General features: G+C 48.4%; 59 protein-coding genes (2 of these 59 cut by a window edge). 49 read left to right on the forward strand and 10 right to left on the reverse strand.

Translation table 11 applies throughout. The features are described 5' to 3' along the window. On the reverse strand, positions 1 to 428 hold the 5' portion of the coding sequence (flgA, locus tag AR688_RS12920) for a flagellar basal body P-ring formation chaperone FlgA (RefSeq protein WP_068234455.1). The gene continues 283 nt to the left of window position 1, outside the view; the window shows 428 of its 711 coding nt (coding positions 1–428); its start codon is at positions 426 to 428; the stop codon falls past the left edge of the window. Positions 429 to 556: 128 nt separating this feature from the next. Here flgA and AR688_RS12925 point away from each other — a divergent pair, with 128 nt between their 5' ends. The 23 genes from AR688_RS12925 to AR688_RS13035 all read left to right on the forward strand — a co-directional run bounded on the left by AR688_RS12925 (position 557) and on the right by AR688_RS13035 (position 24,254). Then, entirely contained in the window at positions 557 to 1,486 is a 930-nt protein-coding gene (locus AR688_RS12925) for a chemotaxis protein CheV (RefSeq protein WP_068234456.1), read from the forward strand. 14 nt (positions 1,487 to 1,500) lie between these two features. Then, positions 1,501 to 2,334: a CheR family methyltransferase gene (locus AR688_RS12930; RefSeq protein WP_068234457.1), complete on the forward strand. Its 834-nt coding sequence runs from the start codon at positions 1,501 to 1,503 to the stop codon at positions 2,332 to 2,334. Between the two features lie 72 nt (positions 2,335 to 2,406). Next, the gene (gene flgB / locus AR688_RS12935) at positions 2,407 to 2,808 is read left to right on the forward strand and encodes a flagellar basal body rod protein FlgB (protein ID WP_068234463.1); all 402 of its coding nucleotides are present in this window, start codon (positions 2,407 to 2,409) and stop codon (positions 2,806 to 2,808) included. 2 nt (positions 2,809 to 2,810) lie between these two features. Then, positions 2,811 to 3,236, forward strand: coding sequence for a flagellar basal body rod protein FlgC (flgC, locus tag AR688_RS12940; RefSeq protein WP_068234466.1), 426 nt, complete (start codon positions 2,811 to 2,813; stop codon positions 3,234 to 3,236). A gap of 10 nt (positions 3,237 to 3,246) precedes the next feature. After that, positions 3,247 to 4,008 carry a flagellar hook assembly protein FlgD gene (locus AR688_RS12945; protein ID WP_068234471.1) on the forward strand — a complete coding sequence of 254 codons (762 nt, stop codon included), beginning with the start codon at positions 3,247 to 3,249 and terminating at the stop codon, positions 4,006 to 4,008. Positions 4,009 to 4,027: 19 nt separating this feature from the next. Further along, positions 4,028 to 5,329, forward strand: coding sequence for a flagellar hook protein FlgE (gene flgE, locus AR688_RS12950; RefSeq protein WP_068234473.1), 1,302 nt, complete (start codon positions 4,028 to 4,030; stop codon positions 5,327 to 5,329). Positions 5,330 to 5,475: 146 nt separating this feature from the next. Beyond that, a complete protein-coding gene (gene flgF, locus AR688_RS12955; RefSeq protein WP_068234475.1) occupies positions 5,476 to 6,222 on the forward strand; it encodes a flagellar basal-body rod protein FlgF in 747 nt (248 codons plus the stop codon). Positions 6,223 to 6,262: 40 nt separating this feature from the next. Then, positions 6,263 to 7,051: a flagellar basal-body rod protein FlgG gene (gene flgG / locus AR688_RS12960; protein ID WP_068234477.1), complete on the forward strand. Its 789-nt coding sequence runs from the start codon at positions 6,263 to 6,265 to the stop codon at positions 7,049 to 7,051. Between the two features lie 12 nt (positions 7,052 to 7,063). Further along, the gene (gene flgH, locus AR688_RS12965) at positions 7,064 to 7,741 is read left to right on the forward strand and encodes a flagellar basal body L-ring protein FlgH (RefSeq protein WP_068234480.1); all 678 of its coding nucleotides are present in this window, start codon (positions 7,064 to 7,066) and stop codon (positions 7,739 to 7,741) included. Between the two features lie 61 nt (positions 7,742 to 7,802). Continuing rightward, positions 7,803 to 8,849, forward strand: coding sequence for a flagellar basal body P-ring protein FlgI (locus AR688_RS12970; protein ID WP_231732099.1), 1,047 nt, complete (start codon positions 7,803 to 7,805; stop codon positions 8,847 to 8,849). A 1-nt stretch (position 8,850) separates the two neighbouring features. After that, positions 8,851 to 9,855 (forward strand): flagellar assembly peptidoglycan hydrolase FlgJ, encoded by a 1,005-nt coding sequence (gene flgJ / locus AR688_RS12975; protein WP_068234486.1) that lies wholly within the window; start codon positions 8,851 to 8,853, stop codon positions 9,853 to 9,855. Between the two features lie 42 nt (positions 9,856 to 9,897). Further along, entirely contained in the window at positions 9,898 to 11,916 is a 2,019-nt protein-coding gene (flgK, locus tag AR688_RS12980) for a flagellar hook-associated protein FlgK (RefSeq protein ID WP_068234491.1), read from the forward strand. Between the two features lie 2 nt (positions 11,917 to 11,918). Continuing rightward, positions 11,919 to 13,154, forward strand: coding sequence for a flagellar hook-associated protein FlgL (gene flgL, locus AR688_RS12985; protein WP_068234497.1), 1,236 nt, complete (start codon positions 11,919 to 11,921; stop codon positions 13,152 to 13,154). 155 nt (positions 13,155 to 13,309) lie between these two features. Then, complete coding sequence (locus AR688_RS12990; protein WP_068234500.1) at positions 13,310 to 14,137, forward strand: flagellin N-terminal helical domain-containing protein; 828 nt, start codon at positions 13,310 to 13,312, stop codon at positions 14,135 to 14,137. Between the two features lie 215 nt (positions 14,138 to 14,352). Beyond that, the gene (locus AR688_RS12995; RefSeq protein WP_068234507.1) at positions 14,353 to 15,177 is read left to right on the forward strand and encodes a flagellin N-terminal helical domain-containing protein; all 825 of its coding nucleotides are present in this window, start codon (positions 14,353 to 14,355) and stop codon (positions 15,175 to 15,177) included. A gap of 151 nt (positions 15,178 to 15,328) precedes the next feature. After that, entirely contained in the window at positions 15,329 to 16,156 is an 828-nt protein-coding gene (locus AR688_RS13000) for a flagellin N-terminal helical domain-containing protein (protein ID WP_068234510.1), read from the forward strand. 225 nt (positions 16,157 to 16,381) lie between these two features. Continuing rightward, positions 16,382 to 17,206 (forward strand): flagellin N-terminal helical domain-containing protein, encoded by an 825-nt coding sequence (locus AR688_RS13005; protein ID WP_068234513.1) that lies wholly within the window; start codon positions 16,382 to 16,384, stop codon positions 17,204 to 17,206. Positions 17,207 to 17,274: 68 nt separating this feature from the next. Then, complete coding sequence (locus AR688_RS13010) at positions 17,275 to 17,652, forward strand: flagellar protein FlaG (RefSeq protein ID WP_068234516.1); 378 nt, start codon at positions 17,275 to 17,277, stop codon at positions 17,650 to 17,652. Positions 17,653 to 17,661: 9 nt separating this feature from the next. Further along, on the forward strand, positions 17,662 to 19,125 hold the full coding sequence (fliD, locus tag AR688_RS13015) for a flagellar filament capping protein FliD (RefSeq protein WP_068234519.1): 1,464 nt from the start codon (positions 17,662 to 17,664) through the stop codon (positions 19,123 to 19,125). Between the two features lie 11 nt (positions 19,126 to 19,136). Continuing rightward, the gene (gene fliS, locus AR688_RS13020) at positions 19,137 to 19,571 is read left to right on the forward strand and encodes a flagellar export chaperone FliS (protein ID WP_068234522.1); all 435 of its coding nucleotides are present in this window, start codon (positions 19,137 to 19,139) and stop codon (positions 19,569 to 19,571) included. After that, positions 19,571 to 19,885, forward strand: coding sequence for a hypothetical protein (locus tag AR688_RS13025; RefSeq protein WP_068234527.1), 315 nt, complete (start codon positions 19,571 to 19,573; stop codon positions 19,883 to 19,885). The genes fliS and AR688_RS13025 overlap by 1 nt, the downstream gene beginning before the upstream one ends. Positions 19,886 to 19,899: 14 nt before the next feature. After that, a complete protein-coding gene (locus tag AR688_RS13030) occupies positions 19,900 to 22,716 on the forward strand; it encodes a motility associated factor glycosyltransferase family protein (protein ID WP_068234528.1) in 2,817 nt (938 codons plus the stop codon). Positions 22,717 to 22,862: 146 nt separating this feature from the next. Beyond that, positions 22,863 to 24,254 carry a hypothetical protein gene (locus AR688_RS13035; RefSeq protein ID WP_068234530.1) on the forward strand — a complete coding sequence of 464 codons (1,392 nt, stop codon included), beginning with the start codon at positions 22,863 to 22,865 and terminating at the stop codon, positions 24,252 to 24,254. A 91-nt stretch (positions 24,255 to 24,345) separates the two neighbouring features. Here AR688_RS13035 and AR688_RS13040 read toward each other — a convergent pair whose 3' ends face one another. The 9 genes from AR688_RS13040 to pseB are packed head-to-tail and all read right to left on the reverse strand — an operon-like array spanning position 24,346 to position 32,569. Beyond that, complete coding sequence (locus tag AR688_RS13040) at positions 24,346 to 25,113, reverse strand: crotonobetainyl-CoA--carnitine CoA-transferase (protein ID WP_068234537.1); 768 nt, start codon at positions 25,111 to 25,113, stop codon at positions 24,346 to 24,348. A gap of 24 nt (positions 25,114 to 25,137) precedes the next feature. Further along, a complete protein-coding gene (locus AR688_RS13045; protein ID WP_068234539.1) occupies positions 25,138 to 26,010 on the reverse strand; it encodes a class I SAM-dependent methyltransferase in 873 nt (290 codons plus the stop codon). Beyond that, complete coding sequence (locus tag AR688_RS13050) at positions 26,003 to 26,674, reverse strand: HAD family hydrolase (RefSeq protein ID WP_068234542.1); 672 nt, start codon at positions 26,672 to 26,674, stop codon at positions 26,003 to 26,005. Before AR688_RS13050 ends, AR688_RS13045 begins: the two co-directional genes overlap by 8 nt. Further along, positions 26,658 to 27,635, reverse strand: coding sequence for an ATP-grasp domain-containing protein (locus AR688_RS13055; protein WP_068234545.1), 978 nt, complete (start codon positions 27,633 to 27,635; stop codon positions 26,658 to 26,660). The genes AR688_RS13050 and AR688_RS13055 overlap by 17 nt, the downstream gene beginning before the upstream one ends. Continuing rightward, entirely contained in the window at positions 27,632 to 28,681 is a 1,050-nt protein-coding gene (gene pseI / locus AR688_RS13060; RefSeq protein WP_068234547.1) for a pseudaminic acid synthase, read from the reverse strand. The genes AR688_RS13055 and pseI overlap by 4 nt, the downstream gene beginning before the upstream one ends. A 12-nt stretch (positions 28,682 to 28,693) precedes the next feature. Next, positions 28,694 to 29,731: a UDP-2,4-diacetamido-2,4,6-trideoxy-beta-L-altropyranose hydrolase gene (pseG, locus tag AR688_RS13065; RefSeq protein WP_068234553.1), complete on the reverse strand. Its 1,038-nt coding sequence runs from the start codon at positions 29,729 to 29,731 to the stop codon at positions 28,694 to 28,696. Next, positions 29,728 to 30,426 carry a pseudaminic acid cytidylyltransferase gene (gene pseF / locus AR688_RS13070; RefSeq protein ID WP_068234559.1) on the reverse strand — a complete coding sequence of 233 codons (699 nt, stop codon included), beginning with the start codon at positions 30,424 to 30,426 and terminating at the stop codon, positions 29,728 to 29,730. The genes pseG and pseF overlap by 4 nt, the downstream gene beginning before the upstream one ends. After that, complete coding sequence (pseC, locus tag AR688_RS13075) at positions 30,423 to 31,571, reverse strand: UDP-4-amino-4,6-dideoxy-N-acetyl-beta-L-altrosamine transaminase (RefSeq protein ID WP_068234562.1); 1,149 nt, start codon at positions 31,569 to 31,571, stop codon at positions 30,423 to 30,425. The genes pseF and pseC overlap by 4 nt, the downstream gene beginning before the upstream one ends. After that, the gene (pseB, locus tag AR688_RS13080; protein WP_068234565.1) at positions 31,568 to 32,569 is read right to left on the reverse strand and encodes a UDP-N-acetylglucosamine 4,6-dehydratase (inverting); all 1,002 of its coding nucleotides are present in this window, start codon (positions 32,567 to 32,569) and stop codon (positions 31,568 to 31,570) included. The genes pseC and pseB overlap by 4 nt, the downstream gene beginning before the upstream one ends. A 201-nt stretch (positions 32,570 to 32,770) precedes the next feature. Here pseB and AR688_RS13085 point away from each other — a divergent pair, with 201 nt between their 5' ends. From AR688_RS13085 to AR688_RS13210, 26 genes are all read left to right on the forward strand, one after another. Then, positions 32,771 to 33,565: a flagellin gene (locus AR688_RS13085; RefSeq protein WP_068234568.1), complete on the forward strand. Its 795-nt coding sequence runs from the start codon at positions 32,771 to 32,773 to the stop codon at positions 33,563 to 33,565. Positions 33,566 to 33,677: 112 nt separating this feature from the next. Next, a complete protein-coding gene (locus AR688_RS13090) occupies positions 33,678 to 35,129 on the forward strand; it encodes a sigma-54 dependent transcriptional regulator (RefSeq protein ID WP_068234571.1) in 1,452 nt (483 codons plus the stop codon). Between the two features lie 119 nt (positions 35,130 to 35,248). After that, complete coding sequence (locus AR688_RS13095; protein WP_082694773.1) at positions 35,249 to 36,352, forward strand: sensor histidine kinase; 1,104 nt, start codon at positions 35,249 to 35,251, stop codon at positions 36,350 to 36,352. Between the two features lie 3 nt (positions 36,353 to 36,355). Beyond that, positions 36,356 to 37,726 (forward strand): sigma-54-dependent transcriptional regulator, encoded by a 1,371-nt coding sequence (locus AR688_RS13100; RefSeq protein WP_068234574.1) that lies wholly within the window; start codon positions 36,356 to 36,358, stop codon positions 37,724 to 37,726. Positions 37,727 to 37,842: 116 nt separating this feature from the next. Further along, positions 37,843 to 38,178 (forward strand): flagellar hook-basal body complex protein FliE, encoded by a 336-nt coding sequence (fliE, locus tag AR688_RS13105; RefSeq protein WP_068234576.1) that lies wholly within the window; start codon positions 37,843 to 37,845, stop codon positions 38,176 to 38,178. A 15-nt stretch (positions 38,179 to 38,193) separates the two neighbouring features. Next, the gene (gene fliF, locus AR688_RS13110) at positions 38,194 to 39,891 is read left to right on the forward strand and encodes a flagellar basal-body MS-ring/collar protein FliF (protein ID WP_068234579.1); all 1,698 of its coding nucleotides are present in this window, start codon (positions 38,194 to 38,196) and stop codon (positions 39,889 to 39,891) included. Continuing rightward, positions 39,884 to 40,918, forward strand: coding sequence for a flagellar motor switch protein FliG (fliG, locus tag AR688_RS13115; protein ID WP_068234582.1), 1,035 nt, complete (start codon positions 39,884 to 39,886; stop codon positions 40,916 to 40,918). The genes fliF and fliG overlap by 8 nt, the downstream gene beginning before the upstream one ends. Positions 40,919 to 40,935: 17 nt before the next feature. After that, positions 40,936 to 41,760, forward strand: coding sequence for a flagellar assembly protein FliH (fliH, locus tag AR688_RS13120; protein ID WP_068234585.1), 825 nt, complete (start codon positions 40,936 to 40,938; stop codon positions 41,758 to 41,760). A 3-nt stretch (positions 41,761 to 41,763) separates the two neighbouring features. Beyond that, positions 41,764 to 43,110: a flagellar protein export ATPase FliI gene (fliI, locus tag AR688_RS13125; RefSeq protein WP_068234588.1), complete on the forward strand. Its 1,347-nt coding sequence runs from the start codon at positions 41,764 to 41,766 to the stop codon at positions 43,108 to 43,110. Next, on the forward strand, positions 43,110 to 43,565 hold the full coding sequence (gene fliJ / locus AR688_RS13130; protein ID WP_068234589.1) for a flagellar export protein FliJ: 456 nt from the start codon (positions 43,110 to 43,112) through the stop codon (positions 43,563 to 43,565). The genes fliI and fliJ overlap by 1 nt, the downstream gene beginning before the upstream one ends. Positions 43,566 to 43,706: 141 nt before the next feature. Next, positions 43,707 to 45,473 carry a flagellar hook-length control protein FliK gene (locus AR688_RS13135; RefSeq protein WP_068234590.1) on the forward strand — a complete coding sequence of 589 codons (1,767 nt, stop codon included), beginning with the start codon at positions 43,707 to 43,709 and terminating at the stop codon, positions 45,471 to 45,473. A gap of 95 nt (positions 45,474 to 45,568) precedes the next feature. Beyond that, entirely contained in the window at positions 45,569 to 46,090 is a 522-nt protein-coding gene (fliL, locus tag AR688_RS13140) for a flagellar basal body-associated protein FliL (RefSeq protein ID WP_068234592.1), read from the forward strand. Positions 46,091 to 46,102: 12 nt separating this feature from the next. Beyond that, on the forward strand, positions 46,103 to 47,191 hold the full coding sequence (gene fliM / locus AR688_RS13145; RefSeq protein WP_068234595.1) for a flagellar motor switch protein FliM: 1,089 nt from the start codon (positions 46,103 to 46,105) through the stop codon (positions 47,189 to 47,191). Between the two features lie 6 nt (positions 47,192 to 47,197). Next, on the forward strand, positions 47,198 to 47,587 hold the full coding sequence (gene fliN / locus AR688_RS13150; protein WP_068234596.1) for a flagellar motor switch protein FliN: 390 nt from the start codon (positions 47,198 to 47,200) through the stop codon (positions 47,585 to 47,587). Beyond that, positions 47,587 to 48,099: a flagellar biosynthetic protein FliO gene (fliO, locus tag AR688_RS20505; RefSeq protein WP_068234597.1), complete on the forward strand. Its 513-nt coding sequence runs from the start codon at positions 47,587 to 47,589 to the stop codon at positions 48,097 to 48,099. The genes fliN and fliO overlap by 1 nt, the downstream gene beginning before the upstream one ends. Positions 48,100 to 48,107: 8 nt before the next feature. Continuing rightward, on the forward strand, positions 48,108 to 48,854 hold the full coding sequence (gene fliP, locus AR688_RS13160) for a flagellar type III secretion system pore protein FliP (protein WP_068234598.1): 747 nt from the start codon (positions 48,108 to 48,110) through the stop codon (positions 48,852 to 48,854). Continuing rightward, complete coding sequence (gene fliQ / locus AR688_RS13165) at positions 48,851 to 49,120, forward strand: flagellar biosynthesis protein FliQ (protein WP_068234604.1); 270 nt, start codon at positions 48,851 to 48,853, stop codon at positions 49,118 to 49,120. The genes fliP and fliQ overlap by 4 nt, the downstream gene beginning before the upstream one ends. A 6-nt stretch (positions 49,121 to 49,126) precedes the next feature. Further along, positions 49,127 to 49,900: a flagellar biosynthetic protein FliR gene (gene fliR / locus AR688_RS13170; RefSeq protein WP_068234607.1), complete on the forward strand. Its 774-nt coding sequence runs from the start codon at positions 49,127 to 49,129 to the stop codon at positions 49,898 to 49,900. Positions 49,901 to 49,915: 15 nt separating this feature from the next. Then, the gene (flhB, locus tag AR688_RS13175; protein ID WP_068234609.1) at positions 49,916 to 51,043 is read left to right on the forward strand and encodes a flagellar biosynthesis protein FlhB; all 1,128 of its coding nucleotides are present in this window, start codon (positions 49,916 to 49,918) and stop codon (positions 51,041 to 51,043) included. Positions 51,044 to 51,127: 84 nt separating this feature from the next. After that, positions 51,128 to 53,230, forward strand: a complete 2,103-nt coding sequence (flhA, locus tag AR688_RS13180) for a flagellar biosynthesis protein FlhA (protein WP_068234610.1) — start codon at positions 51,128 to 51,130, stop codon at positions 53,228 to 53,230. A 10-nt stretch (positions 53,231 to 53,240) separates the two neighbouring features. Next, positions 53,241 to 54,626, forward strand: coding sequence for a flagellar biosynthesis protein FlhF (gene flhF, locus AR688_RS13185; protein WP_068234611.1), 1,386 nt, complete (start codon positions 53,241 to 53,243; stop codon positions 54,624 to 54,626). Further along, on the forward strand, positions 54,619 to 55,497 hold the full coding sequence (locus AR688_RS13190; RefSeq protein ID WP_068234612.1) for a MinD/ParA family protein: 879 nt from the start codon (positions 54,619 to 54,621) through the stop codon (positions 55,495 to 55,497). Before flhF ends, AR688_RS13190 begins: the two co-directional genes overlap by 8 nt. Further along, entirely contained in the window at positions 55,494 to 56,213 is a 720-nt protein-coding gene (locus AR688_RS13195; RefSeq protein WP_068234615.1) for an RNA polymerase sigma factor FliA, read from the forward strand. Before AR688_RS13190 ends, AR688_RS13195 begins: the two co-directional genes overlap by 4 nt. A gap of 53 nt (positions 56,214 to 56,266) precedes the next feature. Then, on the forward strand, positions 56,267 to 56,638 hold the full coding sequence (gene cheY / locus AR688_RS13200) for a chemotaxis response regulator CheY (protein WP_206109480.1): 372 nt from the start codon (positions 56,267 to 56,269) through the stop codon (positions 56,636 to 56,638). 25 nt (positions 56,639 to 56,663) lie between these two features. Beyond that, positions 56,664 to 57,416: a protein phosphatase CheZ gene (locus AR688_RS13205; protein ID WP_068234617.1), complete on the forward strand. Its 753-nt coding sequence runs from the start codon at positions 56,664 to 56,666 to the stop codon at positions 57,414 to 57,416. Between the two features lie 15 nt (positions 57,417 to 57,431). Then, on the forward strand, positions 57,432 to 57,671 hold the 5' portion of the coding sequence (locus tag AR688_RS13210; protein WP_068234620.1) for a chemotaxis protein CheA. 1,908 nt of this gene lie beyond the right edge of the window; 240 of the gene's 2,148 nt are visible here — the first part of the coding sequence; the start codon lies at positions 57,432 to 57,434; its stop codon lies beyond the right edge, outside the window.

Genomic DNA, 57,671 nt, shown 5'->3' on the forward strand with positions numbered 1-57,671 from the left:
AAACGGCGTTCGCGGCTGGCGATATCCAGCATATCGGCAGTGATCAGGCTGCCGGTAGCAATATTTTGTGTCAAAATTACCGTTTGAACGATTTCTTCAATTCGTACAGGTACATACAGTTGCCAGGCCTGTGCTGCACCGCAACGGATTTGTATTGTATTCTGGCGTTGGGTAAGTGGCTGAGACAGTGAAAACTGCAGCGGTTCGTGACAATATTTATAGCCTATTCTGTCGTCCAACGGGCTTACCTGTAGTTGAGTACCGCTATCAGGTGTTACGGCCAGCTCTTGTTGCAACCACGCAGATGCCTGCTCTGTTAACTGAGCCGCTGAGTAGCTGCTAACGTCTTCCTGCGCTGATAAAGGGCTTGCTGCAAGCAGCGTAACGCAGGTAAGTATTTGTTTAAATAAATTTTCGTACTTTTTCATAAGGTTTCGGCTATGCTTTACACGCTAAGGGTTATAACATCAGGGCCAGACTTGGCAGTGTCAAATAACCGTCTGTGACAAGTGCTAAAGCAAGAATCGATCCGGATAGTATTACAGAGGAGCGGCAGATGGCCGGTATTTTAGACTCGGTAAATCAGCGCACACAGTTAGTTGGCCAGAACAGGCTGGAATTACTGTTGTTTAAGCTAAGAGGGCGCCAGCGTTATGGCATTAACGTATTTAAAGTGCGTGAAGTGTTGCAGTGCCCGCCACTTACAGCTATTCCCAAGCGCAATAAGTTTGTCCGGGGCATTGCACATATTCGTGGTCAAACCATTTCGGTTATCGATTTGAGTCTGGCCACCGGCGGTAAACCGATTGAAGATACCAAAAACAGCTTTATTATTATTGCGGAGTATAATCGTTCGGTGCAGGGTTTTTTGGTAGACTCGGTTGAACGCATTATCAATATCAACTGGGAAGCGATAATGCCGCCGCCAAAAGGCACCAGTGGCAAACAAAGCTACCTGACAGCGGTAACGGAAATTGATAAAGAGTTGGTAGAAATTCTGGACGTCGAAAAAATTCTGGAAGAAATTTCCCCTTCGCCAACCGCCATCAGTGCAGATATTAATACCCACAGTATCAGCGAAGACCTGGGCGAGCGGCTTATTCTGATTGCCGATGATTCTGCAGTGGCGCGTAATCAGGTAAAGCGCGCACTGGAAGGGCTGGGTGTTAAGATGCACCTGGTAATGAACGGGCGCGAGGCGCTGCATTATTTGCAAGATGTGGCAAAGAGCTGCAATGAGTCAGTTACTGAAAAAATTGGTTTACTGATTTCTGATATTGAAATGCCGGAAATGGATGGCTATACCCTGACGGCAGAGATTAAACTTGATCCTAAACTGAAAAAGCTGCACGTAATACTGCATACTTCGCTAAGCGGTGTATTTAACCAGCAGATGGTCCAAAAAGTGGGTGCAGATGATTTTATTGCGAAATTTAATCCGGATGAGCTGGCAGAGTCTGTACAGAAGTGGCTGCATACCGACTGAGTTAAGGATTAACAGTGCCAAATAAAGACTTACACGATAAAGAGTATGTGCTGTTCAGGGATTTTCTCGAGCAGCAATGTGGCATTGTGCTGGGCGACAATAAACAGTATTTAGTTAAAAGCCGCTTAGCTCCGCTAATGCAGCGCTTTGGTTTAGCCACATTGTCTGAACTGGTAAATAAAACCCTGAGCCCGTTTGAGCGGCAGTTACGCTCAGCTGTAATAGATGCGATGACAACAAACGAAACCTTGTGGTTTCGTGACACTTATCCTTATGAACTGTTAAAAAAACAGATATTCCCTGAGCTGGAAAAAACTTGCCGTACTGTCAAAATGTGGTCAGCAGCCAGTTCAAGCGGACAGGAGCCTTACTCTATTGCCATGACTGCATTGGAGTACCAACAAAGCCGGCCAGGTGCTTTTAGTTTGGGAGTTCATATAATGGGCACTGATATCTCCAACACTATGCTGGAGCACTGTCAGCGTGCTGAGTATGACGGTTTAGCGTTGTCACGCGGTTTATCGCCGGAGCGGCGCAGCAAGTTTTTTGAAGACAGCGGCAAAGGTATGATGCGTGTTAAAGATAACGTGCGCAAAAATGTGAGTTTCCGCCACCTTAACCTGCTGGACAGCTACACCTTGCTTGGTAAGTTTGACATTATTTTTTGCCGCAACGTGCTGATTTATTTTTCTGCCGATGTGAAGGCAAAAATTATCCGCCAGTTTGCCCAATCCCTTAATCCGCGCGGCTATTTATTTCTCGGTGCGTCGGAATCCTTATCCAGTATTAATGCTGATTTTGAAATGATCCGCTGCAACCCCGGTATTATCTACCGCAAGAAAACTTAATCGGCTTAAGAGTAATATTTGGCCTGAGTTTTGCATTTCATTTGCCATCGCTTAATCAGAGGTGGCAAAAAAATGGCAATCAGTTTTGAAAAAGCATTTGGTATGCACCCTGAAGCCATGCTGGTCCGCGATCAGCGTGCTCAGGTGTTGGCCGAAAATATCGCTAATGCAGATACGCCGGGCTATAAAGCCCGTGATCTGGATTTTCAGCAGGCACTGAACAACGCAAAGTCGCGCCAGTCTGGCGCTATGGCCCGCACTCATGAGCAGCACTTTACTATTTCTACTGCTGCCCGGCATGAAACTAAGTTTCGCAATCCTGATCAGCCTGATACCGGCGACGGTAACAGTGTCGATATTCATCGTGAGCGTAATGCGTTTATGCAAAATAGTCTGGAGTATCAGGCGAGCATGACATTTTTGAATTCCCGGATCAGCGGCTTGAAAAAAGCCATTACCGGTGGAGGCCAGTAATCATGAGTTCTTACAAAATTTTTGATATCACCGGTAGTGGCATGACTGCACAGGCAGTGCGCATGAACACCACCGCCAGCAATATTGCCAACGCTAACAGTGTCAGCAGCAGCGTAGAGCAAACTTACCGCGGTCGGCATGCTGTATTCGCCGCTGATCTGTCGGAAGCAAAGCGCCAGCAGGGTGATGACGGTGTTGGTGTGAAAGTGCTGGGCATTGTTGAGTCAGATGCGCCACTAAACGTGGAGTATTCACCAAATCATCCATTGGCAGACGAGAACGGTTATATCTACAAACCTAATGTCAATATTATGGAAGAGATGGCCAATATGATTTCGGCGTCGCGCTCTTATGAAACCAATGTACAGACAGCAGAAGCGGCAAAACAAATGGTTATGCGCACCTTGCGCTTAGGCCAGGCAAACTAAGGGCATAACAATGACTACTAGCAATGTAAATAACAATACTGCACTGGATGGCATGTATTGGGATGCCGATAAAAAGGTACCAGACAAAAACAACGGTGCTTTAACGCAATCTGATTTCTTTGCCTTGCTTACCCAGCAACTGGCATATCAGGATCCTACCAAGCCGGTAGAAAATGATCAGATGATTGCTCAAATGACCAATTTTACTATGGCTGATGGCATTGGGCAGCTTAATGAAAGCTTTAAAGGCTTTGCAGAAAGTATGTCGTCAAACCAGGCATTGCAGGCTTCGTCTCTTGTTGGCCGCAGTGTGCTAACGCAATCGGATGAAATTGTCTTTACCGGTGATACTTTAGCCCGAGGCAATATTGAGCTGGATAAGCCAGCAAACCGAATGAAAATTAGTATCGAGAATGAAAAAGGTGAGCTGATACAATCATTTAGTGTAGATAACCCGAAGGTTGGTAAAAACGAGTTTGTCTGGGATGGCACTCATACCGGCTCCGGCTCGTCAGGTGGTGGTAGCACTGCTGAAGGCGATGAGATCCCTGATGAAGACGGTGATGAGGTTATCGACAGAGTTAAAGCTGGCGTGTACAAAATTAAAGTTGATGTTAGTTATACCGACGGCACCAACGCCAGCTTGCCGGTGAATGTTTATACCCCGGTAGGCAGTGTCAGTATGAACGGTACCGGTGGCGGAATTATGTTAAACCTGATTGGCCTTGGCGCTGTGAAATTAGGTGATGTGTTAGAAGTTTCTTACGGTTAATAGTGAGCTGAGGTGAATTATGAGTTTTAATATCGCACTAAGCGGCCTGGCCGCCGCACAAAAAGATTTAGATACTACAGCGAATAATATCGCAAACGTTAATACTACCGGTTTTAAAGAGTCGCGGGCTGAATTTGCTGATGTGTATGCCACATCGGTTTTCTCCTCCGGCCGCACGAAAGTGGGTGATGGGGTAACTACCTCAATGGTGGCGCAGCAGTTTAGCCAGGGCTCATTGCAGTTCACCAATAATTCACTGGATTTGGCGATTACCGGTGAGGGCTTTTTTGCCTTAACACCAGATATCCAATCCAGAGATTTAACCTACACCCGTGGCGGTGCTTTTAAACTCAATAAAGATAACTTTATTGTCGACAATAACGGCAATTTTTTGCAGGGCTTTGCCGTGGATCCGCTGGATGGTGAAAACCAGTCCGTTAGTTTAAACACCACAGCACCAATTACGATACCAACTACGGCAGGTGCACCACGAGCTACAAGTAATGTTTTCGTCAATATGAATCTGGACTCGCGAGAGGTACCAACAGATGCTCTGCCATTTGATGCAACTGATAAGGCAACCTATAACCATTCTACGTCGATAACGGTATATGACAGTTTAGGCGAGCCTCATAACGTGAGCATGTATTTTCGCCGAACTGATACCACGCCGCCGGCAAACTCTGAGTGGGAAACTTTTGTGGTATGGGATGATGTAACGGGTGCTCCGTTTCAGGGGGACAATTTGTCATTCGATTCCAGTGGTAACCTTGTGGTGCCGCCGCCACCGACGTTAAATATACCCTTTGCAATATTGAACGACCCTGCCAACGGTTATTTGGATAACGGTGCTCAATATCAGGCTGATGTTGTGGTTAACTTCCGCGATGCTGCTGGCACTAAATTACCGACACAAGTCTCAGCTAACTTTGACCCTACCAGCTTAAGTCAGGATGGTACTACGGTTGGTAGTTTAACCGGTGTAGATATCGACTCTTTTGGTCGAGTACTGGCCAGTTACAGCAATGGTGATTCCGCCTATCTGGCGCAGGTAGCCTTAGTGCGTTTTGCTAATGTGCAGGGCTTAAAACAGGTGGGTAATACTTCGTGGAAGCAAACGATTAACTCGGGAGAACCGATTGGTGGCCAGGCTAACGTTAATACCTTCGGCGCTATCAATTCGTCAGCACTGGAGCAGTCAAACGTTAACCTGACCACTGAGCTGGTTGATTTAATCAGTGCGCAGCGTAACTTTCAGGCGAACTCACGGGCGCTGGAAGTTAACAGTACCTTGCAGCAAACTGTGCTACAAATCCGCTAGATTTTCTGGCGTTATATTGCACCACCTTCGGGTGGTGTTTTTTTATCTGCTGTTTTATTGCTACTTACTACACCCTCACCGACCTCAGCTTTTTTATGGCATCAATTTTGCTTAAGTAATCGAAGATAAAGTAGGCGGAGCATGTTATGGATCACTTGTTATATATCGCTATGAGCGGTGCCAAAGAAAATATGAATGGCATTGCCGTGCGGGCAAACAATCTGGCTAATACCGGCACTGTTGGCTTTAAAGCAGATTTTGAGCAAGCCCGTGCTATGCAGGCGTTTGGTGAAGGTTTACCCACCCGGGTATTTTCATTGACTGAACAGCCAGGTCAAAACTTTGACGCTGGCGCAATCATCATGACAGAGCGTGAGCTTGATGTTGCTATTCAAGGCGAGGGCTGGCTGGCAGTACAGGCACCGGATGGTAACGAGGCCTACACCCGAGCCGGTAACTTGCAGATTAATGCTTTTGGCATGCTGGAAACAACCAATGGTTTAGCGGTAATGGGGGACGATGGCCCTATTCAGCTGCCAGTACCGCTGGCTAAAGTTGAAATTGCTCAGGACGGTACTGTAAGTGTACTGCCGCAGGGCGCGCCTGCAGATGCAATGGTGGCGGCAGGCAGAATAAAGTTGGTGAGGCCACTGAACAGTGAAATAGAAAAAGGTAATGACGGCTTATTCCGGCGCAAAGATGGCCAGCTGGCGGAAGCGGATATTAATGTCAGCCTGCTTAAAGGTGCCATAGAAACCAGCAACGTTAATGCCGTTGGCGAGATGACTTATATGATTAGCCTGCAGCGTCAGTTTGAGCTGCAGGTAAAAATGATGAAAAGCGCTGAAGAGATGGATCAGCAGCAAAATCAGTTACTGAGAATAACGGGCTAAGGGCCTGACTAAATAATGGGCTAAGGCCCGGGAGGCACACATGCATCCAGCTTTATGGATCAGTAAAACCGGTTTAGACGCTAAGCAGCGCGATATTTCGGTGATCTCAAACAACCTGGCTAATGCCAGCACGGTAGGGTTTAAAAAGAGCCGGGCTATTTTTGAAGACTTACTATACCAGAATATTAATCAGCCTGGTGGTGCGTCGTCGCAAAACTCTGAGTTACCAAATGGCCTGATGATTGGTGCCGGTACTAAGGTTGTGGCAACGCAGAAAAACTTCACTCAGGGCAATATGATTACCACAGACAATAGTCTGGACATGATGATTCAGGGCCATGGTTTTTTTGAAATACTGATGCCGGACGGCACGATTTCTTATAGCCGCAATGGCCAGTTTACTGTTGACGATGAAGGCAACCTGGTGACGTCTGGCGCCGGTTATCAGGTTCAACCGAACATAGTAGTACCGCCGGATGCGCAGAGCATTACCGTGTCGCAGGATGGGCAGGTGTCTGTGCAGTTGCCTGGTGAGGGAGAACCAGCAGTACTGGGGCAGTTGACAGTAACAAACTTTATTAACCCGGCCGGCCTTGAACCTATTGGCCAGAACCTGTTTCGTGAAACCGGGGCCAGTGGCGATCCGGTGCAGGGTATTCCCGGCCTTGAGGGCCTTGGCATTATAGTGCAGGGCGCGCTGGAAACTTCTAACGTTAACGTTACAGAAGAGCTGGTTAACCTGATTGAAAGTCAGCGGGTTTACGAGATGAATTCTAAAGTTATTTCATCGGTAGATCAGATGCTCAGCTTTGCCATTCAGCAGCTGTAACCGGAGGTATTTATGCAACAGCTTATTTCTGTTATCGCTTGTGCATTGGCGTTGGGCGGCTGTGCGTCAATGGAGGTGCCCACGGCTGATGACCCTTACTTTGCACCGCTGGCACCAGAGCCTGCCTCACGGCCGTTGGTGCAAAATGGTTCGCTGTTTGCACAGTATTACTCTAACTCTTTGTACTCAGATAATAAGGCCCGCCACGAGGGTGACATTATTACTGTGGTGCTAAAAGAGCGGACACAGGCCAGTAAAAACGCCAAAACCGAGATGCAAAAAGACAGCTCAACCTCTTTTGAACCGATGATTGGGCTTGGTGGCCGCAATGTGTCTGTTGCTGGTAATGTACTGCAATTTGGCGCTGATTCAACATCCGACTACAAGGGCGACTCTAAAGCCGATCAAAGCAACAGCCTGGTAGGCAATATTTCGGTGAATGTGTTGCAGGTGCTTAATAACGGCAATCTGGTGATCCGCGGTGAAAAGTGGCTGACACTAAATACCGGTAAAGAATATATCCGTTTGACAGGGGTGATCCGCTCACAGGATGTTGATGTGAACAACACTGTTGAGTCGACCAAAATTGCCAATGCCCGTATTGAGTACAGTGGCACGGGTGCGCATCACAATGGCCAGTCTCCGGGCTGGTTAAGCCGGTTCTTTAACGGCCCGTTATGGCCTTTCTAGGAGCACAGCTATGAGCCGTATTTTACACACCAGCCTGCTATTAGCGCTGTTATTACTCAGCATGACAGCCAGTGCTGCCCGTATTAAAGATGTCGCTGATGTGGAAGGCGTGCGCTCTAACCAACTGGTCGGTTACGGTTTGGTGGTAGGCTTGCCCGGAACCGGTGAGCAAAGCCCGTTTACTGAACAGAGCTTTCGTACCATGTTAAGTAATTTTGGCATTACGTTACCGGCCAATATGAAAGCACAGATTAAAAATGTGGCTGCTGTGGCAGTGCATGCGGAATTACCCGCTTTTGCCAAGCCGGGGCAGTCACTTAATATCACGGTATCTTCGGTTGGCAGTGCCAAAAGTTTGCGTGGCGGCACGTTAATGCAAACCTTTCTGGTGGGGCTGGATGGCAACGTATATGCCGTAGCTCAGGGCAGTTTAATTGTTAGTGGCCTTGGTGCCGAAGGGCTTGATGGCTCACGTATTTTAGTTAATACACCTACGGTTGGCAGTATCCCTAACGGTGCTGTTGTAGAGCGGGAAGTTATCACGCCTTTTGCTCAGGGCGATTTTATTACCTTTAACCTTAAACGGTCTGATTTTACGACATCAAAGCGCTTAGCTGAGGCCATTAATAACTTTATCGGCCAGGACACGGCACATTCGCTGGATGCAACTTCTGTACAGGTGCGGGCGCCACGTGATATCAGCCAGCGTGTGTCTTATTTATCAACGCTGGAAAACCTTAGCTTTGAGCCAGGTGATTACGCGGCAAAAATTATTATTAACTCCCGCACCGGCACCATTGTTATCGGTAAAGACGTGCGTTTATTTCCGGCAGCTGTGACACATGGCGGTTTAACCGTAACCATTGCTGAAAACCCAAGAGTAGTGCAGCCCAATCCATTTGGCGAGGGCCAGACAGCGATTGAGGAAAATACCATTATTGACGTGCGCCCGGAGCAATCCCGCATGTTTAAATTTGACCCCGGTGTCACGCTGGATGATCTGGTACGCACGGTAAATGCGGTGGGTGCGGCACCTGGTGATTTAATGGCGATTCTTGAGGCGTTAAAAGAGGCCGGTGCCATTCATGGCGAACTGGTGGTGATCTAAGATGAGCCTGACGCCAAACAATGTGTCTTATCATGACCTGAGCAGCCTGCAGCAAATAAGCAGCAATTCCGGTAAGGATGAAAAGGCGGCGTTGCGTCAGGCGGCTGAACAGTTTGAGTCAATTTTTTTCGGTATGTTATTAAGCAGTATGCGTAAAGCCAATGAAGCGTTTGAAGTGGAGGGCATGATGAATAGCCAGACCACCAAGTTCTACCGCGATATGCATGACAGCCAAATGGCCACCGATTTAGCACAAAAAGGCGCTTTGGGCCTGGCCGATCTGCTGGTACAGCAATTAAGCCCGGCACTGGGCGGCAGTGCCAAGCCGGAGGAGAAAGCCGAAAAAGCGCTGCAAATGCCAACCCATATTCTGCCGGCGCGCAAAGCTAACGCCGTTACAGTGGCAGCAAGCAATACACAGGCGGCGTCTGCTGCAGCAGATATAACAGCAGAAGCTACCGGTGCTGCCGCACAAGCCGGCACCGGCTGGCAAGTGGCCAGCCCGGCCGATTTTGTCAAAAGCTTATTACCGGCAGCGCGGCAAACCGCAAAAGCGCTGGGATTGGATCCACTGGCTCTGGTAGCGCAAGCTGCGCTGGAAACCGGTTGGGGCCAACGTATGATAAAAACCGCGCAGGGAGAAAACAGCTTTAATCTGTTTGGTATTAAGGCTAATAACGGTTGGCAAGGGCAAACTGCGGTGGTTGATACGCTGGAATATCGCGGCGGTGTGGCGAAAAAAGAACAAGCCAAATTCCGCGCCTATGATTCACCGGCGCACAGTTTGCAAGACTATGTAAACTTTATCAGCAGCAGTTCGCGCTATCAGGATGCGGTAAAGGTAACGACAGATGCAAAAGCTTATTTTGAGCAACTGCAGGCCGCAGGTTATGCCACCGACCCGGCTTATGCGCAAAAAATTATGGCCGTATATCAAAGCCCTGTGATGCAACAGGTACGCTCAGAGCAAGACGATGCTCAAGAAAACAGTGTTGGCGCCGATTAATAATTGAATGGGCGCAGCATAGCGGCGCCAGCGGAGAGAGCAATGTCAGACAATTTACTGAGAATAGGTACGTCGGCCATTTTGGCTAACAGCACCTTACTCAACACCACCAGTAATAACATTGCCAACATTAACACTGAGGGCTATGTACGCCAGCGTACCGAATTTGAATCGCAAACTCTTGGCCTTGGGGTGGGTAAGGGCACTACAGAGCGCCTCGTCAGTGACTTTACATTAAAGCAGCTGCGTCGCGATACGTCTAACTATAGCTATGCGCAACAATATGTTGCCGAAGCCAACCGCGTCGATGCGTTGTTTTCTAATCCGGCCAACAGTATTGCTACCGGCATTAATGATCTGTTTAAGCAATTTCAAATTGCCAACAATGAGCCGGCTACCCTGGCCAATCGGCAACTGATTATCGGCAGCTCGCAGGCATTGCTGGATAAATTCTCTACCTTGTCCAGTCTGGTGCTGGATCAGGAAAACTTTGTTAACCAGCAACTGGATATCTATACCAGTGAAACTAACGGTTACATTAAACAAATTGCTGATTTAAATATAGAAATTTCCTCATTTGGTACCGGTAACAGCCGGCCGGTGCCGCTGGATTTACTGGATAAACGCGATTTGGCCATCAAAAACCTGGCAGAAATGGTGGAGATCCGCACCCTGGATGCAGACAACGGCGAAAAGCTGGTGTTTCTCGGCACCGGGCAGTCATTGGTCGTCGAGCGCGGTCAGTTTAATCTGATGACAATGCGCGGCGATCCTGACCCTTCACAGCGCGATCTGAAGCTGCAATTGTCAGCCCGTACCAGTGTGGAACGTGATATTGATATTGAGGCTGTAGGAGGTAAGATTGGCGGCCTGCTGAAGTTCAGAGAAGAAATTCTGGTACCAACGCAAAACCGGCTCGGGCAATTGGCACTGTCGATGACGGATGCCATGAACAGTCAAAACCGCTTGGGCATGAACCTGAACGGTGAAATTGGCGGTAATTTGTTTACCTTACCAGTAAGCAGTGGCTTTGCGTTATCAAGCAATGCCGGTACCGGTGCTGTTACGGTAGGTATTGAACAGGGCGAGGGTGAAAGCTTACCGCCGAACGATTTTCTGCTAACGGTTGAGGCCGGCCAGGTGAGGATCCAGGCGATAGATGTTAAAGGTGAGGTAATTGTTGGTTCTGATAAGGTTGTTCCTGTCGGTGGTTTCCCCGTTACCATCAGCTCGGCAGATGCCGGTGGCGACTTATACGGCCTGGAAATTACCCTCACCGGAGCTCTGGCAGTAGGCGATCAGTTTCAATTAAAACCGCTGAGTACCGCCTCCAGAACGTTAAACCTGGCGACAACACGGCCGGAAGATATCGCCCTGGCTTCGCCGGTACGCACAGAGTTTAGCGTAACAAATTTAGGCAATGCTAAGGTTGAGGGCTTAACGGTAACCGATACCACGCCGGCAACTTTACCGGCTTATGGTTTTGATACGCCATCCGGCTTAATTAACGGCCCCTGGACCATGACTTATGTCGGTGGTGATACCTTTGAAATAGTGGATAACCTGGGCAACCCGGTTGCCACGGCAGCCTTTGGTTCGAACCAGTATCAGGATATTTTCGCCCAAGCTGGTATTGATGTTGGTTTTGATTTTTCGGTTACCGGGGTGCCGGCTATCGGTGATACCTTTAATATCAGCTTTAATGATGGTGGTTTTAATGATAACCGTAATGGTTTGGCGTTGTCGGCCCTGCAAACTGCGCAAACCACGCGGTTAAATCCGCTGTCGGTGCCAGGTGGGGTTAATTCGGTCAGTTTTAATCAGTCTTATGGTGACATGGTCAGCTTAATTGGCGAGCGCACTAACCAGGCGCGTAATAATGAAGCGGCCGGCAAGGCTTTGTTGGAGCAAACCACAGCCTGGTATGAATCCTTGTCCGGTGTCAGTTTGGATGAAGAAGCGTCTAATTTAGTAAGGTTTCAGCAAACCTATGCGGCGGCGGCGCAGATTATCTCTACGTCGCAAACGGTATTTGACACCTTATTGGCATCGGTGAGGTAGTAATGAGATTATCTTTTAATATGAAGTTTAATGCCGGCTTAGACGGTATATTAAACACCCAAAATAAGATGAACCGCGCTCAGGATCAGCTGACCAAGCAAACGCGCATTTTGACACCGGCGGATGACCCTGCAGCGTCGGCTAAGGTGCTGGGGTTAGATCAAAACCTGGAGCAGGTGGCGCAGTTTCAGAACAACAGTGTGCTGTTAAAAAACAATCTGGCACTGGAAGAAACCGTGCTGACTAATATGCGCACCTCAATCGACAAAGCGCGGTCTTTGGCCATTGCGGCAGGTAATGGCGCCTACACGGAAAATGATAAAAAAGCAGTAGCACAGGAGCTGAAAAACATTCAGGTAGAATTGCTGGATTTAATGAATACCCGCAATGCAGAAGGCGGCTATATTTTCTCAGGCTTTCAGGATAAAAAACAAAGTTACAGTTTTAATCAGGCTACCGGCATTTATGAGTTTCAGGGTGATGACGGCCAAAAAGCCCTGCAAATATCACCTACTATAGCACTGCCCGGTAACGACAGTGGCAAAATGGTGTTCGAAAATGTCGATGCCAGGTTTAAAACAACAGCAGCCGTTATCAGTGCCGGTGGCGCCACTGCAGCTGAAGTCTCCGTAACAGACCAAAGTCAGTTTGATGCCTTTTACAAACAAGCTTACGACAGCCTGACGCCAGCCAACAATGATTTCAGTGTGGCACTGACGGCACCGTCAAATTATGAAATTCTGCAAAACGGTGTTGCTTTGGTACCACCGGTAACAGGCGCTTTTGTTGCTGATGCGCCGATACAATTTAACGGCTTAACCATCACGGTAAGTGGTGCGGCGGCTGTGCCCGGCCAGGTTGATTTTTCGCTGCAGCCGCCGGAAAAGAAAAATATTCTCACCACTATCGGTGAGTTTATTACCGCGCTGGAAACTCCAGGCCTGACAAATTTTGAGTTTAACGAAGCCATCAGTGACACTATTACCCAGGTTACGTCCTCGGCGTCGAATATTGACAGTTTCTTGTCAACTATTGGCGGTCGGGTAAATGTGCTGGACAGTGTGTTTGGTACAAATGAAGACTTAACGATTAACAATAAGTCTTACCGCGCGGATTTATCAGAGGTCGATTACGCCGCCGCCTTAACCGAAATCACTAAGCAGGAAATAGCATTGGAAGCCATTTCCAATACCTTTGTTAAGGTATCCGGGGTAAGTTTGTTCGATTATATTCGCTAAGCAAGCAGCGCCGGATAAGGCCTCCGGCGCTAATGATGTAAAATCCTGCAAAAAATATTCAAGTTTCCGCTGCCGGTTCCGATACATAAATATCAGGTGATAAACCCGAACAACAAACGGGTTTATACAACAGAACAACAGTTGGGAGCACTATCATGGCTTTATACGTAAACACTAATACTTCTTCATTAAATGCCCAGCGTCAGCTGTTTAATTCCGGTAATTCACTGGATACGGCATTTAAACGTTTATCATCCGGTTTTCGTATTAACAGCGCTGCTGATGATGCCGCCGGCTTACAAATTTCTAACCGCTTAACCAGCCAAATCAATGGTTTGGACCAGGCAGCACGTAACGCCAACGACGGTATTTCTCTGGCCCAGGTGGCAGAGGGCGCGATGGAAGAGATCACCAACTCTTTACAGCGTATCCGTACCCTGGCTATCCAGTCGCAAAACGGCATCAACAGCTCGACAGACCGCGCTGCACTGCAAAAGGAAGTGACGGCGCTAAAAGCAGAAATGAGCCGGGTAGCAACCACCACCCAATTTGGTACGCAAAACCTGTTGGCCGGCGGCTTCTCAGCTACTTTCCTGGTCGGCGCCAATGCCGGACAGAATATCGATATCAGGTTATCCCGCGCCGGTGGTTACGGCACCAATGCTTTGGGCTTAAGTGCACTGAGTGTATCGTCTGTTGCAGGTGCTTCAGCTGCCTTAGCATTGATTGATACCGCTATCGGTGTCATTGACGGTACCCGTGCAGATTTGGGTGCGGTACAAAACCGCTTTCAGGCGACTATCCGTAATTTAACCAACATTTCCGAGAACGTCTCCGGTGCCCGCAGCCGTATTCGTGACACCGACTTTGCCAAAGAAACGGCAGAGTTAACCCGTACGCAGATATTGCAGCAGACCAGTACCACGGTATTGGCGCAGGCTAATCAGCGGCCACAGGCAGCACTAAGTTTACTGCAAGGTTAATTAATAACCGGTTTAGAAAGCCACCTTAAGGTGGCTTTTTTCGTGCTTAGCTATTTTTTCGTGCTTAGCTATTTTTTTGTGGTTAAGTATTTATTTATATAAATTATCTAAAGTTTTCTGTTTATTTTCCGATATATAAATAGCACGAATATATAGCAAAAATCCTCATTAAGGTGGCTGCTGTTAGTGTTTAATCAGGTATCAGGAGAGTTAACATGGCTTTATATGTAAATACCAATACTTCATCATTAAATGCCCAGCGTCAGCTGTTTAATTCCGGTAATTCACTGGATACGGCATTTAAACGTTTATCATCCGGTTTTCGTATTAACAGCGCTGCTGATGATGCCGCCGGCTTACAAATTTCTAACCGCTTAACCAGCCAGATTAATGGTTTGGACCAGGCAGCACGTAACGCCAACGACGGTATTTCGCTGGCCCAGGTGGCAGAGGGCGCGATGGAAGAGATCACCAACTCTTTACAGCGTATCCGTACTCTGGCCATCCAGTCACAAAACGGTATTAACAGTTCGACAGACCGCGCTGCACTGCAAAAAGAAGTCACGGCGTTAAAAGCCGAAATGAGTCGCGTTGCTTCAACCACTCAGTTCGGTGTAACGAATCTGTTAGCCGGCGGCTTCTCTGCATCATTTTTGGTCGGCGCCAATGCCGGACAGAATATCGATATCAGGTTATCCCGCGCCGGTGGTTACGGCACCAATGCTTTGGGCTTAAGTGCACTGAGTGTATCGTCTGTTGCAGGTGCTTCAGCTGCCTTAGCATTGATTGATACCGCTATCGGTGTAATTGATGGCACCCGTGCAGATTTGGGTGCGGTACAAAACCGCTTTCAGGCGACTATCCGTAATTTAACCAACATTTCCGAGAACGTCTCCGGTGCCCGCAGCCGGATCCGTGACACCGATTTTGCCAAAGAAACGGCAGAGTTAACCCGTACGCAGATATTGCAGCAGACCAGTACCACGGTATTGGCGCAGGCTAATCAGCGGCCACAAGCCGCGTTGAGCTTACTGCAGTAATTCTGATACGCAGGATAAAGTCGCCAATTGGCGGCTTATCTATTTGATTTTAGTTAAAAAACTAAAGAAAAGCGTTTTCCCGCCGATACAGAATTAAGTCAGAAACTTTACCTTAATGCACAGCTGTTATTACTGTGCCAGGAACCGTGTTATGCCTTTAGTCGTCAATACTAATCAGTCTTCACTGGCATCTCAGCGCTTGCTTAGCAACGCAACAAGTGGCTTAAGTACCAGCTTTGAGCGTCTTACATCCGGGTTTCGCATTAACCGCGCGGCAGATGATGCAGCCGGGCTGGTGATTTCTAATGTGTTAACCAGTCAGGTTAATGGTTTGGACCAGGCGGTGCGTAATGCTAATGACGCAGTATCACTGGTGCAGGTTACCGAAGGTGCAATGGACGAAATTGCCACAAGTTTGCAACGTATGCGTGTGCTGACCATTCAATCTGAGAATGGCATTAATACTGCCGCCGACATTGCTGCTATTCAGCAGGAGTATGATGATCTGGCGGCCTCCATTCAGAATATTGCCGATAATACCGAATTTGGTGGTATTAAACTGCTGGACGGTAGCACGACTTCGGTGATTTTTCAGATAGGCGCTAACGCTGGCCAAAAAATTGAAATTGATCTATCAACTGGTTATGGCAGCGGTGCTACCGGGTTGAATGTGGCGGCAGTGCAGTTAGGAGTTGATGATGCAGCTGACTCACTGTTAGCCTTGGACCAGGCTATTTTAGCTATCGATGTCGGGCGCACAGACTTGGGAGCCTGGCAAAATGTACTGTCTACTACCATCCGTAATTTAAGCAATATCAGCGAAAATGTCTCTGCATCCCGCGGGCGTATTCGTGATACCGACTATGCAAGAGAAACTACCGAACTTACCCGCACACAGATAATTCAGCAAAGCAGTACCACGGTATTGGCACAGGCAAATCAGCGGCCACAAGCTGCGTTAAGTGTACTGGTTAGCTGAGAGTTATCGAAATTTGCTGCAAAATTATTTTTTATATTGCTGATATTAAATAACTTTTTATTTAAAAATAAAAAAACACAAAAAAATTCATTATTTCGCTAAAGTCACCAAAGTTACGGCCGATAAACTGGTTAAGCCAAGTTGCAGCTTGGCTCAATTAACGGGATAACCGTATTTTTAATCATAGTCGTAAGTAGCTTGCTACCGAAAGCTAAGGAGTGACTCATGGCTTTATATGTAAACACCAATACGTCGTCACTGAACGCACAGCGTCAGTTGTTTAATTCAGGCAACAATCTGGATACCGCTTTTAAGCGTTTGTCTTCAGGTTTTCGCATTAACAGCGCAGCTGACGACGCTGCTGGCTTACAAATCTCTAACCGCTTAACCAGCCAGGTAAACGGCTTGGATCAAGCAGCCCGTAATGCCAACGATGGTATTTCAGTAGCTCAGGTAGCAGAAGGCGCGATGGAAGAGATCACTAACTCTTTACAGCGTATCCGTACCCTAGCAATCCAGTCGCAAAACGGTATCAACAGTTCAACTGACCGCGCTGCACTGCAAAAGGAAGTAACAGCGTTAAAAGCGGAAATGAGCCGTGTTGCTACAGTAACGCAGTTCGGTACACAGAATCTGTTAAACGGTTCTTACTCCGCGTCGTTCCTGGTAGGCGCTAATGCTGGTCAGAACATTGACATCAGATTATCCCGTACCGGTGGTTATGGCACTAATGCATTGGGTTTAAGTGCTCTGAGCGTATCTTCAGTAGGAGGTGCTTCCGCCGCTCTGGCACTGATCGATACCGCCATTGGTGTAATTGACGGTACCCGTGCTGACCTGGGTGCGATCCAAAACCGCTTCCAGTCAACTATCCGTAACTTAACCAATATTTCAGAGAACGTATCAGGCGCCCGCAGCCGGATCCGTGATACTGATTTCGCCCGTGAAACTGCAGAATTAACGCGTCAGCAGATCCTGCAACAAACCAGTACTACGGTATTGGCACAGGCAAATCAGCGGCCACAGGCAGCTTTGTCCTTATTGGGTTAAACTAATACACGTAGTGGTGAGAATTTACGATAAAGTTCTCACCCTGCGTGCCGATAAGGAGGCTGAATATGAGCAGCATTAGTGTAAGTAATGTGTCAGTGGCAAGTCATACACCTGCTGCTGATAAAGCAGTAAAGCCGTTACAGGCTGAGCCAGAGTTGCTGAAACCGGCCGAGGCAGTTAAGCAGGTTACTGGAGTGAGTAAGACTGAATTACAGCAAGCGGTTGATGTGGTAAATCAGGCTGTAGCACTGGAACAACGGTCGTTAAGTTTTTCAATAGATGATGTATCAGGTCGATCAGTTATTAAAGTGATAGACTATGAGACAGACGAGCTGATAAAACAGATCCCCTCCGAGGAGCTGTTAAAGGTTGCGCAGGATATCAAACGGTTACAGGAAGAAATGGGGCAGTCCATTGGCTTGTTAATCGATAGCAAAGTGTAGAGGTTTATTATGTCGGGTATTAATTTTTTAGGTTCAGCTTCCGGTTTGCCGCTTGAAGAGCTTGTCAGTACGCTAGTAAAGGTTGAGCGCGACAGCAAGTTGGGCCGCATTGATACCACTAAAAAAACATTAGATGCCTCGCTTTCCGGTGTCGGGCAGCTGAAGTCTGCACTTTCAGCTTTTCAGGATTCAATAAAAAAATTAGGCGGCAATAATTTAAACGCCCGCGTTGCCACTGTAACTCAACCCACCGAGAATAAAACCTATATTGAAGCATCGGCATCCAGCTCTGCTGTGGCCGCCAGTTTTGATATAAAGGTAAATCAGCTGGCATCAGGCAGCCGGCTTGAAAGCGCTGATTTAGCCTATGGCTCTGCTGATGATGTTATTTCTACCACCGATGGCACCTTGACATTAACGGCAGGCAGTAAGAGCTTTGACGTTGAAGTTACCGCCGGTATGACGCTTAACCAGTTACGCCAACAAATTAATGCGCAAACGGATAATTTTGGCATCAACGCCAATATTATTAATGCCGGTGGCACAGTAGGCACTAAGTTAGTTTTAACATCCAATGAAACCGGCGCCGGTAATGACTTAGTGATTACCAATAACAATGCTGAACTGGATGCTATCTCAACTGTACCTACCGGCGCGACAGCAGGTCTGACAGCAAGCCAGGTAGCGCAAGATGCCATTATAGAAATTGACGGCATTATTGCTACCAACAGCAGCAATACCTTTACCAATGCTATTCAGGATGTCAGCCTGACGGTGAAAGCTGTCACGCCAGATGGCAACAATGCCACTGTGGATATCGCCACTGACCAAGAAGCGGCCGAAGAGAATATCCAGAATTTTATTAATAATTACAATGTGCTGGTTGATCAAATTGCTGACTTAACCAAAATGCGCACCTTAGGCTCTGACGGCAAAACTGTCACGGCAGAGGGCGGTGCGCTGGCGGCAGATTCGTTACCGCGCTCTATTATGAATCAGCTCAAAGGCATGTTGGGCGGCGTGGTAGGTGAGTCAGGCTCTGAACTGGCCACACTGTATTCTATGGGTATTACGTTTAATGATGACGGTAAGCTGGAGATTTCCGCTACTTCGTCCTTTGGCGCCGATTCCGGCCGTGTCCGTTTTGATAAAGCCTTAGCTGAGAATTATGACGGAGTTGCGTCTATTTTTGGTGGTGATACCGGCCTGAGCGCTAAATTAGACCAATTTGTGTCGCAATTTACCGAAGCCGGCGGCATTATTGCCAGCAAAGAGAGTTCACTAAAAATACAATTAGATAAAAACACTAAAGATTTGGAAGCTGCTAACCGATATATAGATAGCTTTGAGCAAACGTTGCGCAAAAGGTACACCGCTCTGGATGCATTATTGGGCTCAATGCAGAATATGGCATCAACAGTGACCTCGCAGTTGGCAAGTTTGCCCGGATTTGGAACCAATAAATCGAATTAGTGGAGCATCTTATGAGTTACGGAATTAAAGCCTATAAAGCGGTTGGTATTAAAGATGATTTAGCGGTAGCCGATCCACATCGCGTTATTCAGCTGCTAATGCAAGGCGCGCTGGAAAATATGGCCAAAGCGAAAGGCTGTATTGACCGTAAAGACTTTGCCGGTAAATCTGAAGCAATTTCTAAAGCAATCAATATTATTTCTGCCTTGCAGGGATGTTTGGATATGAGTGCCGGCGAAATCTCAGACAACCTGTTTTCCCTGTACGACTTTATGCTTAATCACCTTATTCAGGCCAGCCGCGATAAAAGTATCAGTAAGCTGGATGAAGTAATGGAAATTTTATTAACGATTAAAGGTGCCTGGGATCAAATTCCTGTAAATGATCGCGAGAAGGGTTACCAGCTGCAGGCACAAAAAAATCAGCAATTAGCTGTTGGTGCCTGATGCCGGCAACTGAAACCGTTAAACAACAATGCGCAGCCCTGCGCGCTGACATTGATAGCCTGATACAGCAACCCGACTATGACGTAGCCAGGGTTGCTGATTTGGTTGAGCAATTAAATCAGCATTTATGCCAAAGTATTCCCCCACAGGACAATATTGAGCCTTTTGCCGTGTTTCTGCGGCAAAACCTTGACTGGCTACAGGCAACAATGGCAAAACTGTCAGCAGATAAAGATGCTGTAGCCGACAATATGTTAGAAATAAAAAAGGGCCAACGCGCCCGGCATAGCTACGGCCTACATAACCAACAATAAAATCAGGTTCTTGCATGCTGAAGTACATTAATTATCAGCTGGACTCAGACGATGCTGCTCAGGCGGCGTCTGAGCAAAAAGTCGCTGCCGGCATCAAGCAGCGTTTTAATCATAATCTTCAGGCGTTATCGCAGTACATTCCTTCCGTTGTGCCCATAATTCAGCAACACAGTATGCAGCAGTACTCGGTATTCTGTACCCGTGCTGCAGAGCTGAATATTGTCGACTTTGCTACCGGCCGTGTGTGGTACAGCGAAACGCCCTTTGCTGAAGTATCGCGCGAAGTTGACAGCTTTTGCCGTAGTGCACCCTATGTTGAACTTGATACGTCTGCTGTGCCAACGCAGGCTAACCAGCCATGGCCGATTGAAGCTTTACCGCCGCAGCCTGATGTGGTGGTTATGCTGGGGTTGGGGCTGGGCTATCAGATAAACGCCCTGTTGCAAAAAGTCAGAGTTAAGTACCTTATTGTGTATGAGCCCAATGTCGATACGCTGATTTGTTCGGTGCAGGCCAATGATTGGAAGCAACTGTTTGCTGCGGCTGAAATTACAGGTACACAAATTTTTCTGCAGTTGGATAATGACGGCAGCTCGGTGGCAGAAGACCTGGCGGAGCTGCGCAGTGTGGCCGGTTTTAGCCGTATTTATCTTTACCGCCATTACTGCCATCCGGTGATGGATAAGGTAGCCGAGTACTTATTTGCTCACAGCGGCCGGCCGGAGCAACTGTTGGGCAGTACCACGCAGTTTGTTGCATACGAAGATTTTAACGATTATGTCGCCGAGCGCAGCGTCAACGTGCTGGGTAACCAACACCCGCATGCCGCGGCGCCTGCTGACGAGTTATACCAGCGTAATATAGCGGCGCTGCAAAAGTTTTATCCTAAAGTGCATGATGAAATTGACAAACACCAAAGCCGGTATTGGCAGCTGACAGCAGATGATAATGGTAAGGCCAATCTATATCATCCACAGCGCAAGGCGTTTTTTTATCAGGACCTTGATACGGAGTCTGCCCGTTTGGTGGAACATTTTACCCGGCAGCCGTATAAAGATGATGTGTTGTTAGGCCAGACCTCTGTTGATAAATTCAGTCACTACATTCACTACTCACATATTGCGCAAACGCAGCCGCTGATTAGCAAGCAATTACAGCAAAAAATTCAGTTACCGCAAGAAGTGGATTCTTTGATTATTTTCGGTGTGGGCCTTGGTAAACATATTCAGTTACTGACCGAACAATATCAGATCAGCAACCTGTACATTTGTGAGCCTAATTTAGATTTTTTTGCTGCCAGTCTTAAGGTAACCGATTGGGCCGCTATATTTGAGCGGGCAGAGCAAAATGGCCTGCGGATATACCTGAACCTGGGCGGCGATGGCTCAACCTATTTTTATGATTTAATGGCGCAGTTTTATCAGGTTGGTGCTTATTCTATCGCCAATACTTATATGTTTTGCTCCTACTTTAACCAGAAAATGCATAAAGCGATTGCCGACTTACGCGCCGAATTAAAGGTCGTGCTGGCGCTGGGCGAATACTATGATCACTGCCGTTATGGTATTGCGCATACCTATAACAGCGTGGCAAAGCAACACAAGTTTTTACAGTATGACAATAGCAGCTACCGTAATTTGCCGGCACTAAACCTGCCGGTGTTTGTGGTGGGTAATGGCCCGTCGTTAGACAGTAGCTTCGCCTATTTGCAGGAACATCGCGACAAAGTGGTGTTGATCAGTTGCGGTACTGCTTTATATTCACTGTATAAAAAAGGCATTAAGCCGGACTTTCATGCCGAAGTTGAGCAAAATCGTTCCACTTACAGTTGGATTAACCAGGTAAAAGATGCGGATTATTTGAAGGACATCCGGCTGATCAGTGTCAACGGTATTCATCCGGACACAGCTGACCTGTTTAAAGAAACCTTGTTGTGCTTTAAAGATGGTGAGTCATCGACGAATTTTTTCGATATACGGCTGAAAAAGTTAGGCGTGCAGGTAGCATCGCTTAGTTATGCCTATCCTACAGTAACCAATTTAGTGCTTAATTACGCGCTAAGGCTGGGCTTTAAAGTATTTTATCTGTTTGGGGTTGATCTTGGTTACGCAGATGTACGCCATCACCACTCTCAGGCGTCAGCATATTACCGTAACGACGGTTCAGAAGTGTATGACTATCAGCAAACTCATGGTGGTGGCATGCCGGCAAAGGGCAACTTTTTGCCTTATGTGTTTACCAAGCCTGAATTTGATATGTCGCGAAAACTGCTGGAGCAGGCTATCAGCAAAGCTGGTCGTAAAGTCGAAATCTACAATTGCAGCAACGGAGTTAAGATTGACGGTGCTGTGCCGCTGCAGCCGGATAATATTTTGTTCAGTGACTTACCCAAGCACAAAGACCAGGTGCTGCAGCAACTGATCGATACGGCGTACTACGCCGATTTATCATCCTATGCCAAGCCGGTATTTGACCAAATCGACTTTGTTACTTTTCGCCGCACTGTTGACGCCTGGCTGGCGCTGTTTGACGAAGAGATTACCACACAAGAACAAGCCAAAGCCTTTATTGCTAAACAATGGCGCTTGTTGCAAACCGCCGCACGCGATCCGTCAGATCTAACCTTTTATCTGTTCTACGGTAGCACCAATTACTTCGGTGGCCTGATGACCAAGGTTGCATCTTGTATCAGTGACGATACGCCGGAGATCTTGCCTGTGTTTAACCAAGTTATGCAGGTATGGCATGACTATGTGCTAAGTGCTGGTGAGCAGTTTGAGCAGCAGCCACTCAAGTTTGATGATGTGGATGTGCAGTATTTGTTTAAGTAAGCGGAAGGTGTTATTTTTTCACTATTTACACAGTTAAATCGTTATTCACTAATAGTGAAGCAGTAAAATAAACTGTCTGTTGGCGATGCATTATGGGTAAAATTGTTTAGGTTTATCGTTTAATTAACTCCGGCAAAGAGGATATTATGAGTTATCAGTTAGGAGCCAGGCTGGAAGGTGTTCGTCAGAATATTAATTTGATTAAGCTGCATTTGGATGCGAACGCTAAAACAGCGATTGATGTTGGGTGTAATGAAGGTGTTATAACCTGCGCTCTTGATTCATTTGGGCTTAAAGCTTTTGGTTTTGAATCTGGGAAACAATATGCTGAAACCGCTGGTACGTTTCAAATCCATAATTTCAGCCAGGCTGAAATTTGTAATGTAGCACTCTCTTTGGATGATATAGAACAGTTACCGGAAGTTGATGTTGTTTTATTTTTGTCTGTAAATCAACAGCTGGCGAAAATTTATTCCCGGGAATATTCTGAGAAGTTTCTTTTAGAGCTCTTCAAAAAATGTAATAAACAAATGTTTTTTCAGCCATGTATGATTTATGAAAAGTATGGTGAAGCCCAAGGATTTACAGAGAATGATATAAATTCTGCTAAAGAGTATTTCGATAACTTGCTTTATGAAGCAGGTGAGATATTTACCAGCCAGGTAGTAGGGTTATCTGTTAATGGCATCCCACCAAGTGAACCATACAGACCGTTGATTTTGTATTCCAGAACCATAGGTCGTGGTCACACAGTAAAAATGCCTGGTATAGATGATGCGGTTAACTCGTTAAGAGATACTCAGGTTAAGCTGTGCAATGTTGAGCTGAGTAAATGTATTAGCTCCCGTGATATGCAAGCGTTTTCAGCTGATGGTGGTTGGCATCGTTTTGTCGAGATGTCAGCTTATTTATTCTCGATGGTTCAGGAAAAGCGAAATGATTTTGTTTATGAAAACACTCCGCTGTTCCATTATTATGAAAAAGTAAGGCCCACTGTATTTTCTGAGTTATGGGCGTTAGCAGGTAAGACCGGAGATATCGGTGTGCTTAGCGCAATGCCCCTTAACAAATATGTTAGTTGGATGCCATGGTTTGAGCCGGTAGACATCATAGAAAATATTACTAATGGTATTAGTGAGCAGCCTGATATTCCGGAGTGGGATTCTCATGCATTTGGGCCCGTTACAAAAGAAGCGGGACTACAGGAAGTCGAACGTTTGTATAAGCTGTTAGTTAAAATACTCAATGAAGGATATAATCCGGAAGTTAATTTTGACGGTTATATACGAGGCTATATTATGCGTCGTGGTAGTGAATCAAAATTTTCTGTAACGGCTGGGCAGCATAGGTTGGCAATATTGTCGGTTTTAAATTACAAAAATGTCTTAATTAAGTTTCAACCTGATATGGATCGTGTGGTTGATGTTGCAGAAGTCGAAACGTGGCCAATGGTTAAAAATGGCATGTACAGTAAGCAGCAAGCGTTGAACATATTTAACGGTATTTTTGATGCAGATGGTTTTTCTTTTTCAGGCTAACGTTTTTGACAAAGTGAGACCTTAATGCTTAAGGTCTCACTGAGTGTTTGGCAATGGTTTATTAAACGTTTCGACCGGTAATATGCCCTTGCTATTCTATAACAATGTAAGAGGTAAGCGGGCTCAGCGGCGAGCGTCTTATGGCGTATTTATCCAAGCCAAATACCTCTTTTAATGCCAGAGTTTCACCTGGAAACTTGTGGTAATTCAGCTCATCAAAACCTATAACACTGCCTTTGGTTAAATGGCCCTTGATTAATTCCAGACATCTTTTGGTCGGCTCGTAAATGTCAAAGTCAAAGTAGGCCATGGCGATAATAGTCTGTGGATTATCTGCCAGGTATTGCTCCAGGGTTGCGGTGGCATCACCTTTAACAATTTCATACTTTTTAATGTGGCTCAGCGGGCTTTCTGATTCATGATACTGCAGCACGCTGTCCAGATAGTGCTCGTAACCTTCAGTGACACTGTAAGCGCCTTTTTTAATCACGTCGTTGTTGCCGTCTTTTTCAGACACGGACGGGAAACCTTCGAAGGTGTCAAAGCCAATGATCTTACGGTTATAGTTGTAAGGTTCATACATGCCGCGAAACGATGAAAATAGCGCGAGGTTTTGCCCCCAACGCACGCCAAATTCCATGATCACACCATGCACCGGCAGTGCCTTTTTATACAACTCATCCATAAACATAATGCGCGACAGGTCCTGACGGCGCATAAACAGGCCTAAATTGTTCAGCATTTCTGCCGGTGGCACCGGGCAGTCGCTAAAGGTTTGGTAAAAGCTCTTGCGGCTGTCGGCTTCTGTAGCGGATGAATCTGTTGATACCACCGGATTGGTGTTTGCTTTGTTGTTCATTTTTTTATTCCCGAAAAGTAAGGCTTACTCAGGTGTGACATAAGCGATCAGCTCACGGCCAAAGCCCAAGGCTGCACTGGCTTCAGCATAGCGAATATAGTTGTCGATATTTTTGCCAATCAGAAAATTTTCACAAAATACACGGCTAAAATGCGCTTGCTTACCCAAGCTTCGGTCTTGCCAGTAATTAGAATGTGCATTGGTCAGGAAAACTTCGATAGGAAAGTTGGTTTGCAACGACAATAAACGATAACCGCAGGCAGAGATAAAGCGGGTTAAGTTTTCCTGGTTAAAGTAGCTCAGATGCTCCGGTGGGGCAAACCAGGTATTGTCGGTATAGCCTTGTTGTTGCAAAGCCAGTTGGAAGTCTGAATAGTCATTCGGTACTTTAATTCTCAGGGCGGAATTGGCTGACAACAGGGGTTTGAGTATAGCCATGGTTTCGAACGGGTCCAGTACATGCTCCAGCACGTTTTGCAGGTTAATCAGGCCAAAGGTGCGGCCTTTATAATGCGTCAGGCTTTGTTCAATGCTGCCTTGCTGAAAATACGGTAACAAATGCGGGTTGTGCTTACTGATGCCAAAATCGGAGTAGTCACAGCAGGCAAGCTCCCACCCAAAAGTTTCAAATGCGTTGACAAAAAAACCTTCACCGCAGCCCAGGTCAAGTAAGCTGCGCGGCAGATTATTCTGCTTTGCTACCTGGTGGGCGACACTGGCAATATTGTGAAAGTATTGCAGTTCCTGCTCAGTATAAGTGCTGTGGTAAGAGCCTTCAGGTACCTGATAGTACTTCGCATTATAATGCGCCTGTAACTCTGCCTCAGACGGTTTGGGTATCGCTTCAATAAAACCCAGCGCGTGGCGTTGTTCGGTAAATTTGGCTTGGTCAGGCATTATCATGGTTACCTTTTAGCAACGGCATCAGCTCAGTAAGAGTATGCAGCCGGGTTTTAGCGTCATAGCCGGGTTTAGCCTGCACATCCTTATGGCAGCCTGTCAGTATACGAATGGTTCCGGCGCCTTTTTTATTCAGATTAACAAAGTCTTTTGCCGGGTTATCACCGATATAAACCAGATCCTGCCAGCGGCATTGTTCTGCTTTTTGGATTAACTCAAAACAATGGGTAGAAGGTTTAGCATGCTTTACGCCAAAGCGGTGGGTAATAAAGATGCGCTTAAAATAAGGGGCTAAACCCAGCGCCTGCACTTTGTTTTGCTGCACTATTTTATGACCGTCGGTAACAAGATACAGCGGCCCTGGCAGGCTTTGCAGCATTTGCCGGTGAGCCTGCGGCAGGGTGAGCTGCGGTTTATGCAACCGATAGCGGTGCACACAGGCGCTGATATTAGTTTTACCGGCTAAGTTATACGGTGCTAACCAATCGTCAAAAATACGTCCCCGGCCCTGGCTGTCTAACAACTGACATAAGCGCTGAAAACTGGTAGCGGCATCTAATTGCCAGCGCTGCTGCGCCATATCGGCAACAGCGCGAAAGCCACTTTCAACAAACTGGCGTTCATCGTAAAGGGTGTCATCAAGATCAAAAATCAGGATCATACTGGTAGATATCCATACTGTAGCGCAGTTGCCTGATGGGCTGCGTTGCTGCGGTAAATGCTGTCAGCGTAGCCTCTGGCTGCATGGCTTGCAAAAAGCTCCAATACAGGCTGTCCAGCCCGGCTACGATGCTTAACGTAGAGGCGCCGCCAAAACGGCTGTTGCACTCTATAATATGCGGTTTGACGTTGGCATCAATAATAGCCTGCATTACCACGGGGCCTGTTAGTTTCAGCTGCGCCAATATATGGCTGAATTGCTGCGCTAAAGCCGTATCGGTAAAGGTGGTGGTAATTTGTGATTCGCCGGCTACGACTTTATCGCGCTGTCGCAGTACCTGGCCTTTTACGTGGCTGTCTTGATCCAGCCAGGCATCGATACTGATTTCTCTGCCGCTTTGCATCGGTTGATAAATCGGCGCCTGCAACTGCCTTGCATGCTGCAAGGCCTGTGTTTTGCTCAGCCCCAGGCCGATTGATTTGGCGCCGGCACCAAAACGCTCTTTAACAACAAATTGCTCTGCGCTGATATCATCGATATGTAATGACGCCGGAATAACAGGTAACTGATGCTGCCGGCCAAATTCAGCAAAGGCCAGTTTATCCAGGCACAAGTTGATGCCGACAGCCGGCGATACAATAATGTGAATGCCGGCCTCAGCAAAATAGGGCTTATTTTCCGCCCAAAACAACAGTTCTCCATCGCGGCTGGGCAGAATAACCTTGATATTCCGCTCAATACAGCCGCGGCGCAGTTCAGCTTTATTTGCATTAACCGTGGCCGGCATTTGCCAGAAACTATCAGCAAAAGCTCTGCTTACGCATAACGGCTGCGTGTCGCCGGCAATAATACTGCCGGTTGGGAATAACCGCAGCCAGGCTTGCCTGGCTGCTTGTAACATAGGAATTTTGGCACCGGCACTGCTTAACAGCAGTGCCGCGCCGGGCAGTGGCTTTGTCACAGCAGATCCCAGCTTAGCGGGGTGCCCATCGGCACATCCTGTTTGACCTGACGGCCAAGAAACTGTGGCAGGTATTTCGGCGCCAGGCCAAGCCCCGGCCGCACAGAGCGCAGGTTATCTGCAGTAAAAATATCACCGGCTTGCATATCTTTGGCAATATAAAGTGAGCGGCGGTGTATCCGTGAAGCAACTTCTTTGTCGGTACAGCCGTAATGCACTTTACCTAAGGCATCTTTCGCTTTACGGCATTCTGATACCAGCAGGCTGAATTCGGCCGGCTCCATGGAAAAAGCTGCATCAATGCCGCCTTCACTGCGGTCCAGCACAAAGTGCTTTTCAATCACGGTTGCGCCCAACGCCACGGCAGCGACACTGACACCAATACCGGCGGTGTGATCAGATAAGCCGACCTGACAGCCAAACAGTTCCGCCAGGTGTGGAATAGTATGTAAGTTGGCGTCGACAGGGCGGGCCGGGTAATTGCTGGTACATTTTAACAAGATAATGTCATGGCAACCGTTACGTTGCAGCACCTCAACCGCTTCAGCCAGTTCGGCTTGCGTGGCCATGCCGGTCGATATGATCACCGGCTTGCCGGTGCGGGCAACGGCGGCGATTAAACCATGATCGATATTTTCAAATGAGGCAATTTTATAGCAGGGCACATCTAACTGTTCCAGATAGTCTACCGCAGTTAAATCAAACGGTGAGCTGAACGCCAGCATACCTAACTCTTTTGCGCGGTCGAACAGCGGCTTGTGCCACTCCCACGGTGTCATCGCTTGTTGATACAGGCTATACAGTGAGCTGCCGTGCCAAAGGCTGTCGGGGTTATCAATAAAAAATTCGTTCTGGTGCAGGTTTAGCGTAATGGTGTCCGGGGTATAGGTTTGCAGCTTTATCGCGTCGGCACCACATTTTGCTGCCGCTTCAACCATCAACAATGCCTTGTCCAGGCTTTGATCATGGTTACCGGATAATTCGGCAATAATAAACGGTGCCTGGTCCGGCCCTACCGCGTGTTTGCCAAGCATAATTACAGCCATTGCTTATCCTCGTTACGGATGTCCGTTATTCAGTGTCTTCAATATAGTTTCAACTACCAGTGGTGTGCCTGCGGCAGCCGGTATCAGACCGGCTGCCGTTTGGCCCATACTATCAAGCAGTGCCGGTTGCGACAGGTAATAGCACAGTTGCTCTGCAAAGAACTCTGCCGACATATCTGCAGCCTGTCCCAACCACACACAGGCGCCAAGCTGGTCAAGATAAGCCGTTGCCGCCTGCTGATTTTCGGCAACGGTAACAACCAAACCCGGCAGAGCACTAATACACCTTTCCCAATGGCTGGCACCACCACCACCAAGCATGAGTCGCGCCTGATGCATTAACTTCGCCATATAGTTACATTGCACATGTAACGTCATATCGGGCAGGCTTGCAGTAAGTTGCTTAAGTTCTGCATGCCACGGATTATTCGCTCCAATTACTATATCGGCAGAAATACCGGGAAGCTTTAGTTTATCTAAAGCCTCAATCGCCAGAGCGGTTAAATTTTGCTCGTCACTGCCACCAAAGCCGATCAGGATCCGGCCCGGTTCATGTTGTGCTTGTGGTTGATAAAACTCGTCACGCAGCAAGGCATAACGCGGCCCCAGCAACGCCTGGCAATGTGTTGGCAACCATTTGTTGTAACGCTGCTCTGCGTTGGCTACCAGGTTTTGGTCCAGCAGTAGGTCGCAGTCATAGCTGCGGTTGGCCAGGTCATCTATTTGCAGAATATACCGGCATCTGGTCCGCAGCATCCGGCAGTAGTCCGCTGCCAGCGCGTAGTGATCTAGCACCAACAGTGCATAATTCTGCGTTAACTGTGCCAGTGTTGCTTTTGCATCTGCAGTTTGACCGGCCAGAACATCCGGTAACGGCAGTACGTTAAAGCCATCGCTGCGGATAACATCAGCCAAATGGCCTGATGTTATCCGGCAGGCAAAATCACAGCTGGCGCCAAGTTTTCGTAAAGCGTGTGCCAGCGTCAGGCAGCGCATAACATGGCCTGAACCCAGGGTTACTGAAGCGTCGGTGCGAAACAGCACCTTCACTGCGCAGGCGCCTGTAGCAGTTGGTACAACAGTTCGGCGCGCTGCCAGTCCTCAACCGTATCGATATCCTGCACTAAATGCGCCGGTAGCAGCAGCATTCTGGAGCCGGTGCCGAATACGGCTTTGCCGGTATCCAGCCAGGTATCAGCTGTTGCCCAATACAACTGGCCGGCGTCATGGAAAGTTTCGGCCAGGTCTTGCGAGCGTTGCATAATGCTGGCCGGATCAAACGGCACTACACCACCTGCTGCAGTTTGCAGCAGGGCGCGCTGAATAGGAAAAGAGAAACGAGCCGCGGTAAAGACATAATCCGCTTTGTTGCTTGCCAGCAACTGGTATGCCGCGGCAATGCGCTCACTGTTTAACAACGGAGTAGTAGCGTAAATACAGGCACAGCTGCTGAGCGGCCAGCCCTGTTGTTGCAGTTCGGTAATGGCGTTGCGGATAACGTCTGTGGTGCCGGTAAAGTCATCCGCCAACTCTGCCTTGCGCTTAAAAGGTGTTTCGGCACCGTAGTGCCGTGCTATAGCGGCTATTTCTGCGTCATCGGTGGAGACCACCACTTTATCCACTACGCCGCTGTTTAGCGCCGCCTGGATCGGATAAGCCAGCATAGGCTGACCGCAAAAGGTTTTAATGTTTTTGCGTGGTATGCGCTTACTGCCGCCACGCGCCGGAATAATGGCCACTCTCATTGCAACAGCTCTGCCAGTTTATCGGCAATGTATTGTTGTTGCTCGCCGCTGAGTTCGGGAAACATCGGCAGGCTGATAATGCGCTCATAAAAATCTTCCGCCAGCGGAAAATCGCCCCAGTCAAAGCCCAGTTGCTGATAATACGGCTGGGTATGAATGGGAATATAATGTACATTCACGCCAATGCCGGCAGCGCGCAGACCGTCAAATACCGCCTTGCGTTTGGTTTTGTCATCCAGCCGGATAATATATAAATGCCAGGCGCTGATATTCACGTCATCTAACGCCGGCAAGCCAACAGGCAGATCTGCCAGTAAACGGTTGTAGTTGGCGGCCAGTAGCTGGCGTTTTTGAATTATCGGCAACAGACGCAGGCTCTGGCTTAACCCCAGCGCGGCCTGAATGTCGGTCATGCGGTAATTAAAGCCCAGCAGCAACTGCTGATAATACCAGGCGCCGTGTGCAGGCTCTGTCATCAGGCTTTCGTCACGGCTGATACCATGGCTTCTGAGCAGACGCATTTTATCAGCCAATACGCTGTTATTGGTCAATGCCATACCGCCTTCAGCGGTAGTGATAATTTTGACCGGATGAAAGCTGAATATGGTGATATCGCTATAGCGGCAATTGCCCACCGGCTCATCATGGTAACTGGCGCCCACCGCATGCGAGGCATCTTCGATAATACTAAAACCAAATTCGTTGGCCAGATAATGTATTTGCTGCATATCACAGCTGGCACCGGCCAAATGCACCGGTATTACGATCTGTGGTAGTGTATCAGTGCTGCGTGCTTGCTCCAGCTTTTGCCGCAGTTTATCTACCGCCATATTGCCGCTGTCGGGTTCTATGTCGACAAAATCGACATCGGCGCCGCAGTAACGCGCACAATTGGCTGAAGCAACAAAACTAAGTGGTGAAGTCCAGACCCTGCTACCGGGCCCTACACCTAAAGCTAAACAAGCAATATGTAAGGCGGAGGTGGCGCTATTGACTGCTACAGCCTGCTGCGCGGTGGTCAGCTCACAAAAACGCTGCTCAAAAGCAGGTACCGCTGGCCCTTGGGTTAAAAAGTCGCTTTGCAGTACCTGGGTTACTGCATCAATATCCGCCTGGGTAATGTGCTGACGGCCATAGGGAATCACGACATCGCTTCCTGATTAAACTGACGCATTTGTTCCACACTGAGAAAGTCCGGGTTAGTATCAGACACGTACTGGAACCCCGGCGTGACCAGTTTGCCTTGTTCTTGCAGAGCATTACTGGAAAAATCATTGCTACGGTTAAAAAACTTAATCGCCGGTGCAATAACAAAGTGATCAGCAAATTCAAAGGTATGATACGACATATCACCCGGACACATCATCTCGTGCAGCTTTTCGCCGGGGCGAATGCCGACCTCTTGCACTGGTAAATGCGGTGCCATGGCTTTGGCTAAATCGACAATACGGATAGATGGGATTTTCGGTACAAAAATTTCGCCGCCGAGCATGCGCTCAAAATTCTTTAACACAAAATCGACGCCTTGTTGCAGGCTGATCCAGAATCGTGTCATCTCCAGGTGGGTAACCGGGATATGGTCATGTTTTTTGTCAATCAGTTGCTGAAAAAACGGCACGACTGAGCCGCGCGAGCCGACCACATTACCGTAGCGCACCACAGAAAAGCGCGGTTTTGCGCCGCCGGAGATATTATTGGCCGCAATAAACAGTTTATCGGACGCCAGTTTAGTAGCACCGTATAGGTTTACCGGGTTGGCGGCTTTGTCGGTAGATAGTGCAATAACTTTTTCTACGCTGTTTTCAATAGCCGCATTTATTACGTGTTCAGCGCCGTTAATATTGGTTTTAATACATTCCATCGGGTTATATTCGGCTGCAGGTACCTGTTTTAGTGCCGCGGCATGGATAACGTAATCCACGCCGTGCATAGCCCGCACCAACCGGTGTTCATCGCGCACATCACCGATAAAATAACGCATACAGCTTTGGTTAAACTTTTGCTGCATCTCGTACTGTTTTAATTCGTCGCGGGAATAAATAATGATTTTTTTCGGCTTATAGCGTGCCAGCAGGGTTTCGGTGTATTTGTGGCCAAATGAGCCGGTACCGCCGGTGATTAAAATTGTTTTACCGTTAAACATAAGCTGCCCTCGGGAACCACTTGTGTACGAAATGCTGTTTAAAATGACATTAGCATAAACTGTGCCGAAAGAGCTAACATATTCAGTTCAAACACTTTAGTACTAATGTATCGGCTTAGTTTTTACGCAGATTTAATTAATAGCGGTTTATCGTCGCTTTGACTAAACTATAACCAGTTTTAACGACAAAGTGGTGCCAAGATGAAACTTAATGCTCCCGGCAGTTTAAATACTTTAAACCAGGCCCAGTTACAGCAAGACAGCTTGTTAAAAAAGCTGGCTACAGCGAAACGGATAAACAGCGCTGCCGATGATGCCGCCGGTTTACAGATAGCCAATCAACTAAGCAGCAGTATTAACGGCAAAGGCCAGGGCGAGCGTAACCTTTACGACGGTGTATCTTTGGCGCGGGTATATGAGCAGGGCTTGCAAGGTATCAATGATAATCTCGGCGAATTAAACCGGCTGGCCGTTGCCGCTGGTAATGGTATTTACGGCGCGCAGGAGCGGGCTGCTCTGCAGGCAGAAGCCGACCAATACACGGCTAATATTCAGCAGGTAATTGATAATACAGAGTTCGCCGGTAAAAAACTGTTTGATCAAGATGGCGCTTTAAGCTTTGGTACTGGTTCTGGCAGCCTTAGTTTCGGCACAACAGATGTTGCATCCGGTTTAACCGCACAGAATATTTTTAGTATAGATTTAACCTCAGCCGATAACGCTGCAGCATCGCTGGGTAATATTCAGCAATCGTTGGACTATATTGGTGGTTTACAAGCCGACGCTGGCGCATCCATTAACAGCTTTAGCTCCGCGGCCAGTAATTTAAACGGCCAGCAAATTGCTGAGTCTGCCGCGCGCAGCCGGATTGAAGATTTGGATTTTGCCCGTGCCAGCAGCGATAAGGTCGCGGCCGATATTTTGGCTAATACTTCTGTCAGTGTTTCACTGCAGGCCAGAATGCAGCAGCAACAGGCTTTAAACCTGCTTAGTTAACACCGTAAAGCCACGCTATTTTTTTGACACAGTGTCAAAAAAATAGCGTATTACCTTGCAAGCTCATCTTTGCGAAGTACAATGCAATTAAAAGCATAATAAAAGCAGTGGCATGGTAAATAATCCTTTTCTGTATATCGTTGATGAACAAAGCAGCCGTAGCAGCCGGCTCAGTACAGTATTAAGTTTTATTAATGAGCCGCACCAGATACTGGATATGGCCGCACTGCAAGCCAGATTGAATAATCAGGAGCCGGTAGTGGTGCTGCTGGGCGCGCTGGAGAGCCAGCTCCATGCCGATCTTCTGTTACGTTATCCTGCAACGGCGTTCTTATTATTGGGTGAACCGCTGCAGCCACTGTTGCAGTATACCAATGCGGTGGGCCTGCTTAGTGAGCCGTTCTCTTATGCCTCTTTAACTCAGCTACTGCGCGACAGCCAGCAGTATCATCGCTTGTTACCGCTGCAGCATAAGCAGCACAACACGGCAAAATTTGATGGCATGGTGGGTAATTCGCCTTCCATGCAACAAGTCCGCTTCCTTATTCAACAAGTGGCAAAAACCGAAGCCAATGTGCTGGTGCTGGGCCCCTCAGGTACCGGCAAAGAAGTTGTGGCGCGTAATATTCACTTATTATCTAACCGTGCGCGCGGGCCTTTTGTACCCATCAACTGTGGCGCTATACCGGCAGAGCTGCTGGAAAGTGAATTGTTTGGCCATGAAAAAGGCGCTTTTACCGGTGCTATTTCTACCCGTAAAGGCCGCTTTGAGCTGGCACAGGGCGGCACGCTGTTTTTAGATGAAATAGGTGATATGCCACTTAATATGCAGGTGAAATTGCTGCGCGTATTGCAAGAGCGTACTTATGAACGGGTAGGCGGCACACAGCCTATTAAGGCAGATGTGCGTATTGTAGCCGCTACGCACCGCGATTTAGAGCAAATGATCGATGATGGCAGCTTCCGGGAAGACTTATATTATCGCTTAAATGTATTTCCTATTGATACCCCTGCACTTAGCCAACGCTGCGACGATATACCGCTGCTGATCAGTGAGCTGCTGCAACGCCAGGAAAAATACAGCCAGGCCAAAGTTAAATTTACTGAATATGCTATGCAAAGCCTGCAATTACACAGTTGGCCGGGCAATGTGCGCGAACTGGCAAATTTGCTGGAGCGGATGGTTATTATGTACCCGGACCAGGTAGTTGATGTCGCCGAGTTGCCACCGAAATACCGTCACCTGGATATAGAAAGCTATGTACCACAATATCCGGAAAGTTTGCAGGAGCGTGATTTACTGAACGAAATGTTTCAGTCTACGGATGATGACGAAGATGAAACTGACAATGCAGGCTTTTTTGCTGTGGCAGACGGCCTGCAGGAGTTACCTGATCAGGGGCTGGATTTGAAAGAATATCTGGCTGAGCTGGAAATCCGCTTTATATCTCAGGCACTGGAGCGGCACGAATTTGTCGTTGCCCGTGCTGCAGAGGTACTGGGTTTGCGCCGCACTACGCTGGTTGAAAAAATGCGTAAATACAACCTTGGCAAAGACGAGTAATAACGGCTAATTACTGCAGTGTCAGGCTTTTGACGCTATAAGTTATTGAAAATATATTAATTTATCTGGCATAGTGCCTGCATTACCTTTAAGCGATAACGCAATGTTTAAGGGTAATTATGACAACGGCCAATGCATACGACTTTTCTTTGCACGCTCTGCCTGATACTGCAGCGGTAGCAGCCAGCGGGCGTGCTGTACTGCAGCTCCTGCCGTCAGCTCATTATGATGCCGTGTTACAGGCTTTGCCTGCTGCGGTGATCCTGCTGGATCAGCGTGGAGTGGTGTATCAGGCCAACCCTGCTGCCATGGCATTGCTTGGCGAACCACTAACCGGGCAGCGCTGGCTTGATGTGATCAGCCGTTGTTTTCGCCCGCGCAGCGATGATGGTCTGGAAGTATCACTTAAAGATGGCCGGCGGGTTAAGCTGCAAATCAGTACCCTGGCACAGGGCGGTGTCGCTTCGCAGGCTGGGCAGCTTATTATGCTGACGGATCTGACCGAAACCCGGCAATTACAGAGCCGCCTTAGCCATATGCAGCGTTTATCCACTTTGGGTAAAATGATGGCGACATTAGCTCATCAAATCCGTACACCTTTATCTGCTGCTTTACTCTATGCCCAGAACCTGGCTAACCCAAGGGCCACGTTGCAGGTGCAGCAGCAGTTTCAGCAAAAACTACTCTCGCGTTTACAGGATTTAGAACAACAGGTAAGCGATATGCTGTTGTTTGCCCGCTCTGGTAGTGCGCAGCAAGTAGCAGGTTTTTCGCTCAGTCAGCTTATTGAGCAGTTAAACACCAGTATTGAAGCACTGCTGCAACAACATAATACCCGCTTATCGCTGCACTGCAGCGACACAGCACTTTGTTTACTGGGTAACCAGAATGCGCTGTGCGGTGCCTTGCAAAATCTTATTCAAAACAGCATTCAGGCAGCAGGGCATGATACACAAATATCGCTTGATATCTCCCCCAGCAAACAGTACAGCGGTATGTTAGCGCTGCGCCTTACCGACAATGGCCCGGGCGTGGCACCGGTACTGCGTGATTCTCTGTTTGAACCCTTTGTTACGGGCCGTGTTCAGGGCACTGGCCTGGGCCTGGCAGTGGTGCAGGCGGTAGCGCATTCGCATCAGGGCTCGGTGCAGTATATTTCGACAGAGCACGGCGCCTGCTTTGAAATGCTGCTGCCGATACAGCAACCAGTCAGCGGGGAATAGCAGATGAGCCAACATATACTGTTAGTAGAAGATGATGCCGGTTTGCGCGAAGCACTGCACGATACCTTATTGCTGGCACAGTATCAGGTATGTGCTGTAGACAGTGCCGAGCAGGCATTATTGACATTAAAGCAGCAAAGTGTGCAACTGGTTATAAGCGATGTACAGATGCAGGGCGCTTCAGGCCTTACACTGTTAAAAACCTTACGCGAGCAGTACCCGAAGATACCGGTGTTAATGATGACGGCCTACGCCACCGTGCAGGCTGCGGTGGAGGCTATCCGGCTTGGCGCTATTGATTATCTGGCCAAGCCGTTTTCACCGGAAGTATTGCTTAATACCGTAGGCCGTTATGTCAGCGCAGAACCGGTAGCCAGTTTTGAGCCCATAGTGGCTGCCCCGTCCAGTAAACAGTTACTGGCATTGTGCGCTAAAGTGGCCCGTACTGATGCCAGTGTCATGATCACCGGGCCCAGTGGCTCGGGTAAAGAGGTGCTGGCACGTTATATTCATCAGTTATCTGAGCGCAGCAGCGGCCCTTTTGTCGCGATAAACTGTGCTGCTATTCCGGAAAATATGCTGGAATCTACCTTATTCGGTTATGAGAAAGGCGCCTTTACCGGCGCGATAAATGGCTGTCCGGGTAAATTTGAACAGGCCCAGCATGGCACCATTTTGCTGGATGAAATTACCGAAATGGATTTAAACCTGCAGGCCAAGTTATTACGGGTGCTGCAAGAGCGTGAAGTAGAGCGCCTGGGAAGCCGTAAAACCATTAAGCTGGACGTAAGAGTGCTGGCCACCAGTAACCGCAATCTGAAACAAGCCGTAGAGCAGGGGCGCTTTCGTGAAGACTTATACTACCGGCTGAATGTATTTCCATTAAGCTGGCCGGCGTTGTGTGAAAGACCGGCCGACATAGTACCGCTGGCGCAGCATTTACTGCAGCGCCATTGCCGGGCAACCGGTCGTGCAGTGGTGCATTTAACTGACGCGGCGGCTTTGCAGTTAAGCCGCTACAGCTGGCCGGGCAATGTGCGTGAGCTGGATAACGTAATACAGCGTGCCTTAATTATTTGTCAGGGCGACAGTATTGATACTGACGACATTTTGCTGGAACAGGCAGATATGCTGCCGCCGGCTGCTGCTGATAAAGAGCTGTCTGTAGCAGTGAGCAATATGGCAGATGAAGACGATGCCAATGCCGGTTTTAAAGCCAGCGTACATGAGCAGGAACACCGCATTATTCTGGCCACGATGAAAGCCTGTGCTAACCGGCGTAAAGACGTGGCTGAGCGGCTTGGCATCAGCGACCGCACCCTGCGTTATAAGCTGGCCCGTATGAAAGAGCATGGCATAGATCTTCCCGCCTGATATAAAACCCTCTTGATGAGGGTTTTTTCTTTTAAATTCAAATAACTAAAACTTGGCATAACTCCTGCTTTGCATTAGCTAATCGTGTTAGCAGCAAATTTTTGACAGGTGACGCTATGAATATCAAAGGGCAGGCCCTTTACGCCGAAATGCAGTCGCTGGCCAGCCAGGCCCGCGGCGTTGGCAGCGAGCTGAAGCTGAAAAATACCGCTGAAGTTAACCCCAGCCAGAGTGACTTTGGCAATATGCTGAAAAACGCTTTAAGCAATGTTAATGCCTTACAACAGGAAACCGGCCAGATGCGTACTGCCGTGGAAATGGGCGATCCTAATGTATCACTGGCACAGGTAATGATTGCCAGCCAGAAATCCTCACTGGCATTTGAAGCCACGGTGCAGGTGCGCAATAAATTGGTAGAAGCCTACAAAGACATAATGTCGATGCCGGTATAACGGAGGAATAAAGCTGTGGCTGAAAATCAATCCACCGAGCTGGCACTTACCAACACCGAATACGGTGCCGGTGAGCAGCAGGAACAAAAACCGGGTTTTGTCGGCAGTTTGGGCGGCATGGATCTGGTGCGCCAGATCACCCTGATTGTCGCGCTGACTATCTGTCTGGCCATTGCTATTCTGATTATCATGTGGGCACGCGAGCCGGAAATGCGGCCACTGGGCACCTTTGAAACGCAGGAATTGATCCAAACCCTGGATCACCTGGATGCACAAAAAATCAGTTATAAACTGGAAGGCAATACTATTTTGATACCGGAAGATGAGTTTCAGAGTATCAAATTGTCGTTGTCCCGCGCCGGCCTGACTAAAGAGCCATCCAGCGGTACCGAATTTTTGCTGCAAGACAGCGGTTTTGGTGTTAGCCAGCGCCTTGAAATGGAGCGGTTAAAGCATAGCCGTGAACAACAGTTAGCCCGTACCATTGAAGAGCTGCAAAGCATATCCCGCGCCAGGGTATTACTGGCTATTCCAAAAGAAAATGTGTTTGCCCGGGTAGAAAAACTGCCTTCGGCCACGGTATTGGTTACCGCCCGTGGCGGCACTATGGTGCGCGATAGCGAAGTGGATGCCATCGTCGATATCGTTGCTTCTGCTGTGCAGGGTTTATCGCCCTCCAGAGTAACGGTTACTGATCAGAACGGCCGCTTATTAAACAGTGGCTCCCAGGATGCCAGCTCTGCCCGTAGCCGCAAAGAGTATGAACTGCAGCGCACCCGTGAAGAAGAATACCGCCAAAAAGTCGACTCTATCTTAATGCCGGTACTGGGTTATGGTAACTATACTGCGCAGGTCGACTTGCTGATGGATTTTACCGCCACAGAGCAGACCCAAAAACGCTTTAATCCAGATTTACCTGCTGTACGCAGCGAAATGACCATTGAAGAAAACAGCGTCGGCGGTTTAAGTGCCGGTATACCCGGGGCGCTATCTAACCAGCCACCGATGAACTCCGCCATTCCTGAGCAGGCAACGGGCGGCGGCAATGCACAGCCGGTTGTACCCGGGCGTAATCACAAAGAAGCGACCCGTAATTACGAACTGGATACCACTATCAGCCATATTTCCCAGCAAAGTGGGGTGATCCGCCGCTTAAGCGTATCGGTAGCTATCGATTACAAACCTGCGACAGCTGTAGATGGTGAACCTGAGCCTCGCACCCAGGCAGAGCTGGCTAATATTCGCCGTTTACTGCAAGGCGGTATCGGCTTTGATGCGCAGCGCGGCGATATGATTGAGGTGATCTCGGTACCATTTATGAAAGAAGCCATTATCGAGGCTGAAACACCTAATTTTTATGAGGAAGAATGGTTCCTGCGTGTCGTGCGTCTGGTTATTGGCGGGCTGATAATTATTGTGCTTATTCTGGCCATAGTGCGGCCAATGCTGAAGAAACTGATTTACCCTGAAGACACCAAAGATAGTTATGATGATAATGCGCTGTCCAGCGGGCTGGATTTGGGCGACGACACTATCGACATGCTAAGCTCAACATTTGACGAAAACGCAGTAGGTTTTGCCCCGGATGGCACACTAATGCTGCCGGACTTACATGGTGATGACGATTTATTACGCGCAGTTCGGGCTTTAGTGGCAAATGAGCCGGAATTATCCTCTCTGGTAGTGAAAAACTGGTTGGCTGAAGATGAGTAGCATAGAAGCAATAAAGCCGTCGTTTGACGTAGGTAAACTGGACGGTGTTGAAAAAGCCGCCATCTTACTGCTGAGTTTGTCAGAAGAAGATGCTGCGCAAATTTTAAAACACTTAGAGCCCAAACAAGTGCAGAAAGTGGGTTTGGCCATGGCGCAGATGACCGATCTGAACCAGGCAAAAATCTCGGCGGTGCATCGCTTGTTTATCGAGCAAATTCAGAATTTCAGCACCATTGGCTTCCAAAGCGAAGAGTTTATCAAACGCGCGTTAACCGCAGCTTTAGGTGAAGAGAAAGCCGCTAACCTGATTGACCAGATAGTATTGGGCGGCGGTGCTAAAGGCCTGGATTCACTGAAATGGATGGACTCGAAGCAGGTAGCCAATATTATCCGCAACGAGCACCCGCAAATTCAGACTATCGTATTGTCTTACCTGGAACCGGAGCAATCGGCAGAGATTTTATCTCAGTTCCCGGAAAAAGTGCGGCTGGACTTAACCATGCGTATTGCCAACCTCGAAGAAGTACAACCGGCAGCACTGCAGGAGTTAAACGAGATTATGGAGAAACAGTTTGCCGGTCAGGCTGGCGCGCAAACGGCGAAAATGGGCGGCTTAAAAGCTGCTGCCGACATCCTCAACTATATGGATACCAATATTGAAGGCCAGCTGATGGATTCTATCCGTGAGCACGACGAAGAAATGGCGCAGCAAATACAGGATCTGATGTTTGTATTTGAGAACCTGATCGACGTTGATGACCGCGGTATTCAAACCCTGCTGCGCGAAATTCAGCAAGATGTGCTGATGAAAGCGTTAAAAGGCACTGATGAAAACTTAAAAGAGAAAATTTTCAAAAATATGTCAAAACGTGCTGCTGAGCTGCTGCAGGACGATTTAGAAGCCATGGGGCCGGTGCGGGTAAGTGATGTTGAAGCGGCGCAAAAAGAAATACTGTCTGCTGCGCGCCGGTTGTCTGACGCCGGTGAAATAATGCTGGGCAGTGGCGGCGGCGATGACTTCGTCTAAACAGAGCGGGTAGTACTATGAGCACTGAGGCATTTAAGCACAAAAGGCCGTTTTCGCCCGACGAAGAAACTGATGAGTTGATCAAGCACTGGCAAACACCCGATATGACGCCAGCGCATGATGGCATTCGCACTAATGCGCTGAATAAAACACAGCCTCAGGCCAAAGCCAGTAAAGCAGATGAAGATGAAGAGCTGACAATCAAGCCCCTGACAGCAGATGATATCGAGCAAATCCGTCAGGCGGCTTACGACGAGGGTTTTGGTCAGGGTAAAGAGGAAGGTTTTAGTAAAGGTTATGCCGAAGGCCGTGAACAAGGCCAGCAGGATGGCTTGGCTCAGGGGCAGGCTGAAGGTAAAAAGCAAGGCCTGGCAGATGGCCAAACCGAGCTTAATGACAAGCTGGTTCAGCTTAGTACATTGCTGGATCAATTACAGCAACCGCTGGCCAGCATAGATAAACAGGTCAAACAACAACTGCTGCAATTAAGCCTGGCGATGGCGCAGGCGGTGATCAATGTTGAAGTTAAAACCAACCCGGAAGTTATTTTACAGGCCATCGCAGAGGCTACCTCAGCACTGCCGCTGCAAGCCGGGCAGTTGCTAATAAAACTTAACCCGGTGGATTTAGCCATTGTTGAACAAAGTTACACCAAAGACGAGCTGGCGCAGCGTAACTGGCAATTAAGAGCCGAGCCTCTGCTGGCACAGGGAGGCTGTAAGGTAGAGAGCAGCCAGTCCAGCGTCGACCGCAGTTTACAACAGCGGGTACAAAGCAGCCTGGAGCATTTTATTCAGTTGGAGCAACATGAAAGCCAACCTGATGCACCGGCCGGAGACTAACTTATGGCAAACAGCGAAAGCCTGAGCCAGTTTTTGCAACAGCAACAGCGCTATGTACACAGCTCGCGGCCTGCTGTCGCCGGCCATTTGGTGCGTGTAGTGGGGTTAACACTGGAAGCCACCGGTTGCAGTGCGGGTATCGGCCAGCCTTGCTCGGTAGAAACTGCCCGCGGCGAAATTATGGCGGAGGTGGTCGGTTTTGCCAATGACCGTATTTATCTGATGCCCAAAGATGATGTATCCGGTGTTGTGCCCGGTGCCCGCGTAACGCCGTTGCTTAATTTTAAAGGCGTACCGCTTAGCCTTAACCTGCTGGGCCGGGTTATTGATGGCGCAGGGGCACCGCTGGACGGCAAAGGCCCTATTGCCGCTGAGCAATTTGGTGGCGCTAAAGCCAAACCGATTAATCCTTTGCATCGCCGGCCAATTAAACAGCCGCTGGATGTCGGCGTGCGGGCTATCAACAGCATTCTTACTGTGGGTAAAGGCCAGCGTATGGGGTTATTTGCGGGCTCTGGTGTGGGTAAAAGCGTATTGCTGGGCATGATGACCCGCGGTACCTCAGCTGATGTCATCGTGGTAGGCCTGGTAGGCGAGCGTGGCCGCGAGGTAAAAGAATTTATTGATGAAATTCTGGGTGAAGAGGGCAAAAAGCGCTCGGTTGTGATCGCCGCGCCAGCTGATGTGTCGCCACTGATGCGGTTAAAAGGCTGTGAAACCGCGGTACAGGTAGCCGAGTATTTCCGTGATCAGGGCATGGATGTGCTGCTGCTGATTGACTCTATTACCCGCTATGCTCAGGCACAACGTGAAATTGCGCTGGCGGTGGGGGAGCCGCCGGCTACCAAAGGTTATCCGCCATCGGTATTCGCCAAATTACCGGCACTGGTTGAACGCGCCGGTAACGGCAGTGGCAGTCAGGGCTCTATAACGGCATTTTATACTGTGTTGTCTGAAGGCGATGACTTACAAGACCCTATTGCCGATGCGTCACGCGCTATTCTTGACGGCCATATAGTGTTGTCACGTACCCTGGCTGATGCCGGTCATTTTCCTGCGGTAGATGTAGAAAAATCTATTAGCCGTGTTATGCCGGCGGTAACCAGTGCTGAACATCAACAAATGGCGCGTACGGTAAAGCAGCTGTATGCCAGTTACCAGCAAAGCAAAGACTTAATCGCTATCGGGGCTTATGTGCGCGGCAGCGATCCGCAACTGGATGTTGCTATTGGCATGATGCCAAGAATTAACCGCTTTTTGCAGCAGGGAATGCATGACGTTGTGACCTACGACGACAGCCTGCAAGGGCTTAATCAGCTGGTTCCGGCCGCTGCAAGGAGTAATACCTGATGATTAACCACCGCTTTGCCATGCTGATTAAAATACAAAAAGAGCGCGAAGAAAAACTGCAGGCGCAGTTTGTTAAAGCCCAGCAGTTTTACCAGCAGGCTGAACAAAAATATCAGGGCCTGGCAAATTACCGTACCGACTATATTCAGCAGAGCCAACAGCAAGGCGCTGCCGGTTTACAAAGCCGGCAGTACACTCAGTTCGTCAGCTTTATCGGTAAGCTTGATCAGGCAATACAGCAGCAGGGCCGGGCGTTACACCAGGCTAAAGCTGCTGCAGAGCAACGCAAACAAAACTGGCTGGCGATGCAAAAAAAACGTAAGGCTATGGAATTACTGGTACAGCGCGGCGAACAGGCTGAGTTATTAAAGCAACTGAAACAAGAGCAGAAAAATGCCGATGAATATGCCAGCCAGCAATTTATGCGCAACCGTAATGAGCCACAGATGTACTAACTTGCTTATGCCGTAAAGAAGTTCGTGTCATGTTGGCCTGAAATTTGAATAGATAACTGAATATAGGTTTTAACACAACAGCTTTAACCCGCTAACGGCGCAGTTAACGCCTGATCGCAGTGGTCAGTCAGGGGAATAAAAATGGTGCAGGCTATACAATTATCAATGCTGACAACCACCGCAGACAGCGCGTTGCGGCTGGATGGCGCCCTATCAGACTCTGCAGCTGAGGCTGGCACGGAACTCAGTGGCTCAGGATTTGGTGAGGTGCTAAACGGCATGACGGCACCGGCAACAAATAGCCTGCCCGGCGCCAAGCGGCATGTCCCTGCCGGAATCAGCGTGCTAAGTGGGGTCAGCCAGGCATTACTAGCTGCTGCCAATGCTAAAGATACTGCAGCCAGTGCAGAAAACGCAGAGAATGCTGAAAACGAAAACGCAGCAGGCTCTGATGAAGACTCCTTGCTGACATCCAGCTTGCTGGGGCAGATAGCGCTTAAAGACAAGTTGCCTGAAACTGGCAGTAATACCATTAATACCAGTGATACTGATGCTGCCGTTGTTGATACTGCTACCGACGATGTTAAAGGCGAGCCAGCTGCTGTTTCGCCAGGCAATAGCCAAACTAAAACTGATGCCGAAGAGGTGGCTAAAGCTGCAAAACAACTGTCTCAGTCTGCCAGCGAAATAACGGATACGGCCACCACTGAGCTGCAGGCAAAAGTAAACGGGCAGATCTCAGGGGATTCTGAAGCGGGTAAGGTGGCCGATAAAACGCAAGCCTCCGCCGGTGGTAAAGGTGAAGCACAACCGGTAGCCGTGCTGGCGGGCGCTACTGAGTCTGGTGCTGCGCAGGGTGATGCTAACAGTGCTGACGTTGCTCAGTCTGTAAAAGAGGTAGGTTTTGGCAGTGATACCCATGACAGTAAAGACAACAACATAAAAGACAGCAGTGTAAAAGCAGCGATAGAGACAGGTATTAAAGCTGATGACAACAATAACAAAACAGACGATGGCAGCATAAAGGCAGGCTCTGTCGCCCAGTCTGCGGTTCAGGCCGATGCCAAAACAGTAACTGCTGCCGGTACTGAAGATAACAGCAAAACCGATACTGCGTCGACGACCAGTAAGTTGTCGCTGACAGCTGCATCTGATAAAGCGGATAATCTGGCGGGTGCTAAGGCGGGGTCTGAGCAAAATGCGTCTAAACATGATGCTCAGCAGCAAAATGGCTCGCAACAAAACCCGTCGCAACAGAATCAGCAACAAGGGCCTAAACAGAATAATAATGCCTCATTGCCAGCCGATATTGCTGCAGAGATGCCCGATAGCAGTATCGCAACTGCCAAAGTGGCGGCAGATGCCAGCGCAGCAGCGCGCGTTGATACGGCATTTAGCAGTGCACTGCAGTTGGCAGAGCAACGTCAGCAAGCTGGCACTGCTCAGGCGGTAGCACGGCCGCTGGCGGAACAGTTAAAGCAAAGCCTGAATTTACTGCAACAGGATGCTGCAGGGCAGTTGCGTGAAAGAGTCACCCTGATGGTGCGGCAAAATATTCAGATCGCTGAAATCCGGCTTGATCCTGCCGGGCTTGGTCAGATGCAAATTAAAATAGATATGCAGCAGGATCAGGCGTCGGTGCAGTTTATCGTGCAGCAATCGCAGGCAAAAGAATTATTAGAACAACAATTACCGCGGCTTAGAGAAATGCTGCAACAACAGGGCATTCAGTTAACTGAAGGCCAGGTACAGCAGCAGTCGCAGCAAGAGCGCCAGTTAGCGCAGCGTGATGGCAATAGTCAGGGCCGAAGTGGCAAACAAACAGCAGACGATACGCCGGATGTAACTTCAGACACCGTGCAACTTAATGTGAAAACATCCGATAGGCTGGTGGATTATTATGCTTAACGGCCAATAGTGGCGGTTAATTCGGTAACGATGATTTACATTGGCCGCCACAGATGAGCATAATAATGGCACTTTAACTAACAGGTAGCACAGGCATGGCAGCGGAAAAAGATCTGGTTATTGCAGAAGGTTCAGGTAAGAAAAAATGGCTTCTGTTGGGTGGTGGTGCAGTACTGGTGGTGGTGTTGATTGTTGTCGGCCTGATGTTCTTCGGTGGTTCAGATAGTAACGATGCCGGAACTGCTTCAGATGGCGCTTCTGATACAGCGGGTGCTCCAGGCGGCACAGATGTAAAAGGCTCGGCGCTGTATGTGCCACTGCCACGGCCTTTTGTGTTTAATGTACCTGGCGCGTCGCGTGATCGGATGGTGCAAATTAAAGTGCAGTTGCTGGTGCGTGGTACTAACAATGAAACCATCGCGATGCGGCATATTCCGCTGATTGAAGGCAGTTTGCTGGAAACCTTCAGCGCTGCCAATGCTGATGAACTGGTCACTGTTGCCGGACGTGATGCATTGAAAAACAAAGCATTAAGTGATTTACAGCAGGCGATGATCGAGGTAGTGGGTTCGGTGGTGGTAGAGGAAGTTCTCTTCACCGGTTTTGTGATGCAATAAGAGTGAGCAGCCGTGACCGATTTACTGTCACAAGATGAAATTGATGCGCTGTTACATGGTGTTGATGACGTCGAAGAAGAGGAAATAGACGATTCCGGTGAAGGCCGGGGCCGCTCTGCCATGGAATACGATTTCTCGTCGCAGGATCGTATTGTACGTGGCCGCATGCCAACGCTGGAGATGGTAAACGAACGCTTTGCCCGCCATATGCGTATCAGCCTGTTTAATATGATGCGCCGCACCGCTGAAGTGTCAATTAACGGCGTGCAGATGATCAAGTTTGGCGAGTACGTGCACACATTGTTTGTGCCGACCAGTTTAAATATGGTGCGGTTCAGGCCGCTTAAAGGCACTGGCCTGATTACCATGGAAGCCAGGCTGGTATTTATTTTGGTGGATAACTTCTTTGGTGGTGACGGCCGTTACCATGCCAAAATTGAAGGCCGTGAGTTTACCCCGACCGAGCGGCGTATTATTCAGATGTTGCTGAAGCTGATTTTTGAAGATTATAAAGAAGCCTGGGCGCCGGTAATGGATGTGTCATTCGAATACCTGGATTCTGAAGTTAACCCGGCAATGGCCAATATTGTCAGCCCCACTGAGGTGGTGGTAATCAGCTCTTTCCACATTGAACTGGACGGTGGCGGTGGTGATTTCCATGTCGCATTGCCGTATTCCATGCTGGAACCGATCCGCGAGCTGCTGGATGCCGGTGTACAAAGTGACAAAGAAGACACCGATTTACGCTGGAGCAAGGCTCTGCGTGACGAAATTATGGATGTAAAGGTGGATTTAACCACCAAAATGATGGATGTCGATTTAACGCTGCGGCAAATTATGGAGTTGCAGGCCGGTGATATTATTCCGATAGAAATGCCGGACCATATCACGGTACTGGTTGAAGATTTACCAACCTACAGAGCTAAATTGGGCCGTTCGCGCGAACATGCTGCGCTGAAAATTATTGAAAAAATTAAACGGCCGGAATCAGCAAAATCTGAGATGCATGTGTTTACTAAAGGTGGGCGGCGCCTTGACAGCGATGCCGATATTTCTGAGTTAGAAGCCGATCTGAACCTGTCAGATCGCGATAGAAGGTAACAAAAAATGGCTGATGATAAAGACACCATGGACGAATGGGCCGCTGCCATGGCCGAAGCTGAAGGCACCGATGGTGCAGAAGCTGTTGAGCTTGAAGAGCTGCGTGATGAAAAAGCCGATATCACGGTAGATGAAAAACGTAAGCTGGATACTATTTTAGATATTCCGGTCACTATTTCTATGGAAGTTGGCCGGGCCAAAATAAGTATCCGTAACTTATTGCAGCTTAATCAGGGCTCGGTGGTTGAACTGGAGCGTGTAGCCGGCGAACCATTAGACGTGCTGGTTAACGGCACCCTGATAGCGCACGGTGAAGTGGTTGTAGTAAACGACAAGTTTGGTATTCGCCTCACTGACGTTATCAGCCAGATTGAACGGATTAAGAAGTTACGTTGATGCGATTATTGTTTGTTACGTTACTATGTTGCACCTTAATACCGCTGACGGGGCTGGCCCAGAGTACTGACGACGCCGCCGCGCAAGCCAAGAGTACAACCAAAACTGAGGTTGTAGCGCAAAGTGAACCCGAGCCTCCAGCCTCGCAGCCTGCATCTGTGCCAGCCTTACAGCTAAAAACAGAAGCGCCGGCCGAACGCCCGTCAGCAGGTCTTGGCCTGGGGAAAATGGCACTATCGCTGGCGATAGTGGTAGCAATAGTGCTTACGCTGGGCTGGGCGTTCAAAAAATTGACGTTGCGCTTACCTGGCAGCAGGCATATAAAAATTATTTCTACCATGCCGATTGGCCCGAAAGAGCGATTGTTAGTTGTTGAAATGCAAGGAAAACAACGTGTTTTAGGTGTCACCGCACACAGCATAAATTTACTGTTTGAACTGGAAAATCCTCTACCTGAAGAAAAGTTGGCATCAGACTTTCATACACAGTTGCAATCGTTCCTGAAAAAATAGTGTGAGCTATGTTGCGACTGTTGTTCGTGGTGCTGGTAATACTGCTAAGCCCCGATGTTCTGGCTGATAATGGTGCCTTATCGGCTGTTACGGTAACTACCGGAGCCGATGGCTCCCAACAATACAGTGTAACGCTGCAGGTACTGGCGCTGATGACAGCGCTCAGTTTTATTCCTGCTATCGTTATCATGATGACCTGCTTTACCCGCATTATTGTGGTACTGGCCATACTTCGCCAGGCTATCGGTTTGCAGCAAACGCCGTCTAACCAGGTATTAATCGGCATTACGCTGTTTCTGACCTTTTTTATTATGGCGCCGGTGTTTAAAAACATTAATGACACGGCCATTCAACCTTACCTGAGCGAAGAAATTACGCCGGTGCAGGCACTTGATGCTGCGCTGATACCTATTAAAGGTTTTATGCTGCACCAGACCCGCACCAAAGATTTAGACACCTTCGCCCAGATTGCCGGGCTGGAAATTGCTGCCTCGCCGCAGGATTACCCGATTACAATAGTGGTCCCGGCTTTTATTACCAGCGAACTTAAAACCGCCTTTCAGATTGGTTTTATGCTGTTTATCCCGTTTCTGATTATCGATTTGGTCGTAGCCAGCGTGCTGATGGCAATGGGTATGATGATGTTATCGCCGATGATTATCTCGTTACCCTTTAAGTTGATGATGTTCGTACTGGTTGATGGCTGGATTCTGGTTATGGGTACACTCGCCACCAGTTATGGGGTGGGCACATGAGCCCGGAGGTTTTTGTCGATGTGCTGCGTGATGCACTGTTTCTGGTAATCTTGCTGGTAAGCGCCATTATTCTGCCATCGTTGTTTGTTGGCCTGCTGGTGGCTGTTTTCCAGGCGGCAACCTCTATTAACGAGCAAACATTAAGCTTTTTACCACGGCTGATTGTTACACTGCTGGCGCTGATTTTTGGCGGCCACTGGTTTACCCGCGTTATTATGGAATACACCAACGAATTGATTTTAAGTATTCCAACGGTTGTGGGCTAACGCACAATGGAATTTCCGCTGAATGTACTGATGCAGACTCTGGCAGATTACCTGCTGCCAATGTGTCGTGTTACCGGTATGTTCCTGATTATGGCCGGTATTGGTGTACGTAATGTGCCCATGCGGATAAAAACCGGCCTGGTGCTGATGATCACGCTGATCATTATGCCGACACTGCCGCCGGTAGCTAACCCGGATTTAATGTCAGGCCAGATGATACTTGAAGTGATGTTGCAACTGCTGATTGGCTTTGCACTGGGCTTTATTTCATTAATGTTTATAACCACCTTTGTTATTGCCGGGCAATTGCTTGCCATGCAAACCGGCCTGGGCTTTGCGTCTATGGTCGACCCAGCCAGTGGCGTCAATGTGGCAGCTATCGGCCAGTTTTATCTGATCCTGGCTACCTTGCTGTTCTGGATTTTTGACGGCCACTTAATCATGATTCAAATGCTGGTATTTAGCTTTGACACCCTGCCGATTAACGGCCAGTGGTGGGACGTCACCAGCTACTGGACAGTGATCGAGTTTGCCGGCTGGATGTTCGCTACCGCCCTGGCAATAGCACTGGCACCGATTGTGTCTATGCTGGTGGTCAATTTGTCTTTTGGCATTATGACGCGTGCCGCACCGCAGCTGAATATTTTCTCGATAGGTTTTCCTATCACCATGCTGGCCGGTTTAATCATCTTGTGGTTAACGCTGGATACCTTCTTATTTCATTACGACAAACAGTGGCAGCACGCGATAGATTACAGCTGCCGGCTGATTGGCTGCTAGGCGGAGGGCTCTGCAATGGCAGATGAAAGCACCGAAAAGACCGAACAGCCCACCCCCAAGAAGCTGGAAGACGCAGCTAAAAAGGGCCAGATTGCCCGTTCCAAGGATTTAGGCACCGCTTTTGTATTAATTGGCAGCGCTGCGTCTTTGCTGGTATTTGGCAAAATGCTGGCAATGGCTGTGCTCGATGTTGGCCAGCGTATGTTGCAGTTAAACCCGAAAGATATTTTTGAAACCAACTCTATGTTTACCGCCTGGGGGGCTGTGGGCGAAAAATTGGCACCGCCGCTGGCAGGTATCTTTATTATTATTCTGATTGCAGCCTTTATAGGTAACACCTTACTGGGTGGTTTTAATTTTAGCTGGGAGGCGGCTGCGCCCAAAGCCAGCAAAATGGACCCATTAAAAGGCTTTAAACGCATGTTTGGCCTGCAGGCGCTGGTGGAGCTGCTAAAAAGTATTCTCAAAGTAATTGTTGTGATGGGAATTGCTTATCTGCTGCTGAAGATATTCTTTTTTGACATTATGGCGCTGTCTTTGATGAGTGAGCCAAATAACATCGAATCGGCTTTATATTTTTTAGCCTGGTTGTTTCTGGGCTTATGCGCCAGTGTGTCGGTGATCGCAGTAGTTGATGCGCCATACCAAAAATGGAATCATATAAAACAACTGAAAATGTCGCTGCAGGAAATTAAAGACGAATATAAAAACAGCGAAGGCGATCCGCAAATTAAAGCCCGTATTCGCCGTACCCAGATGCAAATGTCGATGAAACGCATGATGCAGGAAGTGCCCAAAGCCGATGTTATCGTCACTAACCCTACGCATTACGCGGTGGCATTAAAATATGATCAGGGCAAATTCCGCGCTCCGGTTGTTGTGGCTAAAGGGGTGGATGAAGTGGCTATGCACATTCGTAAAATAGGTAATGAACATAAAGTACCGGTTATTGAATCTCCGTCACTGGCGCGTTCTATTTACTACACCACCAAGCTGGACCATCCAATACCCGAGCAACTTTTTGCGGCTGTAGCGCAGGTTTTAGCCTATGTTTATCAGCTGAAAATGTATAAAAAAGGCAAAGGCAGCCGGCCGAAAACGCTGGCCAAAGAGCTGCCAATCCCAGAAGATTACCGCCATTAAGTTCAGCTGAGGCTGTGCTCACTCTAGTGTTGGAACGCTTCTTGCTGAACTGCTGCATAGCGCCAATTTACTGTCAGGGTTGTCATGCAGTTAGCCAGTGTTTTTAATAAATTCGACCGCACCCATTTAGCCTATGCTAAAGGTATAGCTACACCGCTGCTTATTCTTGCTGCACTGGCGATGATTGTACTGCCACTGCCGCCCTGGCTGTTGGATATACTGTTTATCTTTAATATCGCGCTGGCGTTAGTGGTGCTGCTGGTTACCATTTACAGCCTGCGCCCGCTCGATTTTGCTGTCTTTCCCAGTGTGTTGCTTATTGCCACTATTTTGCGTCTGGCGCTTAACGTTGCCAGTACCCGGGTGATCCTGTTGGAAGGGCATCAGGGCGAGGCTGCTGCCGGTAAAGTTATTGAAGCCTTTGGCTCGGTGGTTATCGGCGGTAACTTTGCTGTAGGTCTGGTGGTGTTTATTATTCTGGTTATTATTAACTTTATTGTAATTACCAAAGGCGCCGGGCGTATTGCAGAAGTATCTGCCCGTTTTACGCTGGATGCGATGCCGGGTAAGCAAATGGCTATTGATGCCGATCTGAACTCTGGCCTGATTACCCAGGAAGAAGCCCGGGTACGGCGTGATGATGTGACCAGCGAGGCCAATTTTTACGGCTCAATGGACGGTGCCAGTAAGTTTGTCAAAGGTGATGCCATTGCCGGCATTGTGATTATGGTGGTCAGTATTGTCGGTGGTTTGTTTATCGGTATGGTGCAGCACGGCTTAACGTTTGGCAATGCACTGGAAATTTATACCTTGCTAACTATCGGCGATGGCTTGGTAGCGCAAATCCCGGCACTGCTGCTATCTATCGGCACTGCCATAGTGGTAACCCGGCAGAATAAATCTGAGCAAATGGGCACACAGATGGTAGCGCAACTGGGTACTACCCAGGTGCTTACAGTGGCTACCTCGGTACTGGCAATTATCGGTATTGTGCCGGGTATGCCACATTTTGCCTTTTTATCTATGGCAGCTTTGCTGGGCGGTATTACCTACCTTCTGCATAAACGCCAGCAAAAACAAAGCTCTGAACTAGTCAGCCGTAACACGCAGGAGCTTACGCCGGTTGAGTCTAACGTGGTTAAAGAAATTGGCTGGGACGATGTACAGGGCGTTGATACCATTGGTCTGGAAGTGGGTTACCGGTTAATTCCGCTGGTTGACAAGGCCCAGGGCGGTGAACTGTTAAGCCGTATTAAAGGTGTGCGCAAGAAATTATCACAAGAGCTGGGTTTTCTTATTCCTGCCGTGCATATCCGTGACAATCTGGATTTAGAACCTAACAGCTACCGCATGACGTTAATGGGCGTTACCAGCGGCGAAGGCGAACTGCGCCATGATAACGAGCTGGCGATTAACCCCGGTCAGGTGTTTGGCACTGTTAAAGGTATCGCCACTAAAGATCCGGCGTTTGGCTTAGATGCTGTATGGATTAGCAAAGATCAGCGCGAGCATGCGCAAACCCTGGGTTATACCGTGGTAGATGCCGCAACAGTAGTGGCCACCCACTTAAGCCAGATTTTAACCAACCATGCTGCCAGCTTACTGGGCCATGAAGAAGTGCAAAACCTGCTGGATATGCTGGCCAAGCATTCACCCAAACTGGTAGAGGGTTTAGTGCCGGATACGCTGGCGCTGACCACAGTGGTGAAAGTGCTGCAAAACCTGTTGCAGGAAGGCGTACCTATCCGTGATATGCGCACCATAGTGCAAACGCTGGTGGAATATGGTGCTAAAAGCCAGGATGTCGATGTGCTTACTGCCGCTTGTCGTATTGCGCTGCGCCGCCTTATCGTGCAGGAAGTGGGTGGCAGCCGCAAAGAAATTCCCGTTATTACCTTTGCGCCCGAGCTGGAGCAGATGCTGCATCAGTCGATGCAGGCTGCCGGTAATGATGGTGCTGGTATTGAACCGGGCCTGGCTGACCGTATTCAGCAGTCGCTGCAGGATGCGCATCAGAACCAGGAACTTAGCGGCGACAGCGCAGTATTGCTAACGTCAGGAATTTTACGCTCAGTAATGGCACGATTCGTGAAGTACACCATTCCGGGGTTGCGGGTATTGTCTTATCAGGAAATACCCGACGATAAACAAATTCGTATTGTCAGCGTTATAGGCCAGGCAAGCTAGGAGTTAACTCATGAAAATCAAACGCTTTGTAGCAAAAGATATGCGCACAGCATTACAGGAAGTAAAAGAATTCCTTGGGCCCGACGCCATTATTTTGTCAAACAAAAAAGTAGCCGATGGCGTTGAAATAGTCGCGGCGATTGACCATGAGCCAGCCCCTGTTGCTAAAGCTGCCACTGTTGCACCCAAACGCACTGAACCACGCCTGCAGGTTACCGTAGCAGATGACGACGAAACAGAAGCTCCGGCTGACTCGTTAAAAGCCCTGCTGGCGCGGCAAATGATTAAACAGCAAAAAAGTACTCAGCCTACTGCTGGCGCAGCACAGAAAAAAGATGTGCAGCTTGCCACGCAGTTTGAGCGTCAAAGTTCTGGCGTTGCTGCCAATGTTAGCGCCGGTGTCAGTACGGTACAGTTTACTGAGCTGACCAAACAGCAGGATCAGCAAGCCAAACTGCTACAGCAACAAATGGATGCGATGCGCAATGAAATGCTGTCAATGCGCCAGCTATTACAGCATCAGGTGTCTGGTTTAATGTGGCAGGAACTGGCACGGCGTGAGCCGGTACGAGCCTTGGTGATTGAGAATTTGCAGCAATTAGGTTTATCTGAGCAGGTAGCCGATCAGCTGGCGTGCTTTATGCCGGAAGATCTTAATACCACTGATGCCTGGGATGCCGCGCTGGAGTTACTGGCCGGCCAGCTAAGTACAACGAATGATGACATTTTACGCCGTGGCGGCGTAGTGGCACTGGTAGGTCCAACCGGCGTAGGTAAAACCACGACAGTAGCAAAGCTGGCGGCAGAATTTGCCAAGCGCCATGGCGCTGATCAGGTAGCACTGATAACAACCGACAGCTACCGCATTGGTGCTTTTGAGCAACTAGCCACCTTTGGCCGCATTATTGGTTGCCCGGTAAAGCAGGCTAAAGACAGTGACGAGCTGGCGCTGTTAATTAATCAGTTACAACAACGCAAACTTATTCTGATAGATACTGCCGGAATGAGCCAGCGTGATGTGCGTTTGGCAGAAAAACTTGCGTCTCTGGTACACAATAGTCGTGTCAAAATAAAAAGTTATCTGGTATTGTCTGCGACATCGCAAGCAAGGGTTATGCAGGAAAGCGTAATGCATTTCAAACGTATTCCCTTGTCTGGTTGTATTTTCACCAAACTTGACGAATGCTTAAGCTTGGGTGAAGTTATAAATGTTGCTATTCAGAATGCGTTGCCGGTTAGCTACCTGACCAACGGTCAGCGGGTACCCGAAGATATTGCTGTGGCCCAGGCGCAAACGCTGGTGCAACAGGCAGAAACGTTACGTATCGCGCAAAGTAGTACGGTTCATCAGTGGTATAACGACGGCATGAACCGCGCGGAAGGAACCTATGCATAGTCATGAAAATATTGATGATCAAGCCAGTGGCCTGAGAAAAATGAATAAGCAGATGGTAAAAGTAATATCAATTACAGGTGGCAAAGGCGGCGTGGGTAAAACTAACGTCTCGCTAAACCTCGCCATGGCGCTGTCCCAACTGGGAAAAAAGGTGCTGGTGCTGGATGCTGACCTGGGTTTAGCCAACTGTGATGTCATGCTTGGGTTGCGGGTAGAAAAAAACCTGTCGCACGTGTTATCAGGTGAAGTAGAGCTGGATGATGTAATTATCGACGGCCCCTTCGGCATTAAAATTATCCCGGCCACATCCGGCTCTCAAAATATGACGGAACTGGCACCGGCAGAGCATGCTGGCCTTATCCGGGCATTCAGTGAATTAAAAACACAGGTAGACGTGCTGCTGGTTGATACCGCCGCCGGTATTTCCGATATGGTGTTAAGCTTCTCCCGTGCCTCGCAGGATGTGCTGGTAGTAGTATGTGATGAACCATCATCTATTACCGATGCCTATGCGCTGATGAAGATCCTCAGTCGCGACCACGGCGTAGAAAAATTTAAAATTGTGGCCAATATGGTACGCAGTTTAAAAGAAGGTCAGGAGCTTTTCGCCAAGCTGACGCGGGTAACAGACCGCTTTTTAGATGTTAATCTGGAACTGGTTGCCATCATTCCCTACGATGAAAATGTCCGTAAAGCAGCCCGTAAGCAAAAAGCTTTTATTGAAATTTTTCCGAAAACGCCAGCGAGCATGGCAATTAAAAGCCTGGCACTGAAAGCCGGCAAATGGCCTTTGCCCGCTGTAGCGTCTGGGCACCTGGAGTTCTTTCTCGAGCAGTTGGTGCAGCCACATACTGATCGGGGGCTGGTGTGAACAGTAAACTTGCTGCTTATGGCGGTGTTGACCACATGCAACAATTGGTCGAACGCCATGCGCCGCTGGTAAAACGTATTGCCTATCATTTGCTGGCACGGTTACCTGCCAGCGTGTTGGTAGACGATCTTATTCAGTCTGGCATGATTGGGCTGATTGAGGCGGCAAAAAACTTTGACGGCAGTAAAGGTGCCAGTTTTGAAACCTTTGCAGGTATTCGTATCCGTGGCTCTATGCTCGATGAAATGCGGCGTGGCGACTGGACACCGCGCTCGGTGCATCGCAATGCCCGGCTGATAGCGGAAACCATTGCTGAACTTGAATCGCAACATGGCCGTGATATAAAAGATATTGAAGTTGCTGAAAAACTTGATATATCTTTGGATGAATACCATCATATGCTCAGCGATATCAGCAGTGGCCGTATTATTGGTATAGAAGACTTAGGTATTTCCGAGGATGTGTTAGTGACCTCGGGCGATACAGAAGGAGATCATTTGTATGAATCTCAGGCCAATGAAAGCTTCCACCAGGATTTAGTTAAAACAATCAGTAATTTGCCAGAGCGTGAAGCTTTAGTGCTTTCGCTGTATTATAATGACGAGCTAAACTTAAAAGAGATTGGGGCAGTGCTTAATGTCAGCGAGTCCCGGGTAAGTCAAATTCATAGTCAGGCATTGGTCAGATTGAAAGCCAGAATGCAGGATTGGTTGTAAGCTATTCTGAGATAAAAAGTAATATCTCGTCGGAGGGGATTTTGGATAAAAACATGAAAATTCTTGTGGTGGATGATTTTTCAACCATGAGACGCATAATAAAAAATCTGTTGCGTGACCTTGGCTTTACCAATGTGTCAGAGGCTGATGATGGCAGCACCGCTTTGCCTATGCTGCAAAATGGCGATTTTGACTTCGTCGTGACCGACTGGAACATGCCAGGTATGCAGGGTATCGATTTATTGCGTGCTATCCGCGCCGATGCCAAGTTAAAGCATATACCGGTATTGATGGTTACCGCTGAAGCGAAAAAGGAACAAATCATTGCTGCCGCGCAAGCCGGTGTTAATGGTTATATTGTTAAGCCGTTTACGGCTGCAACCTTGCAAGAGAAGTTAGCTAAAGTATTCGAACGGATCGGCTAACCGTAGCTGACAAAGGAGTGATGCCATGTCTGCGATTACGGCGCCTGTAATTTCTCTGGACCAAGCGCGGGAGCTGGTGCAGCTCCTTGAGATGGGCGAAAACGAAACAGCTAATCAAATGGTACAGCAACTGGCTGTACCAGGTTCGTCAGAGTTATTTGCGGAGGTGGGGAAACTTACCCGGCAACTGCACGACTCACTGAAGAATTTCCAGATAGATCCCTCACTGAATAACCTGTTAGAAGAAGATATTCCAGATGCGAAAAAACGGCTGAATCATGTTATTGATATGACAGAGCAGGCCGCCAATCGCACGATGGACGCGGTAGAATCCTGCCTGCCAATCGCAGACCAACTCAGCCAGCAACTGGGTAAAATTCAGCCGCAGTGGCAAAAGTTAATGCAGCGGCAATTGCAGCTTGGTGAGTTTAAACAACTGTGTCATACGCTGGATAATTTTTTACTGCAGGCAAATACTGATTCAGGCACTTTAAACTCTCTGCTGACAGATGTGTTAATGGCACAGGATTATCAGGATCTTACCGGGCAGATTTTACGCCGGGTAATTGAACTGGTACGCGAAGTGGAAGAAAGTTTGATTGGTCTGCTAACGGCTTTTGGTCAATCCAGTATGATGGTAGCAGCTGAAGCTAAACCAGCGAAAAGTAAGCCCAAAGCGCATGAAGCTGAAGGGCCTATTATTGATGCAGCAGAGCGTGACGACGTGGTAAGCGGTCAGGATGATGTCGATGATTTGTTATCCAGTTTGGGTTTTTAACAGAGGTGTCTTTGCATGAGCTTTGATATGGATGAGGATATACTGCAGGACTTCCTGGTTGAAGCCGGTGAAATCCTCGAACTATTGCAGGAACAGCTGGTAGAACTGGAGAATAATCCCGACGATGCTAATTTGCTCAATGCGATTTTCCGCGGCTTTCATACCGTAAAAGGCGGTGCCGGTTTTCTGTCACTGACCGAGCTGGTTGATGCCTGCCACGGTGCTGAAAACGTGTTTGATATACTGCGTACCGGT

Origin of the sequence: Rheinheimera sp. EpRS3 (genome assembly GCF_001513785.1) — a bacterium.
In the GTDB taxonomy this organism is placed as follows: Bacteria; Pseudomonadota; Gammaproteobacteria; order Enterobacterales; family Alteromonadaceae; genus Alishewanella.

Coding starts and splice junctions, on each gene's coding strand:
- flgG (WP_068234477.1), top strand. CDS start 6,263: ATGCATCCAGCTTTATGGATCAGTAAAACCGGTTTAGACGCTAAGCAG.
- AR688_RS13095 (WP_082694773.1), top strand. CDS start 35,249: ATGACAACGGCCAATGCATACGACTTTTCTTTGCACGCTCTGCCTGAT.
- AR688_RS13045 (WP_068234539.1), bottom strand. CDS start 26,010: ATGCCTGACCAAGCCAAATTTACCGAACAACGCCACGCGCTGGGTTTT.
- AR688_RS13025 (WP_068234527.1), top strand. CDS start 19,571: ATGCCGGCAACTGAAACCGTTAAACAACAATGCGCAGCCCTGCGCGCT.
- fliQ (WP_068234604.1), top strand. CDS start 48,851: ATGAGCCCGGAGGTTTTTGTCGATGTGCTGCGTGATGCACTGTTTCTG.
- fliP (WP_068234598.1), top strand. CDS start 48,108: ATGTTGCGACTGTTGTTCGTGGTGCTGGTAATACTGCTAAGCCCCGAT.
- flgH (WP_068234480.1), top strand. CDS start 7,064: ATGCAACAGCTTATTTCTGTTATCGCTTGTGCATTGGCGTTGGGCGGC.
- AR688_RS13000 (WP_068234510.1), top strand. CDS start 15,329: ATGCCTTTAGTCGTCAATACTAATCAGTCTTCACTGGCATCTCAGCGC.
- fliL (WP_068234592.1), top strand. CDS start 45,569: ATGGCAGCGGAAAAAGATCTGGTTATTGCAGAAGGTTCAGGTAAGAAA.
- flgJ (WP_068234486.1), top strand. CDS start 8,851: ATGAGCCTGACGCCAAACAATGTGTCTTATCATGACCTGAGCAGCCTG.
- AR688_RS13100 (WP_068234574.1), top strand. CDS start 36,356: ATGAGCCAACATATACTGTTAGTAGAAGATGATGCCGGTTTGCGCGAA.
- AR688_RS13205 (WP_068234617.1), top strand. CDS start 56,664: ATGTCTGCGATTACGGCGCCTGTAATTTCTCTGGACCAAGCGCGGGAG.
- fliI (WP_068234588.1), top strand. CDS start 41,764: ATGGCAAACAGCGAAAGCCTGAGCCAGTTTTTGCAACAGCAACAGCGC.
- AR688_RS13090 (WP_068234571.1), top strand. CDS start 33,678: ATGGTAAATAATCCTTTTCTGTATATCGTTGATGAACAAAGCAGCCGT.
- flgL (WP_068234497.1), top strand. CDS start 11,919: ATGAGATTATCTTTTAATATGAAGTTTAATGCCGGCTTAGACGGTATA.
- cheY (WP_206109480.1), top strand. CDS start 56,267: ATGAAAATTCTTGTGGTGGATGATTTTTCAACCATGAGACGCATAATA.
- pseI (WP_068234547.1), bottom strand. CDS start 28,681: ATGGCTGTAATTATGCTTGGCAAACACGCGGTAGGGCCGGACCAGGCA.
- flgK (WP_068234491.1), top strand. CDS start 9,898: ATGTCAGACAATTTACTGAGAATAGGTACGTCGGCCATTTTGGCTAAC.
- AR688_RS13135 (WP_068234590.1), top strand. CDS start 43,707: ATGGTGCAGGCTATACAATTATCAATGCTGACAACCACCGCAGACAGC.
- AR688_RS13030 (WP_068234528.1), top strand. CDS start 19,900: ATGCTGAAGTACATTAATTATCAGCTGGACTCAGACGATGCTGCTCAG.
- AR688_RS12945 (WP_068234471.1), top strand. CDS start 3,247: ATGACTACTAGCAATGTAAATAACAATACTGCACTGGATGGCATGTAT.
- pseB (WP_068234565.1), bottom strand. CDS start 32,569: ATGTTTAACGGTAAAACAATTTTAATCACCGGCGGTACCGGCTCATTT.
- AR688_RS13040 (WP_068234537.1), bottom strand. CDS start 25,113: ATGAACAACAAAGCAAACACCAATCCGGTGGTATCAACAGATTCATCC.
- flgB (WP_068234463.1), top strand. CDS start 2,407: ATGGCAATCAGTTTTGAAAAAGCATTTGGTATGCACCCTGAAGCCATG.
- flgC (WP_068234466.1), top strand. CDS start 2,811: ATGAGTTCTTACAAAATTTTTGATATCACCGGTAGTGGCATGACTGCA.
- fliE (WP_068234576.1), top strand. CDS start 37,843: ATGAATATCAAAGGGCAGGCCCTTTACGCCGAAATGCAGTCGCTGGCC.
- AR688_RS12995 (WP_068234507.1), top strand. CDS start 14,353: ATGGCTTTATATGTAAATACCAATACTTCATCATTAAATGCCCAGCGT.
- flhA (WP_068234610.1), top strand. CDS start 51,128: ATGCAGTTAGCCAGTGTTTTTAATAAATTCGACCGCACCCATTTAGCC.
- AR688_RS12970 (WP_231732099.1), top strand. CDS start 7,803: ATGACAGCCAGTGCTGCCCGTATTAAAGATGTCGCTGATGTGGAAGGC.
- AR688_RS13190 (WP_068234612.1), top strand. CDS start 54,619: ATGCATAGTCATGAAAATATTGATGATCAAGCCAGTGGCCTGAGAAAA.
- fliG (WP_068234582.1), top strand. CDS start 39,884: ATGAGTAGCATAGAAGCAATAAAGCCGTCGTTTGACGTAGGTAAACTG.
- fliO (WP_068234597.1), top strand. CDS start 47,587: ATGCGATTATTGTTTGTTACGTTACTATGTTGCACCTTAATACCGCTG.
- flgF (WP_068234475.1), top strand. CDS start 5,476: ATGGATCACTTGTTATATATCGCTATGAGCGGTGCCAAAGAAAATATG.
- fliR (WP_068234607.1), top strand. CDS start 49,127: ATGGAATTTCCGCTGAATGTACTGATGCAGACTCTGGCAGATTACCTG.
- pseF (WP_068234559.1), bottom strand. CDS start 30,426: ATGAGAGTGGCCATTATTCCGGCGCGTGGCGGCAGTAAGCGCATACCA.
- fliS (WP_068234522.1), top strand. CDS start 19,137: ATGAGTTACGGAATTAAAGCCTATAAAGCGGTTGGTATTAAAGATGAT.
- flhB (WP_068234609.1), top strand. CDS start 49,916: ATGGCAGATGAAAGCACCGAAAAGACCGAACAGCCCACCCCCAAGAAG.
- AR688_RS13035 (WP_068234530.1), top strand. CDS start 22,863: ATGAGTTATCAGTTAGGAGCCAGGCTGGAAGGTGTTCGTCAGAATATT.
- fliJ (WP_068234589.1), top strand. CDS start 43,110: ATGATTAACCACCGCTTTGCCATGCTGATTAAAATACAAAAAGAGCGC.
- AR688_RS12925 (WP_068234456.1), top strand. CDS start 557: ATGGCCGGTATTTTAGACTCGGTAAATCAGCGCACACAGTTAGTTGGC.
- AR688_RS13085 (WP_068234568.1), top strand. CDS start 32,771: ATGAAACTTAATGCTCCCGGCAGTTTAAATACTTTAAACCAGGCCCAG.
- flgE (WP_068234473.1), top strand. CDS start 4,028: ATGAGTTTTAATATCGCACTAAGCGGCCTGGCCGCCGCACAAAAAGAT.
- fliD (WP_068234519.1), top strand. CDS start 17,662: ATGTCGGGTATTAATTTTTTAGGTTCAGCTTCCGGTTTGCCGCTTGAA.
- AR688_RS12990 (WP_068234500.1), top strand. CDS start 13,310: ATGGCTTTATACGTAAACACTAATACTTCTTCATTAAATGCCCAGCGT.
- AR688_RS13050 (WP_068234542.1), bottom strand. CDS start 26,674: ATGATCCTGATTTTTGATCTTGATGACACCCTTTACGATGAACGCCAG.
- flhF (WP_068234611.1), top strand. CDS start 53,241: ATGAAAATCAAACGCTTTGTAGCAAAAGATATGCGCACAGCATTACAG.
- AR688_RS13010 (WP_068234516.1), top strand. CDS start 17,275: ATGAGCAGCATTAGTGTAAGTAATGTGTCAGTGGCAAGTCATACACCT.
- fliN (WP_068234596.1), top strand. CDS start 47,198: ATGGCTGATGATAAAGACACCATGGACGAATGGGCCGCTGCCATGGCC.
- AR688_RS13005 (WP_068234513.1), top strand. CDS start 16,382: ATGGCTTTATATGTAAACACCAATACGTCGTCACTGAACGCACAGCGT.
- fliH (WP_068234585.1), top strand. CDS start 40,936: ATGAGCACTGAGGCATTTAAGCACAAAAGGCCGTTTTCGCCCGACGAA.